At 44.7% G+C, this 57,671-nt stretch carries 52 protein-coding genes and 2 pseudogenes (2 of these 54 only partly in view); 23 read left to right on the top strand and 31 right to left on the bottom strand.

Annotated elements, in window-relative coordinates; genetic code table 11:
• The 5 genes from HMPREF1535_RS11225 to HMPREF1535_RS11205 all read left to right on the top strand — a co-directional run.
• Positions 1-518, top strand: the 3' portion of a protein-coding gene (locus tag HMPREF1535_RS11225) for a DndE family protein (protein WP_046146159.1). The gene continues 1,081 nt to the left of window position 1, outside the view; the window shows 518 of its 1,599 coding nt (coding positions 1,082-1,599); the start codon falls outside the window, past its left edge; its stop codon occupies positions 516-518.
• Positions 511-1,869, top strand: coding sequence for an ATP-binding protein (locus tag HMPREF1535_RS11220; protein WP_046146158.1), 1,359 nt, complete (start codon positions 511-513; stop codon positions 1,867-1,869). The genes HMPREF1535_RS11225 and HMPREF1535_RS11220 overlap by 8 nt, the downstream gene beginning before the upstream one ends.
• The gene (locus tag HMPREF1535_RS11215; RefSeq protein WP_046146157.1) at positions 1,862-2,800 is read left to right on the top strand and encodes an O-methyltransferase; all 939 of its coding nucleotides are present in this window, start codon (positions 1,862-1,864) and stop codon (positions 2,798-2,800) included. Before HMPREF1535_RS11220 ends, HMPREF1535_RS11215 begins: the two co-directional genes overlap by 8 nt.
• Before the next feature lie 18 nt (positions 2,801-2,818).
• A complete protein-coding gene (locus tag HMPREF1535_RS11210) occupies positions 2,819-3,424 on the top strand; it encodes a hypothetical protein (RefSeq protein WP_032569750.1) in 606 nt (201 codons plus the stop codon).
• A gap of 486 nt (positions 3,425-3,910) precedes the next feature.
• On the top strand, positions 3,911-5,137 hold the full coding sequence (locus HMPREF1535_RS11205; protein WP_046146156.1) for a site-specific integrase: 1,227 nt from the start codon (positions 3,911-3,913) through the stop codon (positions 5,135-5,137).
• Between the two features lie 386 nt (positions 5,138-5,523).
• Here the strand turns inward: HMPREF1535_RS11205 and HMPREF1535_RS11200 are convergent, their stop codons facing one another.
• The 15 genes from HMPREF1535_RS11200 to HMPREF1535_RS11130 form a co-directional block, all read right to left on the bottom strand.
• Entirely contained in the window at positions 5,524-6,384 is an 861-nt protein-coding gene (locus HMPREF1535_RS11200) for an RteC domain-containing protein (RefSeq protein WP_051572934.1), read from the bottom strand.
• Between the two features lie 18 nt (positions 6,385-6,402).
• The gene (locus tag HMPREF1535_RS11195; RefSeq protein WP_046146155.1) at positions 6,403-7,371 is read right to left on the bottom strand and encodes a permease; all 969 of its coding nucleotides are present in this window, start codon (positions 7,369-7,371) and stop codon (positions 6,403-6,405) included.
• Positions 7,372-7,416: 45 nt separating this feature from the next.
• Positions 7,417-7,866, bottom strand: a complete 450-nt coding sequence (locus tag HMPREF1535_RS11190) for an arsenate reductase ArsC (RefSeq protein ID WP_046146154.1) — start codon at positions 7,864-7,866, stop codon at positions 7,417-7,419.
• On the bottom strand, positions 7,863-8,576 hold the full coding sequence (locus HMPREF1535_RS11185; RefSeq protein ID WP_046146153.1) for an aromatic aminobenezylarsenical efflux permease ArsG family transporter: 714 nt from the start codon (positions 8,574-8,576) through the stop codon (positions 7,863-7,865). The genes HMPREF1535_RS11190 and HMPREF1535_RS11185 overlap by 4 nt, the downstream gene beginning before the upstream one ends.
• Before the next feature lie 10 nt (positions 8,577-8,586).
• On the bottom strand, positions 8,587-8,991 hold the full coding sequence (locus HMPREF1535_RS11180; RefSeq protein ID WP_046146520.1) for a nitrophenyl compound nitroreductase subunit ArsF family protein: 405 nt from the start codon (positions 8,989-8,991) through the stop codon (positions 8,587-8,589).
• 11 nt (positions 8,992-9,002) lie between these two features.
• Positions 9,003-9,233, bottom strand: a complete 231-nt coding sequence (locus HMPREF1535_RS11175) for a thioredoxin family protein (protein WP_046146152.1) — start codon at positions 9,231-9,233, stop codon at positions 9,003-9,005.
• 70 nt (positions 9,234-9,303) lie between these two features.
• Positions 9,304-9,687 carry an ArsR/SmtB family transcription factor gene (locus HMPREF1535_RS11170; protein WP_181990149.1) on the bottom strand — a complete coding sequence of 128 codons (384 nt, stop codon included), beginning with the start codon at positions 9,685-9,687 and terminating at the stop codon, positions 9,304-9,306.
• A gap of 294 nt (positions 9,688-9,981) precedes the next feature.
• On the bottom strand, positions 9,982-10,236 hold the full coding sequence (locus HMPREF1535_RS11165; protein WP_044215092.1) for a hypothetical protein: 255 nt from the start codon (positions 10,234-10,236) through the stop codon (positions 9,982-9,984).
• A complete protein-coding gene (locus HMPREF1535_RS11160) occupies positions 10,226-11,506 on the bottom strand; it encodes an ATP-binding protein (protein WP_046146151.1) in 1,281 nt (426 codons plus the stop codon). Before HMPREF1535_RS11160 ends, HMPREF1535_RS11165 begins: the two co-directional genes overlap by 11 nt.
• Positions 11,507-11,651: 145 nt before the next feature.
• A complete protein-coding gene (locus HMPREF1535_RS25075; protein ID WP_052716690.1) occupies positions 11,652-12,350 on the bottom strand; it encodes a hypothetical protein in 699 nt (232 codons plus the stop codon).
• The gene (locus HMPREF1535_RS26235) at positions 12,347-13,273 is read right to left on the bottom strand and encodes a DUF4373 domain-containing protein (protein WP_052716689.1); all 927 of its coding nucleotides are present in this window, start codon (positions 13,271-13,273) and stop codon (positions 12,347-12,349) included. Before HMPREF1535_RS26235 ends, HMPREF1535_RS25075 begins: the two co-directional genes overlap by 4 nt.
• A gap of 17 nt (positions 13,274-13,290) precedes the next feature.
• Positions 13,291-13,611, bottom strand: coding sequence for a PDDEXK family nuclease (locus HMPREF1535_RS11145; RefSeq protein ID WP_244275596.1), 321 nt, complete (start codon positions 13,609-13,611; stop codon positions 13,291-13,293).
• On the bottom strand, positions 13,583-13,843 hold the full coding sequence (locus HMPREF1535_RS11140) for a hypothetical protein (protein ID WP_046146150.1): 261 nt from the start codon (positions 13,841-13,843) through the stop codon (positions 13,583-13,585). Before HMPREF1535_RS11140 ends, HMPREF1535_RS11145 begins: the two co-directional genes overlap by 29 nt.
• Entirely contained in the window at positions 13,843-14,328 is a 486-nt protein-coding gene (locus HMPREF1535_RS11135) for a hypothetical protein (RefSeq protein WP_046146149.1), read from the bottom strand. The genes HMPREF1535_RS11140 and HMPREF1535_RS11135 overlap by 1 nt, the downstream gene beginning before the upstream one ends.
• A gap of 40 nt (positions 14,329-14,368) precedes the next feature.
• The gene (locus HMPREF1535_RS11130; protein ID WP_044234798.1) at positions 14,369-15,067 is read right to left on the bottom strand and encodes a hypothetical protein; all 699 of its coding nucleotides are present in this window, start codon (positions 15,065-15,067) and stop codon (positions 14,369-14,371) included.
• A gap of 1,066 nt (positions 15,068-16,133) precedes the next feature.
• Between HMPREF1535_RS11130 and HMPREF1535_RS11125 the strand changes: the two are divergent.
• From HMPREF1535_RS11125 to HMPREF1535_RS11095, 7 genes and pseudogenes are all read left to right on the top strand, one after another.
• A pseudogene (locus tag HMPREF1535_RS11125) lies at positions 16,134-16,775 on the top strand (virulence RhuM family protein); the annotation flags it as partial.
• Between the two features lie 70 nt (positions 16,776-16,845).
• Positions 16,846-17,301, top strand: coding sequence for an HU family DNA-binding protein (locus HMPREF1535_RS11120; protein ID WP_046146148.1), 456 nt, complete (start codon positions 16,846-16,848; stop codon positions 17,299-17,301).
• A gap of 40 nt (positions 17,302-17,341) precedes the next feature.
• Entirely contained in the window at positions 17,342-17,551 is a 210-nt protein-coding gene (locus HMPREF1535_RS11115) for a DUF4248 domain-containing protein (protein WP_046146147.1), read from the top strand.
• Positions 17,552-17,560: 9 nt separating this feature from the next.
• Complete coding sequence (locus tag HMPREF1535_RS11110; RefSeq protein ID WP_028726678.1) at positions 17,561-17,752, top strand: hypothetical protein; 192 nt, start codon at positions 17,561-17,563, stop codon at positions 17,750-17,752.
• The gene (locus tag HMPREF1535_RS11105; RefSeq protein WP_046146146.1) at positions 17,749-18,150 is read left to right on the top strand and encodes a D-Ala-D-Ala carboxypeptidase family metallohydrolase; all 402 of its coding nucleotides are present in this window, start codon (positions 17,749-17,751) and stop codon (positions 18,148-18,150) included. The genes HMPREF1535_RS11110 and HMPREF1535_RS11105 overlap by 4 nt, the downstream gene beginning before the upstream one ends.
• A 53-nt stretch (positions 18,151-18,203) precedes the next feature.
• Complete coding sequence (locus HMPREF1535_RS25065) at positions 18,204-18,662, top strand: hypothetical protein (protein ID WP_052716688.1); 459 nt, start codon at positions 18,204-18,206, stop codon at positions 18,660-18,662.
• A 151-nt stretch (positions 18,663-18,813) separates the two neighbouring features.
• Positions 18,814-19,671 (top strand): annotated as a pseudogene (locus HMPREF1535_RS11095) (Rpn family recombination-promoting nuclease/putative transposase).
• Positions 19,672-19,749: 78 nt separating this feature from the next.
• Here the strand turns inward: HMPREF1535_RS11095 and HMPREF1535_RS11090 are convergent.
• On the bottom strand, positions 19,750-20,070 hold the full coding sequence (locus tag HMPREF1535_RS11090) for a DMT family transporter (protein ID WP_046146145.1): 321 nt from the start codon (positions 20,068-20,070) through the stop codon (positions 19,750-19,752).
• A gap of 149 nt (positions 20,071-20,219) precedes the next feature.
• On the opposite strand from HMPREF1535_RS11090, the gene HMPREF1535_RS11085 reads away from it, so the two are divergent.
• The 7 genes from HMPREF1535_RS11085 to sov all read left to right on the top strand — a co-directional run bounded on the left by HMPREF1535_RS11085 (position 20,220) and on the right by sov (position 34,777).
• Complete coding sequence (locus HMPREF1535_RS11085; protein WP_046146144.1) at positions 20,220-20,792, top strand: Crp/Fnr family transcriptional regulator; 573 nt, start codon at positions 20,220-20,222, stop codon at positions 20,790-20,792.
• Between the two features lie 72 nt (positions 20,793-20,864).
• On the top strand, positions 20,865-22,769 hold the full coding sequence (gene dxs, locus HMPREF1535_RS11080; RefSeq protein ID WP_046146143.1) for a 1-deoxy-D-xylulose-5-phosphate synthase: 1,905 nt from the start codon (positions 20,865-20,867) through the stop codon (positions 22,767-22,769).
• 57 nt (positions 22,770-22,826) lie between these two features.
• Complete coding sequence (gene trkA / locus HMPREF1535_RS11075) at positions 22,827-24,164, top strand: Trk system potassium transporter TrkA (protein ID WP_009859895.1); 1,338 nt, start codon at positions 22,827-22,829, stop codon at positions 24,162-24,164.
• A gap of 11 nt (positions 24,165-24,175) precedes the next feature.
• Complete coding sequence (locus tag HMPREF1535_RS11070) at positions 24,176-25,633, top strand: TrkH family potassium uptake protein (protein ID WP_044215090.1); 1,458 nt, start codon at positions 24,176-24,178, stop codon at positions 25,631-25,633.
• Between the two features lie 12 nt (positions 25,634-25,645).
• A complete protein-coding gene (locus tag HMPREF1535_RS11065) occupies positions 25,646-26,533 on the top strand; it encodes an SMP-30/gluconolactonase/LRE family protein (RefSeq protein WP_046146142.1) in 888 nt (295 codons plus the stop codon).
• 93 nt (positions 26,534-26,626) lie between these two features.
• Positions 26,627-27,217, top strand: coding sequence for a Holliday junction branch migration protein RuvA (gene ruvA / locus HMPREF1535_RS11060; protein WP_009859898.1), 591 nt, complete (start codon positions 26,627-26,629; stop codon positions 27,215-27,217).
• Positions 27,218-27,277: 60 nt separating this feature from the next.
• Complete coding sequence (gene sov / locus HMPREF1535_RS11055) at positions 27,278-34,777, top strand: T9SS outer membrane translocon Sov/SprA (RefSeq protein ID WP_046146141.1); 7,500 nt, start codon at positions 27,278-27,280, stop codon at positions 34,775-34,777.
• A gap of 53 nt (positions 34,778-34,830) precedes the next feature.
• Here sov and HMPREF1535_RS11050 read toward each other — a convergent pair whose 3' ends face one another.
• Positions 34,831-35,529, bottom strand: a complete 699-nt coding sequence (locus HMPREF1535_RS11050; RefSeq protein WP_046146514.1) for a M48 family metallopeptidase — start codon at positions 35,527-35,529, stop codon at positions 34,831-34,833.
• Between the two features lie 112 nt (positions 35,530-35,641).
• Here HMPREF1535_RS11050 and gpmI point away from each other — a divergent pair, with 112 nt between their 5' ends.
• Positions 35,642-37,165, top strand: a complete 1,524-nt coding sequence (gene gpmI, locus HMPREF1535_RS11045) for a 2,3-bisphosphoglycerate-independent phosphoglycerate mutase (protein ID WP_009859901.1) — start codon at positions 35,642-35,644, stop codon at positions 37,163-37,165.
• Positions 37,166-37,286: 121 nt separating this feature from the next.
• On the top strand, positions 37,287-37,880 hold the full coding sequence (locus HMPREF1535_RS11040; protein ID WP_044215136.1) for a DUF3109 family protein: 594 nt from the start codon (positions 37,287-37,289) through the stop codon (positions 37,878-37,880).
• Between the two features lie 171 nt (positions 37,881-38,051).
• On the opposite strand, the gene glsB is transcribed toward HMPREF1535_RS11040, so the two are convergent.
• Together glsB and glsA are read right to left on the bottom strand one after the other, a co-directional pair.
• Positions 38,052-39,017 (bottom strand): glycine N(alpha)-acyltransferase GlsB, encoded by a 966-nt coding sequence (gene glsB / locus HMPREF1535_RS11035; RefSeq protein ID WP_010800789.1) that lies wholly within the window; start codon positions 39,015-39,017, stop codon positions 38,052-38,054.
• Positions 39,018-39,029: 12 nt separating this feature from the next.
• Positions 39,030-39,857 carry a lyso-glycine lipid O-acyltransferase GlsA gene (glsA, locus tag HMPREF1535_RS11030; protein ID WP_009859904.1) on the bottom strand — a complete coding sequence of 276 codons (828 nt, stop codon included), beginning with the start codon at positions 39,855-39,857 and terminating at the stop codon, positions 39,030-39,032.
• A 453-nt stretch (positions 39,858-40,310) separates the two neighbouring features.
• Here glsA and HMPREF1535_RS11025 point away from each other — a divergent pair, with 453 nt between their 5' ends.
• Both HMPREF1535_RS11025 and rprY read left to right on the top strand, forming a co-directional pair.
• Positions 40,311-41,864 carry a sensor histidine kinase gene (locus HMPREF1535_RS11025; RefSeq protein WP_046146140.1) on the top strand — a complete coding sequence of 518 codons (1,554 nt, stop codon included), beginning with the start codon at positions 40,311-40,313 and terminating at the stop codon, positions 41,862-41,864.
• A gap of 2 nt (positions 41,865-41,866) precedes the next feature.
• Positions 41,867-42,598 carry a response regulator transcription factor RprY gene (gene rprY, locus HMPREF1535_RS11020; RefSeq protein ID WP_005861388.1) on the top strand — a complete coding sequence of 244 codons (732 nt, stop codon included), beginning with the start codon at positions 41,867-41,869 and terminating at the stop codon, positions 42,596-42,598.
• 134 nt (positions 42,599-42,732) lie between these two features.
• Here rprY and HMPREF1535_RS11015 read toward each other — a convergent pair whose 3' ends face one another.
• The 12 genes from HMPREF1535_RS11015 to HMPREF1535_RS10960 all read right to left on the bottom strand — a co-directional run.
• Complete coding sequence (locus tag HMPREF1535_RS11015; protein ID WP_046146139.1) at positions 42,733-44,154, bottom strand: carbon starvation CstA family protein; 1,422 nt, start codon at positions 44,152-44,154, stop codon at positions 42,733-42,735.
• 217 nt (positions 44,155-44,371) lie between these two features.
• Positions 44,372-44,824 (bottom strand): GatB/YqeY domain-containing protein, encoded by a 453-nt coding sequence (locus HMPREF1535_RS11010; RefSeq protein ID WP_009859907.1) that lies wholly within the window; start codon positions 44,822-44,824, stop codon positions 44,372-44,374.
• Positions 44,825-44,845: 21 nt separating this feature from the next.
• Positions 44,846-46,213, bottom strand: coding sequence for a cell division protein FtsZ (gene ftsZ / locus HMPREF1535_RS11005; protein WP_010800793.1), 1,368 nt, complete (start codon positions 46,211-46,213; stop codon positions 44,846-44,848).
• A 30-nt stretch (positions 46,214-46,243) separates the two neighbouring features.
• Positions 46,244-47,587 carry a cell division protein FtsA gene (ftsA, locus tag HMPREF1535_RS11000; protein ID WP_009859909.1) on the bottom strand — a complete coding sequence of 448 codons (1,344 nt, stop codon included), beginning with the start codon at positions 47,585-47,587 and terminating at the stop codon, positions 46,244-46,246.
• A 5-nt stretch (positions 47,588-47,592) separates the two neighbouring features.
• Positions 47,593-48,321, bottom strand: a complete 729-nt coding sequence (locus HMPREF1535_RS10995; protein ID WP_009859910.1) for a cell division protein FtsQ/DivIB — start codon at positions 48,319-48,321, stop codon at positions 47,593-47,595.
• Positions 48,318-49,703 (bottom strand): UDP-N-acetylmuramate--L-alanine ligase, encoded by a 1,386-nt coding sequence (gene murC / locus HMPREF1535_RS10990; protein WP_046146138.1) that lies wholly within the window; start codon positions 49,701-49,703, stop codon positions 48,318-48,320. The genes HMPREF1535_RS10995 and murC overlap by 4 nt, the downstream gene beginning before the upstream one ends.
• A 13-nt stretch (positions 49,704-49,716) precedes the next feature.
• Positions 49,717-50,823 carry an undecaprenyldiphospho-muramoylpentapeptide beta-N-acetylglucosaminyltransferase gene (gene murG, locus HMPREF1535_RS10985; RefSeq protein ID WP_046146137.1) on the bottom strand — a complete coding sequence of 369 codons (1,107 nt, stop codon included), beginning with the start codon at positions 50,821-50,823 and terminating at the stop codon, positions 49,717-49,719.
• A complete protein-coding gene (locus tag HMPREF1535_RS10980; protein ID WP_046146136.1) occupies positions 50,820-52,124 on the bottom strand; it encodes an FtsW/RodA/SpoVE family cell cycle protein in 1,305 nt (434 codons plus the stop codon). The genes murG and HMPREF1535_RS10980 overlap by 4 nt, the downstream gene beginning before the upstream one ends.
• 170 nt (positions 52,125-52,294) lie before the next feature.
• Positions 52,295-53,629 (bottom strand): UDP-N-acetylmuramoyl-L-alanine--D-glutamate ligase, encoded by a 1,335-nt coding sequence (gene murD / locus HMPREF1535_RS10975; RefSeq protein ID WP_046146513.1) that lies wholly within the window; start codon positions 53,627-53,629, stop codon positions 52,295-52,297.
• 115 nt (positions 53,630-53,744) lie between these two features.
• The gene (mraY, locus tag HMPREF1535_RS10970; protein WP_044215089.1) at positions 53,745-55,004 is read right to left on the bottom strand and encodes a phospho-N-acetylmuramoyl-pentapeptide-transferase; all 1,260 of its coding nucleotides are present in this window, start codon (positions 55,002-55,004) and stop codon (positions 53,745-53,747) included.
• Positions 55,005-55,094: 90 nt separating this feature from the next.
• Positions 55,095-56,567, bottom strand: a complete 1,473-nt coding sequence (locus HMPREF1535_RS10965) for a UDP-N-acetylmuramoyl-L-alanyl-D-glutamate--2,6-diaminopimelate ligase (protein WP_046146135.1) — start codon at positions 56,565-56,567, stop codon at positions 55,095-55,097.
• A 43-nt stretch (positions 56,568-56,610) separates the two neighbouring features.
• Positions 56,611-57,671: the 3' end of a penicillin-binding protein gene (locus HMPREF1535_RS10960; protein WP_046146134.1), read on the bottom strand. It continues 1,108 nt past the right edge of the window; 1,061 of the gene's 2,169 nt are visible here — the last part of the coding sequence; its start codon lies off the right edge, out of view — the gene reads right to left on this strand; its stop codon occupies positions 56,611-56,613.

The raw sequence follows: 57,671 nt of genomic DNA, 5'->3' as shown, positions 1-57,671 counted from the left end.
ATCTCTATTTGTCTTTGTCTGGAGACTTGTCGAATTCTCTCCGATTTACATCTTTATTCCTTATCATAAATTACATATACAATACATTTATGAATATGGAAAATACTCCAGTTGAAAATGGAGTTAGAGCGATGCGATACATTATTTTAATTGATGAAGCACATGTGTTATTTAAAGAAAAAAAGTACCAAGAGATTTTGGAGAAAATATTAAGAGAGATACGTTCTAAAGGTGTTTCTATTGTATTATTATCACAAGGAATTGAAGAATATAACCAATCTGATTTTGATTTTTCTTCAATGTGCGAAATGGCATTTTTACTCGATATTAAGGATAAAAACACAAAGATTATCGAAAAATTCCTTGGATTATCAAGTAAATATTCGTGTGCGATTTCGAAGAGTATGGAAAAAATAGAAAAAGGACAGGCTATTACAAATGCAAAAGAGTTCAAGCCTGCTGAAAGATTTAAAGTAAAACAGTACTGGGAAAGAGATAAAAACAATAAATATGAGTAAAGATAATATTATAGAAGGTAATCCTACGAAAACATTTTTTATTCAGATGATTACTAGGGATATTACAATAAATGATGCTATAATTGATCTTTTAGACAATTCAATAGATGGAGCTAGTAAATTGAAGGAAAATAATGATTTCTCTGATTTATATATTGATATTACAATAAATAGAAATGAATTTATTGTAAAAGATAATTGTGGCGGATTTCCATTAGATATAGCTCAGAAATACGCCTTTAGGTTTGGTAGACCTGATGATGCGCCTGAAACAACAGGATCTGTGGGTAGATTTGGCATTGGTATGAAAAGAGCCTTATTCAAAATTGGAAAAAATTTTATTGTTGAGTCTAAATCAGAGAACAGTCATTTCAGCATTACGGTAAATGTCGATGAATGGAAAAATAAGACCAAGAAAATAGTCTTAAACAACAACATACAACAGACAGTTGAAGACTGGAACTTTGAATATGAAATGGTTACAGAAAATGCAAATCTAACAGAAAATGGTACGTATATTAGAGTATGCAATTTAACAAATGATATATCTGATCTATTTTGTAATAGTGTTTTCTTAAATGATTTAAAAAATGACATAGAAAGACTTCTCAATTTCAGCCTACAGAAAAAAATAAAAATCACTCTAAACAAACAAGAATTATCTTGTAAAGGAATCGATTTGTTTTATAGTGAAGAAGGTACAAAACCATATTACAATTCAGGAAATAAATTGGGTGTTGATTATAAAATTATTGCGGGGCTAGGCAAAGTTGGTGATCCATCTATTGCTGGATGGTATATTTATTGTAATGATAGATTGGTTTTAGAAGCAGATAGAACAGAAATAACAGGCTGGGGAACTCCATCAATACCTAAGTTTCATCTCGACTATGTAATGTTTAGAGGTATTGTTTTTTTAGACTCTGAAGATACCATAAAACTTCCCTTAACTACTACTAAAAAAGGGATTGACGCAACTTCTGAAATATACAAAGCAATACTTCCATTTATGAAAGAAGCAATGCAAAATGTAATTCCATTTTTGAAAACTGTTACAAAACTTGGGGATGAAGCAAATGATTATAGAAAACTTTTGGAAGAACAGATGGAGAAAAAATGTGTTGTAGAGATGAAAAGTATACAATTCACTCATTCAATCAGGAATTTTATAGAGCCAAATCTCAATATGGATATAATCGCTCAAAAAAAGGAAACAATAAGAATTGCATATGATGTTAATAAAAAAATAGCTAACAAAGCAAAGAATTATTCAGAGTCTAAATCATATAAGGAATTAGGAGAAATTACTTTTGATTATTATGTTCAAATGGAGGAGTTAGGTGATGAATAGTCCTAAAAAAATAAATTATGAAACACGCCCTTTCAAATTTACCGAGAGGAAAATGCTTCTTTCCACATTTATTAGATTAAGTAATAAGTATGAATCTCCATATCAATATATTGGTTTTGGTGGATTAACCTTTACTGACTTTAAACTATTTCACAAAGAGTTGCATATAGAGAAAATGCATAGCATTGAAGGTGGTGACTTTTCTACGGAAAGATTATCCTTCAATAAACCATACTCTTTTATTAAAATTCATAAAGATTTATCTACCAATGCATTGTTGAAAATGGATTTGTCTAAAAAGTCAATTATTTGGCTTGATTATGACGATGACTTAGATAATTGCATGTTTGATGATTTATCTCTTTTAATAAATAAATTGCCTATTGGTAGCATCTATTTAATGACATGTAATAAACAGTTAAAATCAGAAAAAACAGGAGAAATTTATAAGGTAGATGAATTCAACGAAAAATTCGGTTCAAAAGTTCCTTTTGGTATAAAGTCTAAAGACTTTTCGGCAGAAGAAAGCCATAAAACTATTAGGAAAATGCTTCTTACTCATATTGACAATATCATAATTGATCGAAACCGAAATGATGAAAATTTAAAATTCCAACAGCTATACAATATTATTTATCAAGAAAACAGAGGGGCTAAAATGTTTACATTTGGTGGGATAATAACAGAGAAAGACACTGAATTTGAGAGTTTAAATCTTAATGACTTTTCATTTTTAAGAATCAATGATAATGTTTATAAAATTGAGATACCTAATATAACTTTTAGAGAGGAGATTTTTATTAATCAACACCTTGGTGATGAAGAAAAAATTGAAGAATTAAAAAGTAAAAATATCATAGAAAGAAAAGATATAGAAAAGTATGTTGCAATATATAAATTTTTACCAAACTTTTTTGATGTCAGAATTTGAGCAGTAATACAAATTATTATGGACGCATTATTAGATAAAATATCATTAAGAGAGACTTTTAAATCATTTTTGCCTGCTTTTTATTTAATTCTATTTATTATCCCGTTAATAAAACAAATAAATTTATGTGAATTCGCTTGGGATAAATCACTGGATATATATAGTATTTCTTTATTGGTAATTTTTACAGCTTCATTTGGAATTCTAATAAGTTCGATTGATATGCCAAAGCAATTTTATTTATTCAAAAAGATATTGCCTACGACAACTTTAATAGATGAACTGCAGTATATAAATAAATCTAATATATATAACAGCTACTTTGACTTTTACAATAATGATATATCTTCTGAAAATAAGAGTATAACTGAAAAGTATACTAATTATTATCATTACTGTTTCAATATGGTAATAATTTCCTTACTTTTGCTAGTACTATATCTTTGGAAGGATAATAATTCATTTTTTCAAAGTTATGCATTTCCTATCTCAATAATTCTGATTATTTCTATAATTGGAGTATTCGCACTACTTTATGGAAAAGGAAAAATCAAAAATAGATTTGATAGATTGCTTGAAATGTACAAAGAATCTAATTACTATAATCAGTTAAGAAGAGAATAAAGTTGCAACTGCGATTTAATGGTCAATAACGCTATATAATACTTGGTCGAATTTCAAATTATTGCTATCTTTGCCCTCAGTATTCTCCATGAGCAAACTACCGCAAAAGCACGTAGCAAATCAGTGGGCTATATCATGGGATATGCTTGAAGCTAAAAATATAAAGTTTTAAATATCAGCGTGGTAACTCTGCAAGGAGAATCCCGAGCGGATCACAGAAACGCTGGACAGAAATGAACAGTAAATGTACAACTCCTACAATATCAAGGTATTGTAGGAGTTTTTCTTTGTATAATGTCTATGACCTAAGACACGAAAAGGTCACAAAAAGACACAATTTCGTGACCAATTCGTGACCTGTCCACCCTCTAAGATTTTAGGTCACGGAATGTCTTAAATTGGCGGTTTGTTGTCTTGATTTGTCCGTACTGCAAATATCTCATTTTCAGTTTATCAATTTAAGTTTGTAACTAAAAAAAAGAGATTATGAGAAGTACTTTTAAGCTACTCTATTTCGTCAAACGAAATGCAGTAAAGAAAAATGGTAACGCACCGATTATCGCACGTATCACTATCGACCAAGTTGTAGCCCAGTTTAACACCAAGTTGGAAATAAATCCGGCTCACTGGAGCGTGGAATTAGGCAAGGCTTCCGGCAGAACCGCAGAAGCCGTACACATCAATTCCATGCTGGAAAGTATTCGTAGCACAGTTCATCAACATTACCATGCGTTAATGGCGCAAGACGGATATGTAACCGCAGAACTGGTAAAGAACGCTTTTTTAGGCAAGATAGCAAGGGAACGGACTTTGATAGAGTTCTTCAAACAGCACAACGAACAGTATTTGCAAAAGGTTAAAATGAATACCGCAGACAAAACCTACTCACGTTATGAACTGACAAAGAAACGACTTATGGAGTTTATGAAGTTTAAATACTCCGTTTCCGATATGCTCATTAAAGATATAAATGTGGTATTCATTGAAGATTTCCTGTTGTATATCAAGAATAACTATGGGTGCAGCCATAATACGGCTATGAAGTTCGTACAACGTTTTCGCACGGTAGTAAACTTTGCCAAGAATACGGGTTTAGTGACTGCCGACCCTTTCGGGAGTTATCGGGTAAGGTTTGAACGTACCGATAGGGATTATCTGACTATGGAAGAAATTACCACCATTTACAACCACGAGTTTAGCTCTAAACGGTTGGAGCAGGTACGTGATTTGTTCATTTTCAGTTGTTACACGGCACTTTCCTACATTGATGTATGCGAGTTAAGGCAGGAGGACATTCGTACCGGATTTGACGGTAATTTGTGGATTATACGGAAAAGACACAAAACAAATGTTACATCTACCGTCCGATTGCTGGATATACCAAAAGCCATATTGGAAAAGTACAAAGACAAATTGCCAAACGGTAAGATTTTACCAGTTATCAGCAATCAAAAAATGAATGATTACTTAAAAGAAATCGCAGCCATTTGCGGAATTGAAAAGACCTTGACCTATCATGTAGCGCGCCATTCGTGCGCCACTTCGGTGCTGCTCGCCAATGGTGTACCTATTGAGACAGTATCTAAAATTTTAGGTCATACTAATATCCGGACTACTCAAATTTATGCGAGGATTACCGATTTGAAAGTAAGTGGCGACATGGAAATGTTGGCTCAAAAACTGGACGTTCCAAATCGTACTGCCAGCCGTTAAAATCGTGTTATCGTCAGATAACAGCAAGGTGTGATTTGTGGCACACAAATCTGTTTTCCGTGCCGCAAAACACCTTGGGCAAATTCACTCCGAAGTCGTGTTGCCAATGAAAGAAAGACATTCCCTAACTAAAAATTTTTTCGCTCGTCGGGACGGGTGGTCCCGCCCCTTGCCGCTGGGCGTTCCCCGACCGATGAGTTTATTTCTGTAATTCTACAATCTTGTTTTATTGAAATATTGATAGCTTGATTGATTGAAAGCAAGATTTCAATATGGCAGGATTGAATGAAAACAATAAACCATTCAATATTGATTGAAATACTGAATGGTTTATTTATTGCCAAGAATATAATTACTTGCGAAAAGAAAATAAAATAAAACTCGCATCATGTATCGTTTTCATCCATTCTTCGGAGCAGACTTTTTTGCAATGTTTCCAAATACCGAGTTCTATTTATCTTACGGCTTCGCATTTCCAAATAAGAATGATATAAATCACCAATATCTATACTGAACACATTTTCAAAATATCCTGCAATCTCTTTTAAAGTAGCCGTTCCTTTATTAAAATCCCCATTCGCTTCTAAAGCATAAATCAGTTCTACCAACGCCCTTTTAGAGCCAGTCCAACGCAAAATAGTTTCTACAACCTGTCCGTTATCCGCTTTGCGCTGTACAATACGCTCCAATTCTTGCAATCTGTTAGTCAAATAGATTTTCAACAGTTCGTTAGTAATAATTTTAGCCACTTTAAAATCATATCCGGTTGAATATAGAGGGTCTTTATCAATATGGGAACTGTCTGTACATATTCGTAAATCGTTTTGGTTTCGGGTAAAATAGTATCTATCCAAATAAGTAGATTTAGAACGGTAATACTGGTAAAAGTCCAAATTCCTACTGAAATAGAATGTTAAACTATTTAGTTCATTGTACAGATATTCTTTTTGCGCAACATCACTACCTGTTGGGAATTTGCTTTCTATAACATAAATTTTGTTGTAGTACATATATTTACTTAATACTTCCGGCTTTAGTTCTTTAAAGAAATAGATTTCTTCCGCCTCGTCCCTAAACTGATAATTTACTGTATACTTCCTAAGTTCATCACACAAAGGTCTAATAAAACGCATCATGTGTAACGCCCTATCAATCCCTATACATTCGTCAGAATTAGAAATATTTATTTCGGTCTGTATCTGAAAGAGTAATTTACTAACGTAGCTTTTAATTGCTGCATATTCCATACTCACAACATATTGCGGCTATAACACAATGTTATAAAGATAACCTAACATAATAATAAATAAGGTTATCAATCCAAAAAATATCCCTATCAGCCGCCAAGTCATTACTTTTTTCAACAGCGTAGCTTCGGGCAATGACAGCCCAACAACTGCCATCATAAAAGCAAGCGCAGTCCCTATGGGGATACCCTTAGCTACAAAAACTTCAATTACCGGTACTATTCCGGCAGCATTGGCATACATTGGAACAGCCAACACTACTGATAAAGGAACTGCAAACCAATTATCCTTAGACATATACTGCTCAAAAAATCCTTCCGGCACATAGCCGTGCATAAATGCACCGATACCGATTCCGATAAGGATATACAGAAGTACACCTTTGACAATGCCCCATGCTTCTTGCATGATAATCGGCAATCGTCTAAAGAACGGAGTATGCTCTTTTTCCCATGTTCCGGAGTCGGAAGTTGAGTTTTGCTGAATTTGTTTTACCCAATCACTCAAATAAGGTTCTAATTTCATCTTGCCCAAAATAAATCCACCTACCATACCTAACAGAATACCGCTAATCACATAAATAGAAGTAATACGCAACCCAAAAGTACCGATAAACATGGCAACAGCAACCTCATTTACCAAAGGCGAGGTTATCAAATAGGCGAATGTTACCCCTAAAGGAATCCCCCCTTTCACAAATCCGATAAACAGCGGTATGGAAGAACAGGAACAGAACGGGGTAATGGCACCAAACAGGGCGGCAAAGAAATATTGTAATCCATATAATTTACGAGAAGTCAAATAATTGCGTAAACGTTCTATCGGGAAATAGGCATTTATAATGCCCATTATCACACTGATAAAAAATAATAATATCAAAATCTTTATCGTATCGTAAAAGAAGAAGTTTATAGCTTCTCCTAAAGCTGTTGAAGCATCCAAACCGAAGATGTCATACACCAGCCAATCTGCAAATCTTTGTATCATAATCCTATTATTGTTTGTGATAATACGAACATATTACCTAAAAAATTAGCGGTTACAAGCACATTTAGGCAGTTCTTGTTTTCTTATCTCTGTAATGTAAAACTTGGCAAATTCATTTTTGATTTCATTACGCACTCTTTCAAATTCGCTTCTGATGAAGTCCGTTGTCCCTATTGCTTCCGAGGGGTCATCAAAACCAATATGCAACCGTTTCCCTACATTGCCCTCAAAAGCCGGACACGTTTCGTTAGCACTACCGCATACTGTTATCACATAATCCCATGTATCACTTAAATAAGCAGTTACATTGGTAGGAATATGCTTACTTATATCAATGCCAACTTCTGACATTATCTTAACAACCAAAGGATTAACTTTCTCTGCCGGATGCGTACCAGCGGAATACACTTGTATATTCTTATCAAACGATTGCAGGAAACCATGCGCCATTTGGCTGCGACAGCTATTTCCTGTACATAAAATTAAAATTTTCATATTATACCCAAATTTATCAATCCATAATAAATGCCAACCAAAATAAACAGTATAGCTACCATGTTATTAAACCACTTCTGAAAAGTCTGCACACGGTTATAAAACTTTCCTATCCCTGCTACACTGTATGCCAAAATCCAAGCGACAAGCATAACTGGAAGCCCTGTTGCCAATGCAAAAATGACAGGTAGCAAATACCCCTCACTTTCCATAGCTGACATGGGAATAAGCATGCCAAAATAAAATAGCCCACTGGTCGGACAAAACGCCATGGCAAACAATATCCCCAGCAACAAACTGCCCCATGAACCTTTTAGTTTTTCTGTCTTTTCAGTAGCGGAAAATCCGAACTTAGGTAATTGCAATTTATCTCCGAATAGCATAAACAGCCCTATCAATATCAAAGCAGGAGCAAGCAGCAGTTCCCCCCATTCGCTGATACCTTTTTGTATGGCAAACATATCTGCACCCTTTCGGAGTATTGCGATAAGTATTGCGCCTAATGCAGAATAAGCCAATACACGCCCTAAAGTATATAGAACACCATTTGTAAATATCCGGTTACGGTTATTTATATCCTTACTGATAAATCCAATAGCGGTAATGTTGGTAGCCAATGGGCAAGGACTTACAGCAGTCAACAGACCGAGCAGAAAAGCGGTAATAATAGGTATCTCACTATTATCCAACCATGTTTGCAAGTATTCCATAAAACTGTATTTATTTTAGCAACTGATTGATTTTCTGTTTTAATTCTTTCTTGAAAGCTGATGTGTTGTTTCGGGCATTCTGAAAACCAAAGCGTGTCATGTCGTTACGTTCTTCTTTACCGTCCTTCCATTTATTAACATAAAGAGAAGACCAACTTACACGATATTTCTCTGCCAGCTTCTCGCCTTCGGGAGTTGAAATATCTACTTCTTTGAAACGTAGTTTACCATTTTTAACCAACTCTGCCAAATCTGCATTGACCACTTCTTTCGTATATTTCTCAATGGCTTTGCAAGTTACACAACGTTGTTTCCCATGAAAATAAAGAACTTCCACATAGGTATCTGCGGCAATCTGAGCCATTCCACAAATAGAAAACAAACAAGCAATGGTAAGGAATAAAAAGCGTTTCATCATAATCTGATTTACTTGGTTAATACATCTTTTACTTCTTTGGCAGAAAGTTTGCCCTTTGCCACAACCTTACCGTCAACAACGAGGGCAGGAAGTGCCATTACATTGTATTCCATAATCTTCATCAAATCTTCTTCTTTGGTTATTACCGCTTCCAAAGCTAATTCTTTTACTACTTGTTCAACCGTTGCATACAGAGCCTTGCAACCTGCACAGCCTGTTCCTAATACTTTAATTTCCATAATTTATAAATTTATTATATTAAACGTAATTCGCAAAACAACGAACATTAATATTAAAAAAAGGGGATTATCAGCAACACTCCCCCGATTTACAGATACATTGCCCGAAAAACTCCTTAAAGAGTTCACGAGCCAATTGCCAATTCTCTCGGTTGATACAGTATTTCACTTTAGGCGTTTCAACCTCTCCTTGTATAAGTCCTGCATCTTTCAACTCTTTCAAGTGCTGTGATACGGTTGCTTTGGCAATGGGAAGTTCTTCGTGAATATCCCCAAAATAACACGTTTTCTGCTTTGCCAAAAAGTGCATAATAGCAATTCGGGCAGGATGTCCCAATGCTTTGGCAAATCTTGCCAACTGTTCCTGCGTAACAGTATAATCTTTCTTTTTTTCCATATCTCGAATATCGTTCGCAAATATACGAACAATATTCGAGATAGCAAATTTCTTCATATTTTTTTCAGTGCAAGGTGCAAGTGCGTATATATATATACGCTTGCACCTTGCACTTGAACTATATATATTCATAATCAACCACTTGCATAATTCAAAAATAATGCGTACATTTGAACCCAAGATGTTGGCAGACAGACACCGGACAACAGCAGACAGTTTTTAAGGACTAAAGCGTGACGGATGCAAAGCCAAAATTTCTGAAAGTGCTGATATTGAGGAAGAAATAACGTTTGGTTCATAACCCAGGCGGATCACCAAGAAACAAAAGAAAATCAAGCAAATCCCTGATAATTAGATATTATCAGGGATTTCTTTTTTTCTCCCAAATAGTAAAAGGGGTACTTTAAAGCATATTCTCGGTGGATAAATCGTGGGACTAAAATCAAACCTATGGATAGTATCAGCATCAAGCCCCATTTCACTATATACTTGAATTATTTCTTTTAAATATCCAGCTTCATTTGCTCTTGCCCTGCAAACTATTTCATAAGCCACATCCTTATGGTGACGATATAATTCATCTAATGCAAATGCTTCATGCTCCAAGAGTAGAAATAGGTACAACCAACACGTTATCTTTTCTTCTATATGCGAATGTTCCAGTGGCCGTAAGTACCATGAGAAAAGAAGGATGCTTCATACGATTAACATCTATTTTAGACGCTAGTCGCAACAAACTATTTGCGCCATCTTCTATGAGTTTCTCTCCTCCTAATTTTATTTCAATCAATGCATAATCTCCATTTGGTAAATGAACAACAGCATCACATTCCAGTCCATTCTTGTCCCGGTAATGATATACATCACCCGCCAATGATTGGGCATAAACCCTTAAATCACGAACACATAATGTTTCAAATAATAAACCGAATGCTTTGAGATCGTTCATTAAATCTCCAGGACCTATTCCCATTGCGGCTGTTGCTATTGATGGATCAACAAAATATCTGGTATCCGCAGTACGTATAGCTGTTTTAGATTTCAAATTTGGATTCCATGCAGGCATATCCTCTACTACAAACATTGAACGTAATGCATCAAGATAGTTCCTAACCGTTTTATCTTCCACAACATTGGGATCGCCACCGTTCATGTCTTCAACAATTTGCCTGATGGATGTTTGTGTACCTTGAAATCTTGCATATGAACGCATAAGTCGTTTTGCTCTTTCAACACTTCGATCCACCCCATCCACTTGACGAATGTCCACATTCACTACGGCATCATAATAATCTTTAGCAGGGTTCAATGCGACATCTTCAGGTAATTCTGAAACTACCGGCCAACCACCACGGCAAATTAAAAACGCGATTCTTCGTAAATCAGATTTTGCCTCACATCCAATAGACATTCTGGGATTACTGAATAATTTTGACAAACTAATATCCCCAGTAGAATCTCCAGATTCAAATAATGCCATCGGACGCATCCGTAACCAAGCAAAACGCCCGGTTCCTGAATGACTTATTTTTTCTCTATTTGCAGGTTTGGCTGAACCTGTCAATATAAACTGACCCATTCCATTTCTATGATCCACTGTATAACGTATAGCATCCCATATTATAGGTGCAAGTTGCCATTCATCAATCAAACGAGGTGTTTCTCCATTAAGTATTATATCAGGATTATCCTCTGCAAATATCATGTATTGTGAACGCCTGCGAGGGTCATCCATAAAAACAGCACTATTGCTATGGTGCTCCGCAGTTGTGGACTTACCACACCATTTTGCGCCCTCCAAAACAATTGCACCTATACTTTTTAATCGTGTGGAGAGTTCTATATCTATAATACGTGGACGATATTTATTAGCCATAAATAGTTGAATTTATGATGCAAAGATAACTCAATTTGCCAGGATTACCAAATATGGCGATCTGAAATTGCTCAAATCGGCGCATTTCAACTACCCAATTTGGCGGTTTTACACTACCCAATTTGGCCACATTGGATAACCAAAATCACCCCGCTTTCAATAACTCCCGACCCACCTCTATCGCTTTATCAAAAAATCTTTTCAACAAAATCCCCATCGCCTGCTGCTTAACCATCGCCAGCCGCATCTCTTCGTCTATCACCATATTCCCGGCAGGCCGGTAACCGGCCGCTTGCCGCATGGCAGTCCGTTTCGCTTCCGGACTGTCGCGGATAATTCCCCGTGCTTGCAGGGAGAGATACACCCGCGCCGGATAAAGCCGCTCGATCGGACAGCCTGCCCGGTATTGCTCAAACACCCGGCGCAGAAATACCCGTTCGCGCTCCTCCTTGTAAGCCTCGGAGACGGGCGGAAGGGCGGACAGCGATTTCGCTTGCTCACGCTCCACAACAGCCCGGTATCGCAAATCGCTGGTTTGATAACATTTCAGCCAGCGGGTAATCGTGCGCAGGTTCAAACCCATGAAATCCCCGTATTCACCTTTGGCCCCCAATTCAAAACAAAGGGCGACCTCCTGCAAGGTCAGGCTCGGATATGACTCCTGAAGGTCGGCTGCCAGTTTAGCAATCAAAATACCCAGATCACGGTCGTTAGGAGGCGAAAAACCCAGCAAGACATAGGTCTGGAATAATATTTGATTTACCGCCGGAAGAATTTCCTCCGGCCGGTACGTCATCAGGCGGCGGTCGGCAATGGCATGTTGCAGTCTGATTTCCAAACTCATACGGCTTGCGAATTATAGATTTTCATGGCTATTTCCGTCGCACGTTTCCCTGTTTCCATCAATTCCTCTACTTTCGAAGAACGTTCCGGCCGGCCGGATGAATAGATCACTTTGGGAATATGCTGCTGCGCGCCGCCGGAAAGCTCTTCCGTTTTCAGATTGAAATTGTGGTATCGCCACCAGCCGATGAAACTCTGGCTGTAATCTTTTTTCGTCCGGATCGTATCCAGGCTGAATTTCAGGCGCAGGAAATCATCGAATACGGCCATGGCTCCCCGCACATATTGCAGGACGGCTGTGCCTTTTCCGGAATAACGCACGATGGTGGCCTGCCAGTCTTCGTCTGCCAGCAAAGCATCTTTCCATTGCTCACGCTCTTCATCCAAATTCTGCGGTTCTTCTTTCGGCTCCTCGCACGCGTGTTGTTGCTGTTGTTGTAAGTTTACTTTACTTTCATTTACTATAATATTATCTAATATAATATGTGCACTTTTTGTCATATTTTCGGTAGTTTCTGTAACAATAACCGGGGTTTCTGCAACATTAATGCAATCGAACTCTTCGCGAATGGGATTTTTGCATCGCTTTTGTGCTTGAATATACCGTTCTTGAATACTTTTGGATGTTAATACGCAATAAACATTGTATATATCCCTGTTAAACAGATTTATTTTCAAACTAAAGTCGATTATGTCCCGCACAACTTCCTCTGTTTCACCTAAACGGTCGGAAAGATCGTACACATAATCGTCTGATATATGAAGAAAATACCCTTCTTTCCTATATACGTCGCACAGGATGGTGAAATAAGCCAGAAAGCCGAGCGACTTGTAGCGGCTTTTCAGTTTACGTACTTGTATGTTTTCAAATATATCGGTATCGACCGGAAAATAATCCAGTCCTTTTTTGATAGGTCTAGCCATGATTGTTATAAACTTTTTCAATTATGATTTTGTACCGCACGGATAACCAGCCGTAACGTTTTCAGCATCAGCAGTTCTCCAGGCAGCACGCGTATCACGCACCAGCCTGAGACTGCCGCCTCATTATATTTCTCCATATCACGCAGATAGCCTTCGGGGCGGATATGGCGGCCACCGTTGAAGGCGCCGCCCTCCACCTCGACAGCCACACGGCGGGAAGGGATGGCGAAGTCGAACCGCCAGTCCCGCCCAGGATGGAAACGGTATTCAGCCACCACCTCCTCGCCCGTATGCTTCAGGATCAACGCGCTAAGCGGCGAATAACCCGGTGTCGTCATAGAGAAAGTTTTCGGCCTCTTTCGAGGTGTTGCATTGTTCGACCAGACAGGTGTTGTGCCGGTTGTCGAACGCCATCCATTTTTTCAGAAACGGGTCGTAAAAATACCCGTATTCCTCGCCACACGAATAGGTGTAACTGCGCGAACCTCTTTCGCCCGTAATCAGGCGCATCAGGCAGGCTGCCGCCTGGTCTCCCAGGAGGCAACCGATGGTAAGGGTATGCTTTTTCATCAGGCGGCAGTTTGAAGGGTTTGCAAATCATCGTTGTCAAGACGGATGAAGGCATCATGCTCCAAACGCTTGCCGGTTTCGATATAAGCCAGCGCTTCACGTTCGCAGCTTGACAGGTCTTCGAGCAGCAGGTCGATGGAAGCATATTCGTCACGGCCGATATGAAAGCGCGACACCACATTTCCGCAAAACTCTTCGGAGGTTCCCACACGGGCATAGATGGTCAGCAGTTGCGCATCGCCGCAGTTCTGACGTTGATAACCGGTGATCTGGAAATTGTCATCCACCGCCACCAATCCGGTAAAATTGACTACATGATACACCATGCGCTGCAACGCTTCAGAGAGACTGGGATGCACCGGAGCCTTGTTTTCATACGTAATCACATGGTTGTCGCCTGTACTTTCGTCTAACACTTCATAGCGGGCTTTGAAAAAACTGTCTTTGACAGAGATGAAGGAAAAAGTCTTTTCTGTTTTGTTCATTACTTTATTAAAATGGTATCGTTTAGATTCATTTCTAAATTCACGCTGCCCGCACCCCTTTCGGTTCCTCGCGGTATTCCACGTAAACACTTTTCACTCTCACCCCTTTGCGCGCCTGTTTTTTGGCATACGACAGCATCGGGCGAAAGATACGTTCCAGATCATCATCCGAGAGGTTGCGACCAAGTTCCTGCCACCAGAAACGCAACAGGTCGATATAACCTTCGGGATCGGTCACGACAGGGATAAGATCGGTAGCCACCGCAGTCAATTGAAGGGCAGCCTGCCCAGCCAGCAGTCGCGAATCGGCCTTCTGCAAGGCTTGCGACTTTTGTTCATCGGAGAGGTCATCACGCCCGGCAATACGCTTTTCGGTGCGGTTGCGGTTCTTTTGCAATTGCAGGGCACGGTTTTCTGCTTCGTTCATCTGCTTCTTCATATAAGCAAACAGGATACAGGAGGCTTCGTAGGCAGGACTGCCTTTTTCTGCCGGATCGATACTTTTTTCAAAAGCGACAAATTGCTTCTGCCACTTGACCAGCTCGGTCGTGAAAGGTTTACGGATACAGTTCATTCGCCCGACTTCGCATGTACATTCGGCAATGTAGGCTCTGATTTCGCCCGCAAAGAATTCGTTCATTCCTTCGCGTCCGATCTGTTCCAACAGCCCGCGCCCTTTTCCGGCATACAAGACACTGCTTTCCGCATTCATTTGGAGAGTCGATACGCAATTTTCCATAGGTAGGCCGGCTTTTAAAACGCCTTTTTCACTTTTAGTCATTGTTTACTTTAAAATTAAAATAATTAAATTACAATAGTTAAGATTTAACCAGGTGTTGATTGATTAAACCGATGCAAAAGTAAGGGTTTAAATTTACATGAGCAAGTAATAATCAATATTTGTATGCGATTTTATGAAAATACTTTTATTCGTCACCAATTCATTAATATTAACTATTACATCCGTGCTAAATACATAGATTTTTACTAAATTCCAACGGCGAAAAATAGGCCATCGCCAAAATACTTATTGTAAATTTCCCCATTCCGGCGAAAGCTGTTGTTTTTTATAGGAAAACGCCCTTCCGGGAGAAAAAATAATTTCTTTCGGAAGAAAATCAAATTTCATCCGGGAGAAATTGAAAACGGACCCGGATGGGGTGAAACAGGGAAGGGAAGATAATGTAAAATTCGAGACTGGCTTTCAGAAATAAGGTGTCAGATTGAAAAAAGTCCAGATAAACAAGGTTTGTTTATAAATAAAGGTTATATTTGCAATGTCGTATGAAGGTCTGTTACAGCGGTGGCGGATTTACGATGATATAAATTATAAGTTAAGCATTTTATAAGGTATTATTCCGATCAACGAAAATCCCCATTTAGTTACAAATCAGGAATAATAGCAACAAAATGCCCATGCTAGTTGTATATACTTATGTGTATAAATATAGCGTGGGCTGTTGTCTATTATCTGATTTGTGGGCATGGGGATGCCTCGTTGATAGGTAATAGCGGCAGTCACACGCTTTTTTTATGCCCTAAACTGCCGTCTTTCAATCTTATAATCTTACACAAAAGATCATTGTTTTTGACTTTATCGAACTCACTATACTTAAAAGAGGGGTATAAATTTCAGGTGATAGCCTGATTAATTTAATTTCGGTTAAGTAAGAACTGCCCGTCCGTGAGGATAGGCAGTTCATTTTAACAACCGTGTCCTGTTTGGTTTCTGAATATTTTCCACAGAAAAACAGATACGGGACAAATAATAATCTTAACTTTGCCGCAAACAAAATCGTATCGCTATGAAAAATAATGGAGTAAAGATGGAAGTCAGAATAGAAAACGAAACCGTTTGGTTAACCCAAGCGCAAATTGCCGAACTATTTGGTGTGAAGCAACCTGCTATATCCAAGCATTTAAAAAATATTTATGATTCAGGAGAACTGAATGAAGATAGCACTTATTCCATTTTGGAATACATGGGTAACGATGGCAAACAAAGATACCAAACCAAATTTTATAACTTGGATGTTATATTATCTGTCGGTTACCGTGTTAATTCCAAGAATGCAACCCAATTCCGCATTTGGGCCAATAAGGTTCTGAAAGATTATTTGCTCAAAGGATATGCTGTAAACCAGCGAATAGAAAATATTGAAGCCAAACTGCTTGAACACGATCAAAAGATTGATTTCTTTGTAAAAAATACTCTTCCCCCTGTCGAGGGAATTTTCTTCGACGGCCAATTATTCGATGCCTACAAATTTGCTGCCGACCTGATAAGATCGGCCCGCAAATCAATTGTACTTATCGATAATTATATTGATGAAAATGTCTTAATGCTTTTCACAAAACGGAGTCCAGGTGTAACTGGATATAAAGGATATTATACAAAAGATCATTTAACGCCACCTATCTGCACACAACTCAACTCCGCCTATCCAACCGGTCGTAACTTTGCATTGTCAATCAGACGAAACAACAAAGTATCAACCTTAAAACAATTTATTAACGATGGCCCAGGGCTACAAATTAGTAACAAGAAAAGTGACCGACCTGAAAGGCGGTGCAGCACAGGAAAAAATTTATGCGATACCGGACTACAACGGGCATACCGACATGGATACATTGTGTGTCATGATCGGAGCGCGATCTACCGTTTCCAGCGCCGACGTAAAAGCGGTATTGGATAACCTTAATTTCATCCTCGACATGGAGCTGCGTGCAGGACGTATCGTCCAGTTAGGCGAGTTCGGTAATTTCCGCCTCTCGTTGTCCAGCAACGGCGCAAGCGACAAGAAATCGTTCACCCAGGCCGACGTGAAAGGGGCACGTGTGATCTTCACACCCGGCGCCTCCCTGCGTAATACCAAAAAGCTGGTCGCCTTCACCTCTACCGAAAAGAAGGAAGACGAAGGCAACGGCTCCGAAGGGGGCGGCGGAGGCAGCGACAGACCGGAAATCGAGTAACCCGGCTAATTGAAAAATTTTCATTATCTTTGTTATCACGATGAAACCAACAACGCTTTCTATTAAAGAACTGAGTGCGATGTATTTTCCGCACAGCAGCATCCGCAGCGCCGGCGTGCAACTGAAACGCTGGCTCGTGTATAACAAACCGCTCATGCAGGCCCTCACAGATGCGGGCTATTACAACGGACAAAAGATTTTAACTCCTAAACAGGTGACGCTCGTCTTTGAATATCTGGGCGAACCCTGACTTTCCCGAGTGAAGAAACAAAGTGTACAATTATGGATTGCCGTGCTGCTGACCGCAGCCGGCATCCTCCTTTTATTTTTCGGCTTCTGGACGGCTCCGCTGGGAGAGATTCATAACAGTGTGCTGGTGGCCTTCGGTGAGACTGCAACGTTTGCCGGAGCGCTGTTCGGAGTCGATTATAAATACAAACAAAATCAATGAACCTTAGTAGAAATTTCACCTTCGAAGAACTCACTTACAGTCGTATCGCCATCGAGCACGGTCTTGAAAACGTACCCGGCCCGCTGGCTTTCCAATCATTAAAAAACCTCGCGACCTATCTGCTTCAACCGCTTCGCGACCGCTACGGCAGTGCAATCGCCATCACAAGCGGCTACCGCAACGAAACGGTCAACCTGCTGGTCGGCGGAGTCAAAAATTCGCAACATACGAAAGGCGAAGCAGCCGACTGCTACATCGCCGAAGGGCCGGAAAAGCTGCTGGAGATATTGAAAGCCTCCGGTCTCGATTTCGACCAGGCAATCCTCTACCGCCGCAAAAAGTTCCTCCATCTGTCTTATCGCGAAGGGTTTAACCGCCGGCAGGTACTTTACGGATAAATAAGAGACAACTGCAAAACACACCCTATAAATTCATACCATTAAAAATCTCCATGAAATTCAGCCTATTCATTCTCATCATCTTATTTTTCGCAAATTGTTCGAGCCGCAAGCACACCGCTTCCTTTTGCCAGCAGACCGACAGCCTGCTGCAAACCAGCCGCCTGACAGTTCAAACGGCCCGAATCCCCGAAAGCCGTGCCGACCTTTCCATTCCGGTCGCAACCCTCAAAGAGTTGCCAGCCGGCGCCGCCTTTATCCAAAAAAGCGGACAGGCAACAGCTGAAATCCGTTTCCTACATGACACGTTATTTGTCGCTGCCACCTGCGATAGCCTGCAAACGCTCGTCTGGCAATATGAGGAACAATTGGAGAGGCAGTCAAAACAAACAAAAGAGATCAGAAAAGAGGCAGAAAGGAAATCCGGTTTGCCCCAAATCACGATTTTATTGACTTTCTTCCTAATCGCACTAATCATACTCTACAAATTTTCTCCCCACAAATCTGCCTGACCAGTCATATCAGAGGTCATACTCGCCTTCACCGATCAGCAAAACCGGACGGAGATACGAAAAAAAGTCCCTTCAGAACGATTGTTTATTAAAATAATCTTTACCTTTGTCACATCGTCTGTTATTGGACGACAACCAAAATTCATTAGTTATGGGGAAATTTATAAATCCCTTTACCGACTTCGGTTTTCACCGTATCTTCGGTCAAGAGGTGCACAAAGAGTTATTAATTGATTTTCTGAATCAATTATTGAAAGATGAACGTCATATCATTGACATCACTTTCCTGAATCCTATCCAGCAACCGGAAACCATAGAGGACCGGGGAGTGATATTTGACATTCATTGCAGGGATGACAAAGGAGGTTGGTTTGTGGTCGAAATGCAAAACGGAGCCCAACCCTATTTTTACGACCGGGGTATTTATTACTTGTCACGGGCTATCAGTAATCAAGGGGAAAAGGGAAAAGACTGGAAGTTTAGCTTATGTCCGGTGTATGGCATATTTCTGTTAAACTATAAGATGGGGATAAACTCCAAATTCCGTACTGATGTTATATTGGCAGACCGTGATACGGGGCGTATGTTTAGCGACAAGATTCGCCAGGTCTATTTGGAACTCCCCTGGTTTACAAAAGAGCCGGATGATTGCGAAACAGATTTTGAACGTTGGTTATATTTATTAAAACATATGGATACATTGGAAAGAATGCCTTTTAAGGCACGCAAAGCCGTCTTCGACAAATAGCTAGAAGTGGCAGATGTGGCTAATCTGAGCAAGGATGAACGTATCCTGTATGATGAAGCCTTGAAACGCTATCGCGATTATAAAAATACGATTGACTATGCGGAAGAGAAAGGTGTGGAAAAGGGGATCAAAATAGGGAAAGAAAAAGGTAAGACTGAGGAACAACGCCTTATCGCTGCCAATTTCAAAAAGCGGGGAGTCAACACAGAAATGATTGCCCAGTGTACAGGTCTGTCAATTGAAGAAATAGACAACTTGTAATCCACTCACTTTATTTATATGGATCAGCAAAGTTCGCGGTGCTCCCGAAAACTTTGCTGATAACCAAAATTCAGAAAATCAAACCATCTTCAACCCTATGATGGAGACGATTAAAGTTGTAATAAAAAACAACCGTCCCAAAGTAGCCGGTTCATGGAAAAAAAGAATCCCGACCAACACCGTACCGACAGCTCCGATACCGGTCCATACCGGATAAGCTGTACCTATCGGTAAAGCCTGTGTCGCTTTTGCCAAAAGATACATACTCAGAGTTACGGAGACCACAAATCCTATTCCCCACAGATAATATTCATTTCCTACCGTCTCCTTGGTCTTACCCAGACAAAAGGCAAAACATACCTCCAATAATCCCGCAACAATCAATATAATCCAACTCATAAACTCCGATATTTAAAATTTGGCTGCAAAGTTAAGCTGCCCCCTCTCACCGGCTCTTTACATTTGATAAGAAATAACAGCAGAAGGTTGCAAAAAATCCTTTTTCAAAGGTAACTTTTAGTACTTTTGTAAAAACGATTGGATAACCTATGGATATACACGAGATCATAAACAAAATATACCCGATGCCGGAATCTTCAGTAGACAAGCTGAAGAGGCTCTTGTCAAAGGTTACATATCCTAAAGGCCACCTCATATTGGAAACGGGCAAAACCGAGACTAATCTGTTTTTTATCGAGAAAGGGATTGCAAGGGCTTATATCCCTGTCGACGGCAAAGAAGTAACCTTTTGGATCGGCCGGGAAGGCAGCACCATCGTTTCATTGAAAAGCTACGTGAACAACCAGCAGGGATATGAAACTGTCGAACTGATGGAAAACTCGGTGCTGTATATGCTGAAACGCAAAGAACTCTATGAGTTATTCGAAGAAGATATACATATCGCCAACTGGGGACGCAAATTTGCAGAAACAGAATTCCTGCAAACAGAGGAAAGGCTTATCTCCCTCCTTTTTACAACCGCATCCGAACGTTATAGGGAACTGCTGAAAGACAATCCGGATTTACTGCAAAGAATGCCGCTGGAATGCCTCGCCTCCTATCTGGGAATCACCCCGGTAAGCCTTAGCCGGATAAGGGCGAAGCTAAAACGGGAGTATTAAAATAGAAAATGCGCTGCCAAAACTATTTTATGTGCCGTTAATTCTTTACATTTGCCACAAAAATTAGCGGACATGATAGATTGCAAGGATGAACATATATTAAACGTCATTAATTATCCCGAGGATTTACGCAAGTTGCCTCAGGAGAAATTGGGCGAGGTATGTGAAGAGTTGCGGCAATACATAATAGATATACTTTCTGAAAATCCCGGCCATCTGGGAGCCAGCCTCGGTACTGTCGAACTGACCGTCGCCCTGCATTATGTCTTCAATACGCCCTACGACCGGATCGTTTGGGACGTCGGACATCAAGCTTACGGGCACAAAATCCTGACCGGACGCAGGGAGGCTTTCCATACGCTCCGGAAATTCAAAGGAATCAGCGGTTTCCCCAACCCGGGAGAAAGTGAGTATGACGCTTTCATTGCCGGACATGCCTCCAACTCCATTTCGGCAGCCATGGGTATGTCGGTCGCCTCGGAGCTGAAGGAGGAACACGACCGCCACGTAATAGCCGTGATCGGCGACGGGGCAATGACCGGAGGACTGGCCTTCGAAGGGCTGAACAATGCCTCTGCCAACCCCAACAACCTGCTGATTATCCTCAACGACAACGATATGGCTATCGACAACTGCGTCGGAGGATTGAGCCAGTATCTGGTTGACATCACGACCAGCCAGGCTTACAACAAAATGCGTTACGATGTGTACCGCGGCCTGCGGAAGATGAAGCTCATCAACAATGACCGCCGGGGGAATATCCTGCGCTTCAACAACAGCCTGAAAGCACTGCTCACCCAGCAACATAATCTGTTTGAAGGTTTCAGCATCCGTTACTTCGGCCCCGTAGACGGGCACGATGTGAACTACATGATAAAGCTGCTGAACGATATAAAAGACTTGCAGGGCCCCAAGCTACTGCATATCAAGACAAAGAAAGGAAAAGGGTTCAAGCCTGCCGAGGAATCGGCTACCGAATGGCATGCACCGGGCAAGTTCAACAAGGAGACAGGCCAGCGCATCATCGTGCACAACCTGGATGAGCCGCAATTGTATCAGGACGTCTTCGGACATACGCTGGTGGAACTGGCGGAAAAGGATGAGCGGATCGTGGGTATCACTCCCGCCATGCCGACCGGAAGCTCCATGATCTATATGATGAAGGCATTCCCTCAACGGGCCTTCGATGTCGGGATAGCCGAAGGTCACTCGGTGACTTTCTCCGCCGGACTGGCGAAAGAAGGAATGATCCCGTTCTGCAATGTCTACTCCTCTTTCATGCAGCGGGCATACGATAACCTGATACACGACGTCGCCCTGCAAAAACTGCATATGGTGATCTGCCTGGACCGTGCCGGACTGGTCGGCGAAGACGGCGCCACGCATCACGGGGTGTTCGACCTGGCTTACCTCCGTCCGATACCCAACCTGACGATCGCCTCGCCACTCAACGAGTTGGATTTGCGAAACCTGATGTACACGGGCTACAAGGAGGCTACGGGCACGTTCGTAATCCGTTACCCGCGGGGAAAAGGCGAGAAAAAGGACTGGCGTAACGAAATGCATGTCCTGCCCATCGGAAAAGGGAAGAAATTGAGCGAAGGAGACGATATCGCTGTTTTATCTATCGGACCGATTGGAAACGAAGTGATAAAAGCAATTGAAGAAGTAACCGGTGAAGGAATATCGGTTGCACATTATGACATGATTTACCTGAAACCGATCGATGAAGAATTACTGGACGAAATAGGCAAAAAGTTCAAACGCGTCATTACCGTAGAGAACGGTGTAGCAAAGGGCGGACTGGGTAGTGCGGTTCTTGAATTTATGGCAGACAACGGATATACTCCGCGGGTGAAACGCATCGGTATACCCGACACATTCATTGAACACGGGTCGATCCCCGAGTTATACAAATTGTGCGGCCTGGATGCCGGCAGCATAGCCGGAGAAATCCGAAAGATGATGAACGATTAATTATTAATGACGATTTGCCGGACGATGCGGCAGGTGGAATGAGTAACAATTGATAAAATGAAAATTATTATTGCCGGGGCAGGCGAAGTGGGTACGCATCTTGCAAAGATGTTATCGCAGGAAAAACAGGATATCATCCTGATGGACCCGAGTGAGGAACGGTTGAACATCACCAACACCAATATGGAGATACTTCCTATGGTTGGTAATCCGACTTCGATCCGCGACCTGGAAGAAGCCGGCATAAAGAAAACAGACCTGTTCGTCAGCGTTACTCCGGAAGAGACAACGAATATTGCGGCAAGTATCCTGGCCTCCAAGCTGGGAGCACGCAAAACTCTGGCACGTATCAACAACTACGAATATCTGTTGCCTAAAAACAAAGAACTGTTCGAAAAGCTGGGCATCCACTCGATGATCTATCCGGAAATGTTGGCAGCCAAAGAGATCGTCAACGCGATACGCCGCCCGTGGACACGCCAGTACTGGGAACTGTTCGGAGGAGCCCTGATCCTGATCGGGGTGAAGGTTCGCGAAAACTCCCGCCTGGTGAACAAACAACTGGCCGAACTGCTGAACGAACAGAAGCTGTACCATATCGTTGCCATCAAACGGCAATATGAAACGATTATCCCCCGCGGTACCGACCTTGTCCTGCCCGGCGATATCGTTTTCTTTACGACGACCAAAGAACATATCAAAGACGTGCAGATGCATGCCGGCAAGAAAGACCCGGAAGTAAAGAAAATCTTTATCATGGGAGGCAGCCGCATCGCTATCCGCACCAGCCAGTATCTGCCGAATAATATCCGCGTAAAGATACTGGAAACAAACAAAGAGAAAAGTCACCGCATAGCCGAGGTAGTGCCGAGCAATGTCCTGATCATCAACGGAGACGGACGCGACACGGAGCTACTGATGCAGGAAGGGATCAAAGACGCACAGGCGTTTGTCGCTTTGACAGACAATTCGAGTACGAATATCCTGGCTTGCCTGGCTGCCAAACGTTTCGGCGTATTCAAGACAGTCGCCAAGATCGAGAATATCGACTATATCCCGCTGGCCGAGAATATGGATATCGGTTCGGTAATCAACAAGAAGCTGATTGCCGCCAGTCATATCTATCAGTTCCTGCTGGATGCCGACGTGTCGAACGTGAAGTTCCTGACCTTTGCCAATGCCGACGTGGCCGAGTTGGTGGCACGCCCCGATTCGAAGATCACCCGCAAACAGGTGAAAGACCTGCACCTGCCGAAAGACCTGACGCTGGGCGGACTGATACGCGACGGCGAACCGATGATGATTAAGGGTGACACACAGATACAGGCATACGACCACGTGGTGGTATTCTGCCTGGAAACTGCCATGCGTAAACTGGAAGATTATTTTAATTAGTATGTTTTAGTATGTTACTGAATATACGTTTCATAATAAAAATGCTGGGGATGATGTGCATCCTCGAAACACTGTTTATGCTGATGGCAACAGTGGTCGCTTTCCTGTACAAAGGAGGCGATTTCTATCCATTGCTTATCTCCAGCGGAATCCTGTTCGGGGTCGGCATATCGCTCTATGCCATCGGTTTCCGCGCAAACGAATACACAGCCGGCCGACGGGAAGGGATGCTGACGGTTACGCTTACCTGGTTGCTGCTCTCGTTGCTGGGAATGTTGCCTTTCTATTTGGGAGGATATATCGACAATATAACGGATGCTTTCTTTGAAACCATGTCAGGCTTCACGACCACCGGATCGACCATTCTCACCGATATAGAAGCTCTGCCTAAAGGCGTCCTGTTCTGGCGAAGCCTCACTCAATGGCAGGGAGGTATCGGTATGATCGTATTTACCGTAGCATTGATGCCTATCCTGGGAGGCGGAGCGACACAGATGTTTAATGCCGAAACACCGGGGATCACACACGAACGGTTCCGCCCGCGTGTAACACAGGTCGCCAAACGCCTGTGGGGTGTTTACGTGTTCCTTACCGTCCTGCTGATCGGGTTGTTATGGATAGGCCCGATGAATTTATATGACGCGGTAAACCATGCCCTGACAGCGATTTCTACCGGCGGATATTCCACCAAAAACGCCAGTATCGCTTATTGGCATTCGGCTTATATAGAATATGTTATCACGATATTTATGTTTATCGGGGCAACTAATATCACCCTGATCTATTTCTGCCTGAACGGAAATATAAAGAAGTTGTTTTTCGATGAAGAGTTTCGCTGGTTCTTCTGGTTTGTCCTGATCATGACGGGAATAACAACCGGCTGGATCATGTATCACGGATTCTTTACAGACTTCCCGACAGCTTTCCGGCAGGCTGCATTCCAGGTGGTTACGCTGGTTTCGACCTGCGGCTTCGCGACAGAGAATTATATTCCCTGGGGACCTTTCTTCTGGATGATCGCCCTGATACTGATGTTCATCTGCGGTTGCGCTGGCTCGACCTGCGGAGGACTGAAAATGGGACGTTTCGTGATCCTTTCCAAAAACCTGTTCAACGAATTCAAGAAACAAACCCATCCGCATGCCATTATCCCGGTAAGGATGGATTCACATATCGTATCCGGCGAGGTCGTACACCGCGTACTGGCTTTCGCTTTTGCCTATATGTCACTGATCGTACTCAGCTGTGCCGTGCTGATGCTCGACGGGTTGGGCTTTGAAGAGTCGATCGGTGCTGCCGTCTCAGCCATCAGCAATGTCGGGCCGGGACTTGGCAAACTGGGGCCGGTAGACAACTTCTCGGAAGTTCCGGTGGTATCCAAATGGTTCCTTTCCTTACTGATGATGACAGGACGTTTGGAGATATTTACTGTATTGACATTACTTGTTCCGGGATTCTGGAAACAATAAAATAGATTTGATATGAAAACACGTACAATGTTCCTTACAATCATGAGTTGCCTGTTCGTAGGACTGGCAGCCGGCGCACAGACCTCCGCACAGCGGGAAACAGCCGATTTACTGCCGGAAGGTACTTTCACCAACGGAATAGAAGGCCCGGCCACCGACAAAGCCGGCAATCTGTATGCCGTTAACTACGGAAAAGAAGGAACGATAGGCATTGTACGTCCGGACGGCTCGCACGAATGCTTCGTGACGCTCCCCGAAGGTTCGACAGGCAACGGCATCCGCTTCAACAAGGCTGGAGACATGCTGGTTGCCGATTACACCGGTCATAACATCCTGAAAGTCGACATGCAGACCAAAGCGATCAGCACGTATGCACATGAGTCCCGGATGAACCAGCCCAACGACATCGCCCTCGCCCCGGGCGGCAATCTCTATGCCAGCGATCCGGACTGGCCGAACCAGAAAGGGCAACTCTGGCTGATCACTCCCGACGGTAAAGTGACCCTGCTGGAAAGCGATATGGGGACGACCAACGGCATCGATGTCAGCCCGGACGGTAAAAAACTTTATGTTAACGAGTCTGCACAACTCAAAGTATGGGTCTATGATATCAAGCCGGACGGGACACTCAAAAACAAACGGCTTTTCAACACCTTCGAAGGCTTCGGCATGGACGGAATTCGTTGCGATGTGAAAGGCAACCTGTATCTCTGCCGCTACGACAAAGGAACGGTAGCCGTTATAAATCCGAAGGGCAAGCTGATCCGCGAAATACAACTGAAAGGCAAAAAGCCCTCCAACATCACATTCGGAGGTCCTGACAACCGCCGCTGCTATGTCACCCTGCAAGATCGCGGCTGCTTCGAAACCTTCACTGCCGAACATCCGGGAAGAGAATAATTATTCACCTATTTGAATATTTCTTTAGGTCTGATATACGCTTTTGCTTAATTTTGCGTTATAATAGGTACGAATAACTAGAAGAGACGCAAAATGATAGAATATATTAAGGGGGATATCGTAGAACTGACTCCCACACAGATGATCATCGAATGTGCAGGGATTGGCTACGAACTTAACATATCTCTGACCACATACAGCGCATTCAGCGGTAAACCAACCGGGAAAATTTACGTATATGAAGTAATACGTGAAGATGCCCACCTGCTGTTCGGTTTCGCCCAAAAGGTTGAACGCGAGTTGTTTTTATTACTGACATCGGTATCCGGTGTCGGTCCTAATACGGCACGTATGATCCTGTCATCTCTTCCTCCTTCCGAACTGATCCAGGTTATCGCCAACAAAAACGAAACGGCGCTGACCTCGGTAAAAGGCATCGGACAGAAAACAGCCCAGCGCATCCTGGTCGACCTGAAAAACAAGGTGAAAGCCGGCGATTCGATGGTTGGGACGGGAACGGCTGCCACGGCAGGAAACGGTGCGGTGGCCGAAGAAGCGGTGGCCGCCCTGGTTATGTTGGGATTCCAAAAGGCTGCTTCACAAAAGGCAGTCAGTTCAATACTGAAAACCTCGCCGATGCTGGCTGTGGAACAAGTGATAAAAAGTGCACTCAGAATGCTTTAATAGTTGACAGGTAGGGGCTGTTCGCGAACCGCCCTTACAAGTGACAGTTGACAGTTTAAAATGAAAAAGAAGACTCTTAAATATCTTATCTGGGTTACAATACTGCTATTCGGGATCGGCATGCTCTCGCTGAATGCCAATTACCTGACTTATACGGCGTCCTTGCCGGATATCCAGTTGCTTGAAGGACAAGATGACATGCCCGACGGGAAGGATACTGTCCCGGCAACCCGCTATCCGGTATCCAAAACCGTGCCGGAGGGTGATGAAACCTATAAAGACCTCTTGAAAAAATCCCCGGTAGATTTACGCGATCCGGAAAACGTGAAAACCTTCGTTGAATACGATATCAGGACCGGACGATATGTTGTCCGCTCCCGTTTAGGGGAGAAAGACCTGATCACTCCGATCGACCTGAGTCCGGAAGAATATCAGAAATACAGCATGCAGGAATCGCTCCGTTCTTACTACCGCCAGAAAAACGAAGAAGAGTTTCAGAAGGAAGCAGACAAGAAGTTTAACCTGGCAGATATGCAGTTCGGTATCGGTGCGGCAGAACGTATATTCGGTCCCGGAGGTGTACGTGTAAAGACACAAGGGTCGGCCGAAGTCACATTAGGCTTGAAGCGGAACAGCACGAAAGACCCTTCACTCCCCGAACGCGCCCGCAGCAATACCATTTTCAACTTCGACGAAAGTGTGCAGTTGAATGTACAGGCCTCCGTCGGTTCGAAAGTGAATTTCGACATGAACTACAATACGGAAACCTCTTTCGACTTCGATTCCAAAAAGCTGAAACTGGCTTATACGGGCGAAGAGGATGAGATCATCAAATCACTGGAAGCCGGTAACGTGTCGATGACGACAAGCAACTCGCTGATCAACGGCGGAGCTGCCCTGTTCGGTATGAAAGCAGACCTTCAGTTCGGAAAACTGAGGGTGAACGCGTTGTTCGCACAGCAGAACTCGGAATCAAAAACGGTAAACTCCAAAGGTGGCGTACAGACCAAGGATTTTGAACTGAAGATCGACGAGTATGATGCGAACCGTCACTTCTTCCTGGCGCACTACTTCCGCAACAGATACAACGACGCTGTCAGCCAATTGCCTCAGATAAAAGCAACTCTGAATATTACCCGACTGGAAGTTTGGGTGACCAACACAAGAGGTAACTACGACCAGGCTCGTAACATCGTCGCTTTTACCGACATCGGTGAAAACGACGCAGCCTATATGGCAAATCCCGGTGCATTCCCGATTAAGGACGGATCATATCCTGCCAATAATGCGAATGACCTATACAACCAAATGACCACCACCTATTCCGGCGCCCGTCAAATCAGCGATGTAGAAAGCGTATTAACCGGATTCACCGGAGGTTCCGAATACGAAGCCATAGAGAATGCCCGCTTGCTGGATCCGAACTCCGAATATATCTACGACAAACAACTGGGATATCTGTCCTTGAATATGAGTTTACAGGAAGGACAGATGCTGGCCGTGGCCTTTGAATATGAATATTCCGATGCCAGTGGAAAACGGACAGGAAGAGTCGGCGAGTTTTCCGACAGCAATCCGACGAATCCCAGCAACTGTCTGTATGTAAAGTTACTGAGAGGCACGAATATGTCTCCCCCCATGAAATATTGGGATTTGATGATGAAGAATATCTATTCCCTGGGTGCTTACTCTGTCCAGAAAGAAAAGTTCCGCCTGGATGTCATGTACCAAAGCGATACGACCGGTACTTATATAAACTATCTGCCGGAAGCACGCACCGACACGTTGTCCAGACAAATCTGGATACGCCTGATGGGAGCAGACCGCCTGAACGCCCAGAACGAATCGCATCCGGACGGATATTTCGACTTTGTGGAAGGATACACTGTACAGGCGTCCACCGGTAGGGTGATTTTCCCGACCATCGAGCCTTTCGGTTCCAGCCTGAAAGAAAAACTGGAAAAAGTTGTCAGCCCGGCAATTGCCGATAAATATGTATTCCAGGAATTATACGATACGACCCAGACAGCCGCCCGTCAGATCGCTGAAAAAAACAAATTCATCATGCGGGGAGAATATAAGGCATCTTCCGCATCCGAAATACAATTGGGAGCCAGCAACGTGGCACGCGGTTCGGTACGTGTAACGGCAGCAGGTGCCACACTGACGGAAAATGTGGACTATACGGTCGATTATACGTCGGGAACCGTTACTATCCTGAATGAAAGTATCATTGCTGCCGGAACTCCTGTCAGCGTTTCGCTGGAAAACCAGACGGCCTACAATATGCAGCGAAAAACAATGATGGGACTGGACCTCAACTACCAGTTCAATCCCGACTTCTCGCTGGGGGCCACCATTATGCATATGTCTGAAATGCCGTTGACGACCAAAACGGTATTTGGCGACGAATCCATCAAAAACACCTTGTGGGGATTCAACATCGCCTACAAGGCGGAAAGCCAATGGCTGACAAACACATTTGACAAACTACCGTTGCTAAACCTGACAAAACCCAGCCAGATAGCATTCACCGGAGAATTTGCCCATCTGATAGCCGGCCATTATGAGAACAAATATAGCGGAGGCTACTCTTATCTGGACGATTTCGAATCGACACAAAGCGGCTTCGACCTGCTGAACCCGTATCCGTGGAAACTCGCCAGCGTGCCTTGGGATAATAGCGCTAATGCCCTTTTCCCAGAAGCAAGCAAAACAAACGATATAGAATATGGTAAAAACCGTGCACTGCTGGCATGGTATTATGTGGACGGGTTATTCAACCGTAAAAATTCCAGTCAGGCTCCGACGCATATCCGTAATGATAAAGAACAATTATCCAACCATTACGTCCGCGCCATTTATGTAGACGAATTGTTCCCGGACAGAGACCAGGGTTACAATGAAACAAGTACGATCCAGGCGCTCAACCTGGCTTATTACCCGAATGAACGTGGTCCGTACAACCTGGATGCCGACTTTGTCAATCCTGACGGAACATTACAAAAGCCGGAAAATCGCTGGGGCGGTATCATGCGTAAGATCGACCAAAGCGACTTCGAAACAGCCAATATCGAATACATCGAATTCTGGATGCTCGACCCTTATCTCTATGAAGAACAAGAAGGTATTACGGCTAAAGGCGGTGACCTGTATTTCAACCTGGGCGAAATATCGGAAGACGTCCTGAAAGACGGAAAGAAATTCTATGAAAACGGATTACCTATCGATGGTGACAGAAGCAGGGTAGATTCCACTGTCTGGGGACTTGTTCCGAAGCAGCAGAGCACAGTCTATGCCTTCGACAATACGTCAGGCGCACGTGCAAGACAGGACGTCGGACTCAACGGTTTGTCGGCAGAGGAAGAACGGGATTATCCGGCATACAAGGAGTTTATTGAAAAACTTATGACAAAGTTATCGCCGGAGTTAATAGATGCAATGTTACAAGATGAATACTCTCCTCTGCGGAATCCGGGTACTGACAAATACCGTTATTTCCGTGGTACGGAATTAGACAGAGACACTGTCAGTATCTTAAACCGTTACAAACGTTACAATGGTACTGAAGGCAACTCCGCCGAAAGCGGAACTTCAGGAGAACGTTACGACACATCCGCCTCCAAAAATCCGGATGTGGAAGACCTGAATCAGGATAACACCATGAACAAGAACGAAAAGTATTTCGAATATAAAGTATCTATTCGTCCGGAAGACCTGAAAGTAGGGAAGAACTTCATTGTGGATATGAAAACGACCTATCCCAAATTACCAAATGGGGATAACGAAAATAACAACAGAAACAATCCGGCCAAATGGTACCTGTTCAAAATCCCTGTTAAGCAATACAACCGTACTGTCGGAGCTATCAGCGACTTCAAGAGCATTCGCTTTATGCGTATGTATATGACGCAATTCTCTAAACCGACCGTACTGCGTTTCGGAACATTCGAACTGGTACGCGGTGAATGGCGTTCATACGAGCAGGATCTGTCCGACCCGAAAGTTCCGCCATTATTCAATGGTACACTCGAAGTATCTTCTGTAAATATAGAAGAAAACAGCCGACGGACTCCTATTCCTTACATGACACCTCCGGGAGTAAGCCGTGTTGCTGACCCTAGCCAGCCTCAACTGACTCGTCAGAACGAACAGGCATTATCCATGAAGGTCAGTGACCTGGCTGCCAAGGACGCACGTGCCGTTTACAAGAATACTTATTACGATCTGCGTCAATACAAACGGTTACAACTGTTTACCCACGCAGAAGCATTGCCTGAAGATGCGGATAATTACACATCCCTTGCCAACGGAGATTTGTCTGTATTCATTCGCTTAGGTTCCGACTATAAAAATAATTACTACGAATATGAAGTTCCGCTGAAAGTTACCCCGGTAAAAGGATCTTATGAGGCCGTAGAAATCTGGCCGGCGGAAAACATGCTTGACTTCCGTCTTGAAGTATTGACCAACCTTAAACTAAGCCGCAACAAGAAGAAACGGGCAGGAGACAAAGGTATTACATTCAATACCGTCTATTCAGAAATGGACGAGAATGGCAACACGATCAGCATCGTAGGTAACCCGAGCCTCTCGGAAGTAAAAACGATCATGATCGGTGTCCGTAACCGACAAAATGTAGTTAAAAGCGGTGAAGTCTGGATAAACGAACTCCGTCTGAGCGAGTTTAACGAAGAAGGCGGTTGGGCGGCCAACGCCAACCTGAACGTGGCTGTCTCCGACTTGGGTACGGTCAATGTGGGCGGACGTATCGAAACAGCTGGTTTCGGTGCCCTCGACCAGTCACTGGCAGAACGCCGCATCGACGACTTCACACAATACAACGTGGCTACTACCATCGAATGGGGTAAATTCTTCCCGGAAAAAGCGAAGGTCAGCATCCCGATGTATTATGCCTACTCCAAGGATCAGACAAAAGCAAAATATAACCCGCTCGATCAGGATATTAAACTGAGTGACGCCCTGGACGCTGTCGACACGAAAGCCGAAAAAGACTCTATCAAGAGTATGGCTGTCGACCAGACCGTCATCAAGAGTATCTCATTCAATAACGTAAGAGCGGATATCCGTAGCAAGACCCCGATGCCTTACGACCCGGCAAACTTCTCGATCGGCTATTCATTCAGCCAGACGAAAACGCAGAATCCGGAAACGGAATATGAAACGACCAAGGATTACCGCGGTAACTTCGCCTACAACTACACACCGTATGCGAAACCGTTCCGCCCATTCCAGAAGCTGAAGAAGAACAACGGTTACACCCGTTACATCAAGCAGTTCAGCCTGAACTACCTGCCGTCGAACATCAGTTTCCAGACAGCCATGATGCGTAACTATAACGAAATGCAGCTGCGCGACCTCGAAAACACCGGCTACAAACCTGAAGTGACCTTCAGCTCCGAGTTCTACTGGGACCGTGCTTTCAGCCTGCGCTGGGACTTCACGAACAGCCTGAACATGACCTTTACCTCTGGAACAAATGCCCGGATCGAAGAGCCGTATGTACAGGTGAACAAAGAACTCGCCCCTGATAAGTATCAGATCTGGAAAGATTCCGTAAAACAAAGTATCGCCGACCTGGGTACGCCTTTGAAATACGACCAGACATTCAACGTGACCTGGAATATGCCGTTACAGTATATCCCGGTATTGGATTGGGTAAACAGTTCCGTCACTTACAACGCGCAGTATAACTGGGACCGTGGAGCCATTACCAACACCGAATATGAGCTCGGTAACACGATTACCAACCAGCGCCAGATCGACTGGCAGGGTAGCCTGAACTTGCAATCGCTTTACAACAAGAACAAGTTCCTGAAGAAAGTGAACCAGAAGTTCTCGGCCACCCGTACCACGACCAAAAAGAAAGAACAGAAAGAGATCAAACTGGAAAGAGATATCCAACTGAATATGGACAGCGGAACAGTCGTACAACACGGTATGTTCACCAAGAAGGTACGCATTACCGCCCGCGGAGCCGACGGCAAAGTCTATGCCATCAAATACAAGCCGATCAACTTTGCACAGGTAATGATCCTGAACCAGGATACGGCTCATTTGAAACTGACTATCAAGCCGGGTCCGAAAGCGACGGAAGACTTCCTCTACAAAACGGCAGAATATGGCAGCCGCTTCCTGATGATGATACGCCGTATCAATATCCAGTATGCGACGACCGACGGTATGTCGGTTCCGGGATTCTCCCCAATGATCGGTGATATCTTCGGACAGGGCCGCTCGCCTTTCGGCCTGACACCGGGACTTGGCTTTGCTTTCGGAGCCGTAAACCGTGACTTCCTCTACGACGCCAAAGACCGTGGCTGGCTGGTTGAAAACACCAGCAACGTCAATCCGGCCGTCATGAGCAGTGCCAAAAACCTGAATATCCGGGCGAACCTGGAGCCTATCACCGGACTGAAGATCGACCTGAATGCCAACCGCGTCGATACCCGCAACACCGATATACAATATATGTATCCCGGTATGCCGGAACTGGCCGGAGGAAACTTTACGATGACGACTGTCGCATTGGGTAGTTTCTTCAAAGGCGTCGGCAATGCAAGTAATAACTATGCATCGGAAACATTCAATAAGTTTATCGAATACCGTGAGACTATTGCGAACCGCCTCGAAAGCCGCTATACAGGAACAACCTATCCGAATTCCGGTTTCCTGGGACAATCTCAATACGGAGGTAAAGAATATAATAAAGAACATGGCGGCGGAGTCAGCCATAACTCGGCCGATGTACTGATCCCGGCCTTCCTGGCCGCTTATACAGGGAAAGATCCTAATAAGATTTCATCCTCCCCGTTCCCGGCTATCCGCAGCATGCTGCCGAACTGGCGTATCACCTACGACGGACTGATCCGCATTCCGGCCATAAAGAAACATTTCAAGTCGGTCATGCTGACCCATCAGTATCGCTGTACTTACAATGTCGGTGCCTACGAAACTTATTCGACCTGGGTGGATGCCGGACTGGGTGACAACCTCGGATTTACACAGAATGCTTCCGAAGCTCCTATCCCGTCTTCACCTTACTCCATCTCTTCCGTCAGCCTGACGGAGAGTTTCAGCCCGTTGCTGGGAGTGGATGCGACCATGTTGAACAATATCACGATCCGTGCCGATTACACGACAACGCGTAATCTGAACCTGAATATCTCGTCTTACCAGATTGTGGAAGCACTATCTAATAAGTACACCATAGGACTGGGATATAAGTTCGCCGAGTTCAACAAGATATTGAAGATGAAGAAAACGCGTGATTTCAGCAATGACCTGACCGTGCGTCTGGACTTCTCATACAACAAGATGCAGTCATTGATCCGTAAGATCGAGGATAGCTTCACACAGGCAACCAGCGGTAACATTGCCAAAACGATCCAGTTCTCAGCCGATTACGGATTGAGCCGTGCACTGACACTGCGTGCTTTCTATGACTTGCAGATCAATGAGCCGCTGATCTCGAATGCATCTTATCCGACATCCAACTCCAACTACGGTGTTGCATTACGGTTCTCACTGGCACAGTAAACGCAATACAACACCGGTGCCTCCCGGCGCATAAAGCGTGAAGGAGGAAGATGCTACAATATGGAGTATTTCTTCAACTCCTGACGGAGCATTAACACCCTGTTTTCCGTTATCTCATTCAGGAGTTTCCAGAAACGGTCGCTGTGGTTCATCTCCACCGTATGGCAAAGTTCGTGAAGCAGGACGTAATCGATAAGATGCCAGGGAAGCAACATGAGCGAAAGAGAGAGATTGATACTTTTACGCGTACTGCAACTTCCCCAGCGGGTTTTGCTGTTCATGATCCGTACGCTCGTGAAAGTCAATTTATACCGGTCTGCCAACGTCTTCAGACGGTCCGGCAACAGACGTTTTGCCTCATGCCGCAATGCCTTCTCCAGAAAACCTTTCAATATGAGCTGAACCTCGTCCGATTCAAACCGGGTTTCCAGCGGACAGGCGATATGCAGGATACTGTTGTCCAATTTCATATAAAAATTGGCACGTTCCGTCCGGAAAATATGTAGCAGGAAAGTAGTTGTTTCCAATCTGGCAGTTTCATTCAGCAACGGACGTGCCGGATGCTTTTTCAGAGCGTTCAGAAGTTTTTGCCGGTTCTCTTCAATAAAGGACAACATTCTCCCCTCATCACCCCCGACCGGCATAGTGGCAGTGATCATTCCCTTTGATATTTTCAGCGTATAACGGGTAGCTCGCGGGGCAGTACGGAGAAGGATGGTTCCCAGATCGTTGTCGTATATCTTCTTTTCCATATCTACCTGCAAAAGTAATACTTTAAAGGCAAATAATATTACATCAGAAATGCTTATCTTTGCGCCCGGTATTAGATATTTAATAAGTATAAACAATATAAACAAGGCAATCATGAGCAAGAAAGCACTTTTACTAATCTGCGATGGCTGGGGAATCGGCGACCGTGGTAAAGATGATGTAATCTACAACACTCCCACCCCTTACTGGGACGAATTGTTGAAAACATACCCAAACTCTCAGTTGCAGGCTTCCGGCGAAAATGTTGGTTTACCTGACGGACAGATGGGTAACTCGGAAGTTGGCCACCTTAATATCGGTGCCGGCCGCATCGTTTACCAAGACCTGGTGAAGATCAATATCGCATGCCGCCAGAACACAATCCTCGATAATCCGGAAATCAAACGTGCTTACAGCTACGCCAAAGAAAACGGCAAACAGATCCATTTCATGGGACTGGTTTCCGACGGTGGTGTACACAGCTCATTGGAACACCTGTTCAAACTGGCGGATATCGCCAAAGAATACGGAATCGACAAAGCATATGTTCATTGCTTTATGGACGGTCGCGACACGGACCCGAGAAGTGGTAAAGGCTTTATCGAACAGCTGGAAAACCACCTGCAAACAACAGGCGGAAAGATCGCCTCCATCATCGGCCGTTACTATGCAATGGACCGTGACAAACGTTGGGAACGCGTAAAAGAGGCTTACGACCTGATCGTGAACGGCACGGGTAAACCTTGCGAAGACATGGTTCAGGCAATGGAAGAGTCATACGCAGAAGGTGTAACAGACGAATTTATCAAACCGATCGTACACGTAGAAAACGGTAAGCCGGTAGCGACTATCGAAGAAGGCGACGTTGTGATCTTCTTCAACTACCGTAACGACCGTGCTAAAGAACTGACAGTCGTCCTGACTCAACAGGATATGCCGGAAGCCGGAATGAAGACTATTCCGAACTTGCAGTATTTCTGTATGACTCCGTACGATGCTAGTTTCGAAGGCGTTCATATCCTGTTCGACAAGGACAATGTAGAAAATACACTGGGTGAATACCTCGCTTCAGTCGGCAAAACACAGTTGCACATCGCTGAAACAGAAAAATATGCACACGTTACTTTCTTCTTCAACGGCGGACGCGAAACTCCGTTCGAAGGTGAAGACCGTATCCTGGTTCCGTCTCCGAAAGTGGCCACTTACGACCTGAAACCGGAAATGAGTGCTTTCGAAGTAAAGGACAAACTGGTTGAAGCCATCTACACAAAGAAATATGACTATATCGTTTGTAACTATGCAAATGGCGACATGGTAGGTCACACCGGTATTTACTCAGCCATCGAAAAGGCTGTTGTTACTATCGACGCTTGCCTGAACGACACAGTCGAAGCAGCTAAGGCTAATGGCTACGAAGTAATCATCATTGCCGACCACGGTAATGCCGACCATGCTTTGAACGAAGACGGCACACCCAACACTGCTCACTCTTTGAATCCTGTTCCATTCGTTTATGTAACAGAAAACAAAGACGCTAAAGTTGAAGACGGTATCCTGGCAGACGTTGCTCCTTCAATCCTTCATATCATGGGGCTGAAGCAACCGAAAGAAATGACAGGAAAATCATTGATCAAATAATTATTGTACCAATAGTAACTTTTCCCCTCTTGAGAGGGGGCAGGGGGTGTGTAAACTTCAATAACAAACCCTCATGTCCTCCCTGAAGAGGGGTATTTATTACCTCTTCCCTGATAACAAAATGATCCAAATAGACGACACCCTGGTCAGCCTGGACCTGATCGAGGCAAATTTCATCTGCGACCTTGCCCAGTGCAAAGGCATTTGCTGTGTGGAAGGTGATTCCGGTGCCCCGCTTGAGAAAAGCGAGATTGCCAAACTGGAGAAAGCGCTTCCGGTCGTATGGAACGACCTGTCACCCGAAGCCCAGGCAATTATCAACAAACAAGGCGTAGCCTATATCGACTGCGAAGGTGATATCGTCACCTCCATCGTTGACAACAAAGATTGTGTATTTACCTGTTATGACAGCGACGGTACTTGTAAATGTGCTATCGAGAAAGCCTACCGTGAAGGGAAACTGTCCTTTTACAAGCCGGTATCCTGCCATCTCTATCCTGTCCGTGTAACCCAATACAAAGACTTCCGGGCTGTCAACTACGACCGTTGGAAAATATGTAAAGCGGCAGAAATATTAGGACAAAAAGAGAAACTACCCTTATATAAGTTCCTGAAAGAACCGCTTATCCGCAAGTTCGGCGAGAAATGGTATGAAAGTCTGGTCGAAGTAGCTGAGGAGTGGAGAAAACAAAAGGAACAGGAAAAATTGGGTTAGTGCCAATAATAGATGTGCCTGTTTATGGAACACGGATAACGTGTCTTCTGTCAGACTATAGTATAAAGACTGTTTTTGACGTCCTCATAAACATTTTCAAGGACCTCATAAACATTCACGAGGGCGTCAAAAACATTTATGAGGCCCTCGTGAACAGAAATCATCCCTAGGTTATTCCGCTTTTCTTATCAGATCAGCCGTCTGGCCTTCCTCTTTCAGATAAGTTTCTATATGACGTTTTTTCTTGTCTTCCAGAATCTCATTGATCGCAATCAGGATACCGGTCTCTTCCACATCCCCAAATTCATGGTTGATGGCCGTCCCGAACACGCGCATCTTCGGTGAAAGGCTCATATAGGCATTCACCAGCGGCGGCACATTGATACCGAATTTACGTACTTCCTGATTCAATACCTTATAATTGTCCTTGAAGTTATCATAACGGAACAACTCCTTCATCTTCTCTATGTCCGTATCGGTTTCCAACGGATAGACCGGAGTCACCAGCTTATCCGCATCCGGAAAGTGCATCCCCAGAAAATAAAGAATCATATTACGTGCTTCCGTATTATACGTATTATACATCGTCACCTTCCCGAAATAATATTGCAAACTCGGATCGACTACCGACAAAGCTCCCAATCCATCCCACAAATTATCCAACACAAACAATCCTTTTGCGCCAGCACGTGTAGACTGATATTCCAAAGTAACGAAAGAACGGCCCAACTCGACCGTATAAGGGAGGAACTCTTTATTAAACTTTTCCGAGAAATTGAACAGATGCGAAGTAGCCAACATCGGCTTCCCGTTCTCATCGAACTTGACATCCGAACCGCACAGGAAACGGTAACCGCCCAGGATCTGCTCATCTTCCGGACTCCAGACAATCAACTGCCGATAAGCGTCCTCCATCGTATCGAACTCGTCGATATCTACCGGGAACCCCGTTCCCCCACCATAGTAACGAAATGCGATTTCCCGCAGACGCCCGATCTCCTGCATCACGTGGGGAGCGTCGTGGGCTGTAACAATATATATTTCATTGTTTGACTTATTCGTGCTGCGGAGTTTCTTTTCTTTCGTCAACTCCGACTTCAGAAGAGCACGATCAGTCGGCTTAATAATGTCTTGCATATATTATAGAGTCTATGTTTTCCTGAGATTATAAGCAAGTTCCTTCACCCACTCGGCCCATTCGACCGGCTTCTTGCTGCTATCGAAAGTCTGCCACGGGACAGGCTTGCCAAAATGGATACGGAACGTTTTATGCTTAGACCGGAACATTTCATCCGGCAAATAAATCATTTCATAGTTCATCTTTATACCCAACCTCTTGCGCAGATTTGCCAACCGATAGAAGAAATTAGAGTTTCTTCCTTCGAAATATACTGGAACGACATCCCGCTGATGTTCGACTGCCTTCTGGATAAACGATTTCTTCCAGTCGGTATCCTGTATCTGTCCGTTTATCTTACGCGAACAAAGTCCTGCGGGGAACGTCACGATCTGATTTTCGGAAGCATAGGCCTCGTCGATCAGCCGGGCATTGTTTTTACCCTGTGCACCATGTTTGTTGATAGGGACAAAGATGGACCTTAGATTTGACAAGTAGAGAAGCAGGTCATTGACCAGGTAACGGATCTTTCCGTCATAATGCTGTCCGATCACTGCCGAGAGGCAGATACCGTCAAGCCCTCCCAACGGATGGTTGGAAGCAAAAATATAGCGGCCTTCCGCCGGGATGTTCTCTTCGTTCACCAGTTCCAGGGTCAGGTCAAAATAACCGATCAGTTCCTGCATAAAATCAACCCCATCCTTATCATGATAACGGGTTAGGATATCATTCAGTTCGTCCTGATGAATGGTACGGATCAGATAATTGACAATAAAACCGGGTATTTTACCGGCCACGGAGGGCGCTTTCTGCTGTAATACCTGTTTTACATCAATTTGTGTAATACCTTCTTGTGCCATCTTGCATAACTCTTGTCAGCAGCAAAGATATAGCTAATAATTAAATTTGAATGCATTCGGCAAAAGTTTTTAAGAAGTTTCAAGTACTTAAGCCATATGTTCTTTACTGCCGGATAAAATAAAACAGCACCTGTATCCGTTATACATTATACTATCTGACGCGTATGCACGAACATGGAGATGCGAATTCTTCCATCGGAATTCATATTTTTTGCATAAGTTGAAACAAAATAATCAATAATTATGTTTTTATAGACAGAAATGAAGATGCATATATATACACAGACAGATGTTAATTAGCATAAACGGTTGTTTTAAAAGACAATAAGAAGAAAACTGGAGTCCTAGGTAAACCTTTTTTAATATAAACAGCCCGCTATTTTTACCTTTTTTGTGTAAATATTAAACTAAAATGAGCGTTATTTGTTCTGTTAAAAAGAGAAAGTATTTAGAATGAGGAAATCTACGATTTGGTTACTCGCAGTTGTGATGGCATTTGCTTTTGCTGGTTTGCTTTTCCTACAGGTTAAGTACGTGAGCATCATACTCAAAAAAAGCAGCGAGCAATTCAATGAAACAGTCAAAAGAAGCCTGCACCAGGTCTCAAAAAACCTGGAGTTGGATGAAACGCAGAGATATCTGGAAGAAGATCTTAAGCGTGACGAGAGTTATTATCTGCAAAATAACCAGGATCCCCAAGAGATTACTCAGACAATCACCCTGCAGAAATCACAAATAAAGGACGCCAACGGTAATATACTGCAAATAGATCAGCTACACAGTTTCAGTCAGAAATTCGAACCGCTGTCATCGCTGGACAAAAAACAAACGTCCAATAATATTATCAGTACTTCCCAGGATCTGCAAAAAACGCTTATGCGCCGTCTTAAATATCAGAATGCTTTGATGCAGGAAGTTTTGGTGAATATATTAAATACGGCAAACCTTAAACCGATTCAGGAGCGTGTCGATTTTAAGAAGTTGAACAATTACTTAAAATCAGAATTTATTAACAATGGTTTGAACCTGCCGTTCATATTTTTTGTTATAAACAAAGACGGGAAAACCGTGTACCAGAGTGGGGAAATAAAGAAGGAACCTATTGCGTCTGATATAATTACGTACGTATTGTTCCCGAACGATCCTCCCTCAAAACTGAATTATCTGAAAGTATACTTCCCTACAAAAGGTGACTATATTTCAAGTTCTGTAACATTTATTGTACCGTCTGTTCTTTTCTCGCTGATACTGTTGGTAACATTTATCTTTACCATATATATTGTATTCCGCCAGAAGAGACTGTCAGAAATGAAGAACGACTTTATCAACAATATGACGCACGAGCTGAAAACTCCGGTTTCCACTATCTCGCTGGCGGCACAGATGTTGAAAGACTCGGATATAACGAAAAGCCCCGATGTATTCAAACATATATCAGGCGTGATAAATGATGAAACGAAGCGATTAGGCTTCCTGGTTGAAAAAGTGCTTCAAATGTCGTTGTTCGAACGGCAGAAAGCAGCATTCAAACTGAAAGAAGTAGATGCAAACGACCTGGTGATCAGCGTAGCGAACACCTTCGTCCTGAAAGTAGAAAAGTATGATGGCTCACTCGACATTGACTTGCAGGCAACCGATTCGTCCATCTACGTAGATGAAATGCATATCACCAATGTATTGTTTAACCTGATGGACAACGCAGTAAAATACCGCCGTCCGGAAGTGCCGCTTACATTGATGGTAAGAACCTGGAACGACAACAACGGAAAGTTGCTGATCTCCGTTGAAGACAATGGTATAGGAATCAAGAAGGAATACCTTAAGAAAGTATTCGACCGCTTCTTCCGCGTACCGACAGGGAATGTACACGACGTAAAAGGTTTCGGTTTGGGACTGGCTTACGTCCGTAAGATTATCGAGGACCATAAAGGTACGATCCGTGCTGAAATGGGACCCGGAAATGTAGGAACAAAATTTATTATTACTTTACCTCTTATAAAAAGTTAGTTATGGAAGAAAAACTGAAAATCTTCTTTTGTGAAGACGACGAAAACCTGGGTATGCTATTAAGAGAATACTTACAGGCAAAAGGTTATGTAACAGATCTTTTCTCTGACGGAGAAGCTGGTTACAAAGGTTTCACCAAAGGCAAATATGATCTTTGCGTATTAGACGTGATGATGCCGAAAAAAGACGGTTTCACTCTTGCACAGGAGATCCGTTCTATAAATCCTGATATTCCAATTATTTTCCTTACTGCAAAGACGATGAAGGAAGATATTCTGGAAGGATTCAAGATCGGTGCAGACGACTATCTGACAAAACCGTTCAGCATGGAAGAACTCTTGCTTCGTATCGAAGCAATCCTTCGTCGTGTGAAAGGCAAAAAGATGAAAGACATTCCTTTCTACAAGCTGGGTAATTTCTTATTCGATACGCAGAAACAAACACTGGCTATCGGTGACAAAGTGACTAAGCTGACTACTAAAGAATGCGAACTGCTGAGCCTGTTATGCGCTCATGCTAATGAAATTCTGGAACGTAATTATGCACTGAAAACTATTTGGGTAGACGATAACTACTTCAATGCCCGTAGTATGGATGTGTATATCACTAAACTTCGTAAACTGTTGAAAGATGATCCCGGAATCGAAATCATCAACATCCACGGTAAGGGTTACAAACTGATCACTCCTTCAGGAGAAGAACAGGCCCGCGAAGAGGGTATCCAGGTACTTTAATGAACATATCCCGGAGAATAGCCGCCAAAAGCGGGTTCTTCGGAAGATAAAATAAGAAAGGCATTGCTGCTCGAAAGAGTTGGCAATGCCTTTCTTATTTTGGTTGAATACTTGCTCGGAAGCAACAGCCCGAGTTAATACTCAACTGTTTTATTTTTCTTTTTCCACCAAAGGAACGCCACCAGAGTTATAGCGGTGATGATACAGCCGATAGTTTGTGAAACAGTAACATCCATTCCCAGACCTTCAGGGGCGACAAAGATATAAGTCGAACAAACAGCTGTCATAAACAGGGCCGGAATCAGGGTGACGATGTACAGTTTTTTGGAACGTGCCAGGAAGACTGTCAACGCCCAAAGGGTAAATACAGCCAACGTCTGGTTTGTCCAGGCAAAATAACGCCAGATCATATCGAAACCGTCCTTATCTTTCAGACTATAGAGCAATATGCCGATCGCCACAATAAACAATGGTATACAAATCACCAAACGGCTTACCATGCTTTTCTGTTCCTTATGCAGGAAGTCGGCTACAATCAAACGGGCCGAACGGAATGCCGTATCACCGGAAGTGATCGGAGCGGCAATAACTCCCAGGACAGCCAGGATACCTCCGACCGTACCCAGCCATTCTTTAGTGATGCTATCTACAATTACAGCAGCATTACTTTCTCCCATCCCGTTATTATGATAGAAATAAGTTGCGGCAGCCGCCCAGATCAGAGCAACAATACCTTCTGTGATCATCGCACCAAAGAAGACGGGACGTCCCATCCTTTCGCTCTTGATGCAACGGGCCATCAACGGACTTTGTGTCGCATGGAACCCGGAAATAGCTCCGCAGGCAATACTTACAAACATGATCGGGAAAATAGGTAGATTCTCCGGATGCTTATTGGCTAACCCGTCCGTCAACTCAGGCAGGGGAGGATGATTCACAAACAACATCACCAGAATGCCGACTGCCATAAACAGCAGGGCTGCGGCAAACAGCGGATAAATCTTTCCGATGATTTTATCAACCGGTAATAAAGTAGCCAGGATATAATAGATAAATACCACGAATATCCAGAATGTAGCATCAAGATACTCCGGTGTCAGCTTCGCCAGTAAACCGGCCGGACCGGCTACAAAAACGGCACCGACCAATATCATCAGTACCACAGTGAAGCCGCGCATGAATTGCTTGAAGTTATTTCCGAGATAACGTCCGATAATCTCCGGAAGGCTTTCCCCGTTATGACGTAATGAAAGCATTCCCGCCAGGTAGTCATGGACAGCTCCGGCAAAGATCGTCCCCAGGACTATCCAAAGGAAAGAAGCCGTACCGAACTTTGCGCCCATAATAGCACCGAAGATCGGACCAAGGCCGGCAATGTTCAGAAACTGAATCATAAAAACTTTCCAGGAAGACATCGGAATGTAATCGACTCCGTCCTGATGGGTGTAAGCTGGGGTTGTACGGGAAGGGTCCACCCCGAAGATACGTTCTATAAAAGAACCGTAGATAAAATAGCCGGCAATAAGAGTTGCCAGGCAGCAGATAAAGGTTATCATTATAAAGAGTTATTAGAATGTTGGTCTATTCAGAAAAGGATATTTATCGATACACAAACGGGATATCCTGATGGTTTAGTTAGTATAAGATATGAACTACCTTGTCCCCGTGCTTGACACGGGGTCGCAGAAGAACCGGCAGTATATAGGATACGGTTTGTGCCTTTGCGATCCCGTGTCAAGCACGGGAACGGGATAGCTCAATTCTTTCTAAATATCAGCTATTCAGCAAACGTTTTACCGTTTCAGAGATAGCACGTCCTTCCGCTTTACCGGCAAGGGCTTTAGAAGCTACGCCCATAACCTTGCCCATGTCTTTCGGGCCGGCAGCACCTACCTGGGCAATGATGGCCTTTACCTCAACTTCCAGTTCTTCGGCTGTCATTTGCTTCGGAAGGTAAGTTTCAAGCACTTTTACCTGCGCCAGTTCGGCTTCAGCCAGATCGGCACGACCTTGCTGAGTATAAATTTCAGCTGAGTCTTTGCCCTGTTTTACCAGCTTCTGAATAATCTTCAACGCATCGGCATCCGTCAGGGTATCGTTGGCACCCGGAGCTGTCTTAGCTTCCAGGAAGAACTTCTTTACATTTCTCAATGTTTCGAGGGCAACTTTGTCTTTTGCCTTCATTGCGTTTTTAATGTCTTCGCTGACTTTTTCAAACAAATCCATATCTAATTTCTTTTTTAAGAATTATCGGAAACTTATCACCTGCTTACCGCCCGTATCGGGTTTCTTCCCTTCGCTACGCGGCGCCGAAGGAGTCGTTGTCGCAGAAGATGAAACCGGGATCTCGTCACCCATCACTTTGGAACGGGCACGGGCAATCACCTTCGGGTCACGGTTATAAGTAGGATTATCTTCGATCAGAGCGATCAGGGCATCGTCGTCCAGTTCATCCTGATTCAACACAACCGCTTTTGCACGGGCTGCCACACGGCGCATACGCTGACCGGAAGCTCCGTAATATTTGTCGATCAGGTCTTTTTCGGCACGTTCCTTGTTCAGGCGTTCTTCTTCCAGGCGCAGTTCCTCTTCGGTCATGCGGCCTTGCTCGATCTGACGCTTTTCGGCGATCTGAGGAATGTCTTCCATACCGAAACCGGTGGCTAGGATAGTCATTTTGACTTTCGTCCCTAATGTATTGTCGATTGCCGTACCCCAAATCACTTCGATGTCACGTCCGAAGCGTGACATAAAATCGTGTACGTCATTCATTTCTTCCATACGCAACTCAGCCTCTTCGCCAAACGATACGTTGAACAATATCTTTTTAGCATTAAACACGTCGTTGTTGTTCAGCAGCGGAGAGTTCAGAGCATCTTCTATTGCCTGGCGCACACGACCTTCCCCTTCACCGAAACCGTTACTCATAAGAGCTACGCCACCATCTTTCATAGTGGTATTGACATCGGCAAAGTCGAGGTTGATAATACCCGGAAGAGTGATGATCTCGGCAATGCTCTTAGCGGCAATGGTCAAGGTATCATCGGCTTTTCCGAAAGCATTCGTCATGGTCAGGTCGGAATATATTTCACGAAGACGTTCGTTGTTGATAACCAGCAAAGCATCTACGTTCTTACTGATCTCTTCCACCCCGTTCAACGCTTGGATGATTTTGCGTTCACCTTCAAAGACGAAGGGGATTGTAACGATACCGACCGTCAGTATTCCCATATCCTTGGCAAAACGAGCGATTACCGGAGCGGCTCCCGTTCCCGTACCACCACCCATACCGGCAGTGATAAAGACCATCTTGGTACCGTCGCTCAGCATCTTGCGGATATCTTCCATACTTTCCTCGGCAGCCATCATGGCCCGTTCGGGTTTGTTTCCGGCTCCCAGTCCCTGGGTGATGTTACGCCCCAGAGGCACTTTGACCGGCACGTCCGAGCGGTTCAGTGCCTGGTTGTCGGTGTTACACAGAACGAATGTAACATCATGTATACCTTCTTTGTACATGTGGGTAACAGCGTTACCACCACCGCCTCCAACACCAATTACTTTGATGATCTTAGGAGTATCTGTCGGATAATTGAAACTTAATATTGTGTCGTCCATTGTCTTCCGGTTTTATTACATTCGCTGTTGTTACTTTATATCGTCTTCGTCATCAAACAAACCCTTACCAAACGTGTCTATACTTTTAGTGAGGCGTCCGAACAAGCCGGGACCTTTCTTCTTCTCCGGTTTCTTCTTAGGTGGCTCAGGAGTCTTTTTAGGTTCTTCCTCAACCGGCTCTTCTTTCTTCTCCGGTATAGGATCTACCTTAGGCGGTATATAAAGGGCACAGTTTATTGCTCCTCTTGCCAGCAAACCAACAGCAACGGCATATTCGGGATTGTTGGCAATCATTTCCCCGCTTTCCACGATACCCTTACGCACGGCAGAGTAGCGCACGTCCATCTTCAGACGTTCACGGATCACCTCCGGCAGGTTCTTCAGAGCGGCACCACCACCGGTGATAATGATACCCGCACCGAGCGAATTTATCAGGCCGGTTGCTTCAAGGCGGGCATATACATTTTCGAGAATCTCCTTCATACGCGCCTCGATCACATTATTGAGGTCGGCGAGTTTGATCTCGCGCAATCCCATGCCATCGGCAGAACTTACCTGAATGCTCAAATCATTATCTTTCTCCATCTGGGCACTACCGTAGGTCAGCTTTACGCGTTCCGCTTCGGCTTCAACCAGATGGAGACTGGTGATATCGCGGGTAATCAAATGGCCTCCGAAAGGAATGACGGAGAGGTTCACCAGCTGTCCGGCTTTATAGACCGTCAGCGTAGTCACTCCGGCACCGAAACCGATCAGGGCACAGCCCAGGTCCTTTTCATTGTCGGTCAACACCACATCGGCCAGGGCCAGCGGCGAAACGACAATGTCAGCAATTTCTATTCTGGCACGGTCAGCAATACTGTTGATTACATAACGTTTCAACGAAGGCCGTCCGACAATCAGCTTATAGCGAGCTTCAATCCGGGTACAGGGAATGCCAACCGGATTAGGTTCAGGTTTATCGTCTAAAAAATAGGTAGGAGAAACGGCTGCCAGCACATCCAGCATATCCGGATGATAATTGCGGCATTCCTCATACAGGCCGCTGATGACCTCTTCCGTCACCACCCCGTCGGTACCCAATATCCGGGGAACGGTATGATCGATAGAGCGTAGCGACTGCCCGCCGATGCCGACATAAACCTTTCCGATGCGGGCACCGCCAAGTTTATTTTCCAGCTTCAGGATGAGTCGTTTGATCTTATTTGCTGTTTCTTCCACATTATATACACATCCTCTTCGTATACAGGTAGCGGAGTTCTCAACTTCGTAGGCAATAATCGAGAGAGCTCCCGTCGGGCTCTTCGTTCCTACCATACCGACCATGTGAGAAGAGCCAAGGTCGATGGCTGCTATAAAGTCTGTGTATGCCATATCATCTATCTTTTAGTACAAACAATCTGATCTTTGTATTTTAAATTTATTATACTGTATTTCTCCCAACCGACTTTCGGTATGACCTTGTCATAGAAGAGCCGGAGGTTATCCAGCTTTTCCTGGAAATCGTCGAAAGTACCCAGTACAATACGGTGGTTTCCCACCCGGGGAATCAGTTCCACTTCGTTGTCAGGATGAACATAAATCTGTTCTATCTGATTATTCCAGAACTCATTCTCCTGCAAAAATAATGCAAATTTGTATAAGTCGGTTACCGCCAGCTCTTTTTCGACATATCCACTTACCAAAGGGACATCGGCGACGTAACGGAAACTGACCGGCATCGTAGTGCCGAGGTTATCCACGTAGAAGTTTCCCCGGGAGCTAATCACACGCAAGATAGGTATTTTTTGCTCAACTTCCAGCTTTATGATCCCCGAAGGTGTCTTATAGGCTTCGATACGGGCAATCATTTCGTTCTTTTTGAGTTCGGTTTCTATCCTGTCGGTGTTGATAGCATCCATAGGCTTCTTGATCGGGTTCAGATCAGCCTTTTTAAGGATCGTCACCAGATCGCTTTCGCTTACAAAATGTTTGTCGAGACTGTCTTTCACCACGACCTGAAGGTCCTGGCATACCTTATCCTGCCTCATTTCACGGAAGAAGAAGGATACAAACACGATGTAACAAAACAACAGTGTAGCGACTACTATGGAAACTATACGAATCACAATTTCTTATCCAATATTTGTTTAACAGGTTCGATCAGCCGGTCTATATCGCCGGCTCCAACCATCAATACAACTTCAAACGTATCTGCCTCCTTCTCCACCAGGTCGAGCAGTTCGCTTTTACGAATCAGCTTCTTGGCTGGGATGGTGACAGCATCGAATATGATTTCCGAAGTCACCCCCGGAATAGGCTCTTCACGTGCAGGATAAATATCCAGCAGGATAAGTTCGTCCAACAACGACAGGCTGGCGGCAAAGTCGGGAGCAAAGTCGCGTGTCCGGGTATACAGATGCGGTTGGAAGATGCCCGTTACCTTGCGTCCGGCATAAAGTTCCTTCACAGATTGGATGCTGGCAGCCAGTTCGGCGGGGTGGTGGGCATAATCGTCGATCAGGACGATAGCATCTTTCTTCAGATGGAAGTCGAAACGGCGTTTCGGACCAGCAAAGGATGCCATGCCTTTTCTTATTTCTTCCGGAGTCACGCCGTTCAGCCAGGCAAGGGCAATAGCGGCAACCCCATTCTCTATATTTACTTTTACAGGAACACCCAACTGAATGTTGGCAATACGGATATCCGGGCCAACGAAGTCGAAGTGGATCTCACCGTTTCCGATATGGATGTTTTCAGCATAAAAATCGGCTTCTTCTGCTCCGGTATAAGTATAGAGTTTCACACCCTCTTTCAGCCGGGGCGTTACGTTGATGCCTTTCTTCATGAGCAGGCAACCGTCGGGACGGATCAGCGAGGTGAAATGTTCGAAACTTTCACGATAGGCTTCCTCTGTGCCGTAGATATCCAGATGGTCCGGGTCGGCGGCAGTGATGACAGCCATATAAGGTGTCAGCCAGTGAAAAGAGCGGTCGAACTCGTCTGCCTCGATCACGGTCAGGTCACTTTTATCGGACAACATCAGGTTACTGTCATAGTTCTTCAGGATACCTCCCAGGAAAGCATTGCAATCGACATGTGATTGTTTCAGCAGGTGGGCAAGCATGGAAGAGGTCGTTGTCTTACCATGTGTTCCGGCAATGCAAAGGCCACGCGAACAGTTGGTGATTTCGCCTAAGACACGGGCACGTTTCATGATCTCAAAACCATTCTGACAAAACCAGGCCAACTCCGTATGCGTCTCGGGAACGGCGGGCGTATAGACAACCAAAGTCTTAGCCGGGTCTTTAAAAGCATCCGGTATCAGGGAGATATTATCTTCGTAATGAATAACGGCACCTTCACGGTTCAACTGTGCGGTCAGGTCGGACGGAGTCTTATCATATCCGGCTACTTGTTTTCCCTTTGAAAGAAAGTAACGGATCAGGGCACTCATCCCAATTCCTCCGGCTCCGACAAAATAAACAGCCGTTATCGTATTTATATTCATATCGTTTTCTTTATTACTTCTCTATTATCTTTACTATCTCATCGACAATACGGTCTGCACTCTGATGCTGGGCCAACTGTTCGATATTACTACTCAACTGAGCCAGACGTTTGTCATCGTGGATAACCTCCAGGGCTTTCGTTACCAGTTGCTGTTCAGCATCTTTATCTGAAACCATGATCGCTGCATCTTTGTTTACCAAAGCCATGGCATTCTTCGTCTGATGATCTTCCGCCACGTTAGGGGAAGGAACCAGGATGACAGGTTTCTTCAATAGGCAAAGTTCAGAAATAGAACTTGCTCCGGCACGGGAGATGATCAGGTCGGCAGCCGAATAGGCATAATCCATACGGGTGATAAAGTCGGAGCACCAGATGGGCATGCCGCGATAGGCTTTCAGATGCTTGGTGGCTTCGCTGTAATAATAACGCCCAGTCTGCCAGATCACCTGCACATCGGAAGCGAACAGTTTATCCAGGTCGCCCTGTATGCTGCGGTTGATCGTGCGGGCTCCCAGGCTACCGCCGACTACCAGTATCGTTTTCTTTTCCGGAGAAAGACCGAAGAAAGCCAGCGCTTCCTCTTTCCTGTCGGTCGCTTCTTCCAGATCCTTGCGGACAGGGTTTCCGGTAATCACAATCTTGTCGGCCGGAAAGAACTTCTCCATACCGTCGTAGGCAACACATATCTTCGAGGTCTTCTTTGCCAGCAACTTATTGGTTACTCCGGCATAAGAGTTTTGCTCCTGGATCAGGGTCGGGATGCCCAGCGAAGCCGCCATCCACAACGTCGGGCCGCTGGCATAGCCGCCCACTCCCACTGCAATGTCCGGACGAAACTCGCGGATCGTCTTCTTCGCCAGTCCGAGGCTTTTACGCAGACGGTTGAGCACTTTTATATTGTTGAGCAGGTGGGCACGGTCGAAACCACTCACCGGTAAACCTACTATTTCATAGCCGGCGGCCGGAACCTTTTCCATTTCCATCCGGTCTTCCGCACCTACAAATAAGATTTCCGCATCAGGGAAACGTTTCCTGAAAGTATTGGCAATGGAGATAGCCGGGAAGATATGTCCTCCGGTTCCGCCACCACTTATTATTATACGGTACTGTTCCTTCATTCTCTTGATTTTGTCTCTGTTACTACTTCTTCTGTCTCAGGCTGTGTGTCGGGCACCCAGTTGGAGATTTCTTCCTCCGTGATGGCTGGGGCTGCACCGGCGCCTTCGGTTTCATCTTCTTCCGGAAGTTCATCTTCCTCATTACCCATATTGGCTCCAAAACGGCTTACACTCAGGATGATCCCGAAATAAATACAGGATATCACCGTCGAAGTACCACCACGGCTGACCAACGGCATCGGCTGGCCGGTTACCGGTATAAGGTTGACGGCCACCGCCATATTGGCAAGCGCCTGCACGACGACCAACAGGCCGCACCCGAGCACCAGATATTTGGGAAAGGCTTTCTCGCACTTTCGCGCAATCATCCCGACTCGCACCAATAACATGATATAAAGCATCAGCACGAATACACCGCCTACCACACCCAATTCTTCAATAATGATCGCATAAATAAAGTCGGAATAGGCCTGCGGAAGAAAATCTCTCTGCTGACCATGACCGGGCAACTGTCCGAACACCCCTCCGCGTGCAATCGCGATCTTTGCATGGGAGACCTGGTAATTATCGTCGGTAATCTTATATACTCCGTTCTCGTCGGTATCCGATTCATGTCCGTCGAAAAAACGCTCCAAACGTCCCTGCCAGGTGCTGAAACGGTCCGGCAAATATTGGGTCACCCCAGCCGGCGTAAACCGCAGCAAGACAACGAAGAGGATAAGCGCCAATATCAGGACACCCGCCAGCTTCCCCAACTTCATCAATGGCAACTGGCCGATGAACATCATAAGGAAACAGACACCGAACAGCATAAACGCCGTCGAGAAGTTTTCCGGAAGAATCAGTACACAGGTCACCCCCACCCCGATCAGTATGTATTTGAATATCTGGTCGTCGGTAAACCTGCTCCGCTTACTGAGCAGGAAGGCGATAAACACAATGGAGGCCAGCTTGGCAAACTCCGAAGGCTGGAACTGTATGCCGAATATCTCCAGCCAGCGGTGTGCATCGTTAGCATTGATCCCGACAAAGGGCGTGACAAGCAACATCAGCACCGAGACGGGCAGCAACAATATAAACGCCGGAAAGAACCGGCACGGGACATTGTGCAACAGCAAAACCAGCACAAACCCGCCCAGCAGGAAAGTGGCATGACGAACGATCGGCGCCCAATGATTCGCGTTCTTGTAGGCAATCGTACTCGTGGCACTGAACACCTCAACAACCGAAATCAGGCACAGGAACATGAAGATGATCCATATCACCCGGTCGCCCTTAAATAATTTACTTGCCAGATCCATTCTATACTTGTCTTTTATTCAAATTAAAACTACGGCAATCTCCGGATTCCCGATATTTATATTTCCGATGACCGGAAGAGTACTGTTCCGACCATCGGAATAGCGTTGTTCCAGCTATCGGAAGAGCACTGTTCCGACCATCGGAAAAGCGTTATTCCGACAACCGGAAATTAAAGACTGCGTACGCAGGCCTTGAACTGGTCGCCACGGTCTTCGTAACTCTTGAAGAGGTCGAAGCTGGCGCAGCACGGGGATAACAAGACCGTATCTCCCTTTTCTGCCAATTTATACGCTTTGTTTACCGCTTCTTCCATCGAGCGGGCATCTTCTATCTGCGCTACTTTCCCATCGAAAAAGGCATGCAGCTTGGCATTGTCGACACCCAGGAAGATCAAGGCACGTACTTTCTGTTTCACAAGTTCTTCAATCTCGGAGTAGTCGTTACCCTTATCCGTCCCGCCCAGTATCAGTACCAGCTTGGTAGTCATACTTTGCAAGGCATACCAGCAAGAGTTTACGTTTGTTGCTTTCGAATCGTTGATATAATCTACTCCGCGTACACGGGCAACCTTCTCCAGGCGGTGTTCCACCCCGGTAAAGTCACTCAGTGAAGCCCGTATATTCTCATCGTGGATATCGACCACCTTGGAGGCGATACCCGAAGCCAACGAATTGTACAGGTTATGTGTACCCGTTAATGCTAATAAGTCCTGATCCATTGTAAATGTTCCGTTTGAGGTTTCAATTACTATTTGCTTATTATCCGTATATCCCTTCACGCCGTCTTCATGTGTTTCGGCGAATGGGTAAAGAGTAGCCGCAGGATGGCGCTTGGCAATCTCGCGTGCAATGATCGGGTCGTCGTTCCAGAAAATAAATGCATCTTCAGACGTCTGGTTCTGAATGATGCGGAACTTGGCGTCCACATAATTCTGCATCTCGTAATTATAACGGTCCAGATGATCGGGCGTTATATTCAGCAAGATAGCTATATCCGCTTTGAAGTCGTACATGTTATCCAACTGGAAACTACTCAGTTCGATGACATAGACCGCATGCGGTTCTTCGGCGACCTGTAAGGCCAGGCTGTTACCGACGTTTCCTGCCAACCCGACGTCCAGTCCGGCTTCTTTCAGTATGTGGTAGGTCAGCATGGTGGTCGTTGTTTTCCCATTGCTACCGGTGATACAGACCATTTTCGAGTCGGTGTATCGTCCGGCAAATTCGATCTCGGAGATGATATGCGTCCCCTGCGCTTTCAGCTTTTGGATGATCGGAGCCTTATCGGGTATTCCCGGGCTCTTGATGATCTCGTCGGCATTCAGAATGTCGGCTTCAGTATGCTGTCCCTCTTCCCAACGGATTCCGTGGGTGTCCAGCAGCTCCTTATACTTGGGTTTGATAGACGAAAAGTCGGAAACGAACACGTCAAATCCTTTCGCTTTCGCCAACACAGCAGCACCTGCACCGCTTTCTCCTCCCCCTAATACAACAATTCTATTCATCATTAATAATTATCTAATTTGCCAATATGCCAATGTGCCAATAAAATACTCTCTATTCTAAATTATTCAATTCCTTAATTGGCAAATTTAGCGCAGCGCCATATTGCCACATTATTTATCTCATCTTCAATGTGACGATCGTAATAACCGCCAGAATAATACCGATCAACCAGAAGCGCACCACGATCTTCGATTCGGGCACTACATTGAACGGTTTTTGTATCAACGCCTGTATTCCTGCATTCCCTGCTTTCTGGAAATGATGATGCAATGGCGTCATTTTAAATATGCGACGACCTTCGCCATACTTCTTCTTTGTATATTTAAAGTAAGCAACCTGCGCCATCACCGAAATACTTTCAGCAAGAAAAATACCACAAAGAATCGGGATAAGCAACTCTTTACGGATAATTATGGCAAACACTGCTATAATACCTCCCAACGTCAAACTACCCGTGTCGCCCATAAATACCTGTGCCGGATATGAATTATACCACAGGAAACCGACTGTCGCCCCGATAAAGGCAGCCGCAAAGACCACCAGTTCTTCCGCCCCCGGAATAAACATGATATTCAAGAAGGAAGCAAACTCGAAGTGAGACGACATATAAGCCAATATCCCCAGAGCAACCCCAATAATCGCTGAACTTCCGGCAGCCAGTCCGTCCAGCCCGTCGGTCAGGTTCGCCCCGTTTGAAACGGCCGTCACCACAAAGATAGTCATCAGCACGAATACCAGCCACGCTGCTTCTTCCTTATAATCGCCCGCCCAGCTGACCAGTTGGGCGTAATCAAAGTTATTATTCTTCAGGAACGGGATCGTCGTCTTGGTCGACTTGGTTTCCACCGTATGATAATGTACTTCTTCAATCACATTATCATGGCGCACCTCCATATTCTCTTTAATTACGACATCCGGACTCATAAACAACACCAGTCCGACAATCAGTCCCAGACCGATCTGTCCGACGATCTTGAACTTGCCGTGCATCCCTTCCTTATTTTTGCGGAAAACCTTGATATAATCGTCTGCAAAACCGAGAGCACCCAGCCAGACGGTTGTCACCATCATCAGGATTACGTAAATATTGTTCAGCTTGGCGCAAAGCAATGTCGGGATCAAAATGGCAATGATAATAATGATACCTCCCATTGTCGGCGTACCTTTCTTACTCATCTGCCCTTCCAGTCCGAGGTTACGCACAGTTTCACCGATCTGCAATAACTGCAAACGATCGATGATCCGGCGGCCGATCGCTGTCGAGATGAACAAAGAGAGGATCAACGCCAGTCCGGAACGGAATGATACATACTTAAACATCCCCGCCCCAGGGAGATCCAGCTGATCCAGATAATTAAAAAGATAATACAACATAAAAACTTCGTTTTCAGTGGACAGTTGACAAGTGACAATTGACAGTTATTTGTGATGAACATTTAACTGTCAACTATCATCTGTCAACTGTCAACTATTAAATATATTTCTTATTACTTCGCGGTCGTCAAAATGATGTTTCACACCTTTTACTTCCTGATAATCTTCGTGTCCCTTGCCGGCAACAAGGATCACATCGCCTTTCTTCGCCAGCATGGCTGCCGTTTTGATGGCTTGCATACGGTCGGTGATACAGAGCGTACGTTCCATATCCGCCTTGCTTAGTCCGGCCACCATATCGTTGATGATATCGTCCGGCTCCTCAAAACGGGGGTTATCAGAAGTCAGAATGACCTGGTCGCTCAGCTTGACGGCTTCCTTTGCCATCAACGGGCGTTTGCCTTTGTCACGGTTTCCTCCGGCACCCACTACGGTGATGATGCGGCCTCTGCCATTCAGCACCTCATCGATACCGTTCAGCACGTTCGTCAAGGCATCCGGCGTATGGGCGTAATCGACAATAGCCGTATAACCCTTCGGAGACTGTATCGTTTCAAAACGACCAGAAACCGAATGAAGCGTGCTTAACACAATCAGCGTCTCTTCCGGATCTTTGCCCAAAGAAACGGCAGCCCCGTAAACAGCCAGCAGGTTGTAAGCATTGAATCGGCCTACAAAGTGGACAACCACCTCACGGCCGTTAATAATCATCTCGGTTCCTTCAAAGTGCGATTCAAGAATCTTTCCTTTGAAGTCAGCCAATGTGCGCAATGAATAGGTCAGCTTCTTTGCTGCCGTATTCTGAAGCATTACCAGACCTGATTTGTCGTCGGCATTCGTCAGTGCGAAAGCGCCGGCAGGCAGGTCATCGAAGAATTTCTTCTTGGCTTTCAGATAATTCTCCACTGTTTTATGATAATCCAGATGGTCGCGTGTCAGGTTGGTAAAGATACCACCGTCGAACGAGAGACCACTGATACGTTTCTGGTCGATCGAATGGGAACTGACTTCCATAAAAGCATATTCGCATCCGGCTTCCACCATCCGTGCCATCAAGCTATGAAGGGTGATCGGGTCGGGTGTCGTATGATCGGTCGGAATCGCTTCGCCGTCAATGTAATTGCATACAGTTGAAAGCAGGCCTACCTTATGTCCCATCTTACGGAACATTTCATATAATAAGGTAGCGATAGTCGTCTTGCCGTTCGTTCCGGTAACGCCCACCAGCGTCAGTTTATCCGAAGGATTGTCATACCAGGTCGAAACCAATTTACCCAATGCATCCGCCGAATCTTTCACCCGGATGAAAATGACATTTCTCCCGGAAGGATTTCCATTTTCTTCCGAAAGGGATGGAATATCCTCGCAGACTACCGCTACGGCACCTTTGGCAATGGCTCCGTCGATATAAGCGTGACCGTCGACCGCTGTGCCTCTTACCGCCACGAACAAAAAGCCGTCTTCCACCTTACGGGAATCAGACTGGATACCTGCGATTTTTACATCATCTATCCCTACGACTTCCAGTACATCCAACGTATGAATCAATTTCTTCAGTTCCATATTCTATCTGTTTACGGAGAGGTCCGGAAACCTCCCCTTTCTATTATCTTAATGTTAAGCGAATGGACTGTCCTTTGGCAATTCGTGTGCCTGCTCCCATCGACTGGGCGGAAACACGTCCCATTCCATCCAATACAACCCGCAAACCAACACTTTCGAGCAGGAAAACCGCATCTTTAGCGCCCATTCCAATCACATTCGGCACCAGGCCTTCACGGATTGCCAGGTCACGCAGATGAAGTTCTTCTTCGCCTTCTTCACGCTTTGCGACAACCCATTTTGTCTCCAGGCTGTCTGTATTTGCACTGACATCGAGTTTATCCAATACATTTTCCAGTGCCTCCAGATTCCCGTTCTTTGCAGCCGGCAACATCACGGCCAATGAATCACGTTCCATATCACGCACATCAAACGACATATGGCTGGCATATACTTTCTCGGCAATGGCTTTTACCACGCCCCCGGACATCGTTCCACCGGACGGATAACCGATACGCGGACGGCGGATAACGACAATACAGGAATATTTCGGCTCGTCGGCCGGAAAATATCCGCAGAAAGCAACCTGGTGCCCGCTTGTACGGTAAACACCGCCCGAAGCAATCTGCGCCGTACCTGTTTTTCCGGCTATACGGATGATATCCGAATGAACGGCTTTACCGGTTCCTTTCTCTACTACGCCCAGCAACATATCTTTGATAATCTCCAATGTTTTGTCTGAACAGATAGACGATTTCAACACCTCTGTCGAGAAACTCTGCACCGTCTTTCCGTTGTGCATAATCTCTTTAGTAAACATCGGGCGCACCATCTTTCCCCCGTTTGCAATGGCATTGAAGAATGTCAGCGTATAGATAGGCGGTATCTGCGTTTCATATCCGAAAGACATCCAGGGCAATGTTGTCTTCGACCAGTACAAGGCGGTATCGTTCGGCATACGAATCTTGGCACGTCCGGCTCCCGGGATTTCCAGGTTCAGCGGAATAGTCAAGCCCAGCTTATACAAACCTTCCACATATTTGGTCGGGTTCTTTTCGTACCCTTTCAGAATAATCTTCGCCACACCGATATTCGAAGAATACCAGATAGCCTGCTCTGCCGAGA

It is taken from the genome of Parabacteroides goldsteinii DSM 19448 = WAL 12034, from assembly GCF_000969835.1.
Classification (GTDB): domain Bacteria; phylum Bacteroidota; class Bacteroidia; order Bacteroidales; family Tannerellaceae; genus Parabacteroides; species Parabacteroides goldsteinii.
The sequence above is the reverse complement of the archived record's forward strand: the minus strand, read 5'-3'. Positions and strand labels throughout refer to the sequence as shown.

Bases quoted from the DNA above. Each gene is read 5' to 3' on its own strand.
- HMPREF1535_RS11215 (WP_046146157.1), top strand. From the start codon at position 1,862: ATGAATAGTCCTAAAAAAATAAATTATGAAACACGCCCTTTCAAATTT.
- HMPREF1535_RS11160 (WP_046146151.1), bottom strand. From the start codon at position 11,506: ATGGCTAATAAATATCGTCCACGTATTATAGATATAGAACTCTCCACA.
- HMPREF1535_RS11120 (WP_046146148.1), top strand. From the start codon at position 16,846: ATGGCCCAGGGCTACAAATTAGTAACAAGAAAAGTGACCGACCTGAAA.
- HMPREF1535_RS11180 (WP_046146520.1), bottom strand. From the start codon at position 8,991: ATGAAACGCTTTTTATTCCTTACCATTGCTTGTTTGTTTTCTATTTGT.
- dxs (WP_046146143.1), top strand. From the start codon at position 20,865: ATGATAGATTGCAAGGATGAACATATATTAAACGTCATTAATTATCCC.
- HMPREF1535_RS11145 (WP_244275596.1), bottom strand. From the start codon at position 13,611: ATGACGACACCGGGTTATTCGCCGCTTAGCGCGTTGATCCTGAAGCAT.
- HMPREF1535_RS25065 (WP_052716688.1), top strand. From the start codon at position 18,204: ATGAAATTCAGCCTATTCATTCTCATCATCTTATTTTTCGCAAATTGT.
- murG (WP_046146137.1), bottom strand. From the start codon at position 50,823: ATGAAGGAACAGTACCGTATAATAATAAGTGGTGGCGGAACCGGAGGA.
- HMPREF1535_RS11140 (WP_046146150.1), bottom strand. From the start codon at position 13,843: ATGAAAAAGCATACCCTTACCATCGGTTGCCTCCTGGGAGACCAGGCG.
- HMPREF1535_RS11070 (WP_044215090.1), top strand. From the start codon at position 24,176: ATGTTACTGAATATACGTTTCATAATAAAAATGCTGGGGATGATGTGC.
- HMPREF1535_RS11085 (WP_046146144.1), top strand. From the start codon at position 20,220: ATGGATATACACGAGATCATAAACAAAATATACCCGATGCCGGAATCT.
- HMPREF1535_RS11220 (WP_046146158.1), top strand. From the start codon at position 511: ATGAGTAAAGATAATATTATAGAAGGTAATCCTACGAAAACATTTTTT.
- HMPREF1535_RS11040 (WP_044215136.1), top strand. From the start codon at position 37,287: ATGATCCAAATAGACGACACCCTGGTCAGCCTGGACCTGATCGAGGCA.
- HMPREF1535_RS26235 (WP_052716689.1), bottom strand. From the start codon at position 13,273: ATGGCTAGACCTATCAAAAAAGGACTGGATTATTTTCCGGTCGATACC.
- glsA (WP_009859904.1), bottom strand. From the start codon at position 39,857: ATGGCACAAGAAGGTATTACACAAATTGATGTAAAACAGGTATTACAG.
- HMPREF1535_RS10965 (WP_046146135.1), bottom strand. From the start codon at position 56,567: ATGGAACTGAAGAAATTGATTCATACGTTGGATGTACTGGAAGTCGTA.
- HMPREF1535_RS11200 (WP_051572934.1), bottom strand. From the start codon at position 6,384: ATGGAATATGCAGCAATTAAAAGCTACGTTAGTAAATTACTCTTTCAG.
- HMPREF1535_RS11205 (WP_046146156.1), top strand. From the start codon at position 3,911: ATGAGAAGTACTTTTAAGCTACTCTATTTCGTCAAACGAAATGCAGTA.
- HMPREF1535_RS11130 (WP_044234798.1), bottom strand. From the start codon at position 15,067: ATGGAAAATTGCGTATCGACTCTCCAAATGAATGCGGAAAGCAGTGTC.
- HMPREF1535_RS11010 (WP_009859907.1), bottom strand. From the start codon at position 44,824: ATGGATTTGTTTGAAAAAGTCAGCGAAGACATTAAAAACGCAATGAAG.
- HMPREF1535_RS11190 (WP_046146154.1), bottom strand. From the start codon at position 7,866: ATGAAAATTTTAATTTTATGTACAGGAAATAGCTGTCGCAGCCAAATG.
- rprY (WP_005861388.1), top strand. From the start codon at position 41,867: ATGGAAGAAAAACTGAAAATCTTCTTTTGTGAAGACGACGAAAACCTG.
- HMPREF1535_RS11050 (WP_046146514.1), bottom strand. From the start codon at position 35,529: ATGGAAAAGAAGATATACGACAACGATCTGGGAACCATCCTTCTCCGT.
- HMPREF1535_RS11210 (WP_032569750.1), top strand. From the start codon at position 2,819: ATGGACGCATTATTAGATAAAATATCATTAAGAGAGACTTTTAAATCA.
- trkA (WP_009859895.1), top strand. From the start codon at position 22,827: ATGAAAATTATTATTGCCGGGGCAGGCGAAGTGGGTACGCATCTTGCA.
- sov (WP_046146141.1), top strand. From the start codon at position 27,278: ATGAAAAAGAAGACTCTTAAATATCTTATCTGGGTTACAATACTGCTA.
- ftsA (WP_009859909.1), bottom strand. From the start codon at position 47,587: ATGGCATACACAGACTTTATAGCAGCCATCGACCTTGGCTCTTCTCAC.
- glsB (WP_010800789.1), bottom strand. From the start codon at position 39,017: ATGCAAGACATTATTAAGCCGACTGATCGTGCTCTTCTGAAGTCGGAG.
- HMPREF1535_RS11135 (WP_046146149.1), bottom strand. From the start codon at position 14,328: ATGAACAAAACAGAAAAGACTTTTTCCTTCATCTCTGTCAAAGACAGT.
- HMPREF1535_RS11175 (WP_046146152.1), bottom strand. From the start codon at position 9,233: ATGGAAATTAAAGTATTAGGAACAGGCTGTGCAGGTTGCAAGGCTCTG.
- mraY (WP_044215089.1), bottom strand. From the start codon at position 55,004: ATGTTGTATTATCTTTTTAATTATCTGGATCAGCTGGATCTCCCTGGG.
- HMPREF1535_RS11115 (WP_046146147.1), top strand. From the start codon at position 17,342: ATGAAACCAACAACGCTTTCTATTAAAGAACTGAGTGCGATGTATTTT.
- murD (WP_046146513.1), bottom strand. From the start codon at position 53,629: ATGAATAGAATTGTTGTATTAGGGGGAGGAGAAAGCGGTGCAGGTGCT.
- murC (WP_046146138.1), bottom strand. From the start codon at position 49,703: ATGAATATAAATACGATAACGGCTGTTTATTTTGTCGGAGCCGGAGGA.
- HMPREF1535_RS11170 (WP_181990149.1), bottom strand. From the start codon at position 9,687: ATGAAGAAATTTGCTATCTCGAATATTGTTCGTATATTTGCGAACGAT.
- ruvA (WP_009859898.1), top strand. From the start codon at position 26,627: ATGATAGAATATATTAAGGGGGATATCGTAGAACTGACTCCCACACAG.
- HMPREF1535_RS10980 (WP_046146136.1), bottom strand. From the start codon at position 52,124: ATGGATCTGGCAAGTAAATTATTTAAGGGCGACCGGGTGATATGGATC.
- HMPREF1535_RS11105 (WP_046146146.1), top strand. From the start codon at position 17,749: ATGAACCTTAGTAGAAATTTCACCTTCGAAGAACTCACTTACAGTCGT.
- ftsZ (WP_010800793.1), bottom strand. From the start codon at position 46,213: ATGGACGACACAATATTAAGTTTCAATTATCCGACAGATACTCCTAAG.
- HMPREF1535_RS11065 (WP_046146142.1), top strand. From the start codon at position 25,646: ATGAAAACACGTACAATGTTCCTTACAATCATGAGTTGCCTGTTCGTA.
- HMPREF1535_RS11015 (WP_046146139.1), bottom strand. From the start codon at position 44,154: ATGATAACCTTTATCTGCTGCCTGGCAACTCTTATTGCCGGCTATTTT.
- HMPREF1535_RS11185 (WP_046146153.1), bottom strand. From the start codon at position 8,576: ATGGAATACTTGCAAACATGGTTGGATAATAGTGAGATACCTATTATT.
- HMPREF1535_RS11025 (WP_046146140.1), top strand. From the start codon at position 40,311: ATGAGGAAATCTACGATTTGGTTACTCGCAGTTGTGATGGCATTTGCT.
- HMPREF1535_RS11090 (WP_046146145.1), bottom strand. From the start codon at position 20,070: ATGAGTTGGATTATATTGATTGTTGCGGGATTATTGGAGGTATGTTTT.
- HMPREF1535_RS11195 (WP_046146155.1), bottom strand. From the start codon at position 7,371: ATGATACAAAGATTTGCAGATTGGCTGGTGTATGACATCTTCGGTTTG.
- gpmI (WP_009859901.1), top strand. From the start codon at position 35,642: ATGAGCAAGAAAGCACTTTTACTAATCTGCGATGGCTGGGGAATCGGC.
- HMPREF1535_RS25075 (WP_052716690.1), bottom strand. From the start codon at position 12,350: ATGAGTTTGGAAATCAGACTGCAACATGCCATTGCCGACCGCCGCCTG.